This window comes from Nocardia sp. NPDC003482 (genome assembly GCF_053588115.1).
This window is the reverse complement of sequence record NZ_JBSFPI010000006.1, coordinates 170,490-226,559: the sequence shown is the minus strand read 5'-3', so window position 1 is coordinate 226,559 and position 56,070 is coordinate 170,490. Positions and strand designations below refer to the sequence as shown.

The following is a 56,070-nucleotide window of genomic DNA, read 5'->3' as shown; positions in this document are numbered from 1 at the left end:
GTTGCGGGCGGGGGTGTTCGGGGGGATCGAGTGTGCGATTTCGGTGAGGACCGCGGCGCTCTCCTGGTCCAGCCGGGTGACCGCGATGCGGTAGGCCGCCGCGTCGGCGGGGGTGACTCGGCCCGCGTCCTGGAGGGACACCACCTGATAGGCGAGGAGCCGGGCGCGACGGCAGTGCACCAGCGCTCGGGTCCAGCGCGCTCGCAGCGCGGGCGGCAGCTCGTCCCAGACCTCGTCGGCCGCGCCGGGAGCGTCGTGCAGCAGGCGCTCGCATCGGGCGTACCGCGCGATGCCCACGCGCTCGAAGGCCAGCACCTCCTGTACGACAGCCCATCCGCCGCCCACCTCGCCGAGCACATCGGCCTCGGTCGCGCGCACCCCGTCGAGGAACACCTCGTTGAGATGATGCGGCCCCAACATGGCCCGGATCGGCCGGACCTCGATCGCCGGATCGGACATGGGCAGCAGGAACACCGTGAGCCCTTGCTGTTTTCGCGCCTCCCGCGAGGTGCGGGCCAGCAGGAAACACCACTGCGCCATGGTCGCGTAGGAGGTCCAGATCTTCTGCCCCGAGATGCGCCAGCCGTCGCCGTCGCGCCGCGCGGAGGTGCGCAGCGACGCCAGATCCGACCCCGCGTCGGGCTCGCTGAACCCCTGACACCAGATCACCTCGCCCCGCGCGATCGGCGGCAGATGCTTGCGCCGCTGCTCGGCCGTGCCGTGCCGCATGATCGTCGGCCCCACCCAGTTGACGCCCATGTACTGCGCGCCGCGCGGCTCGTGCCGCGCCCACATCTCCTCGCGCACCACCGTCTGCTCCCACACCGACGCCCCGCGCCCGCCGAACTCCTCCGGCCAGGCCGCGCACAGCAGCCCGCGCTCCGACAGCACCCCGCAGAACCGTTGTGCCAGTGCGAGATCCGCGGGATCGTCGGTGAAGGCGCCGAGGAAATCGGCCGGAACCTCGGCGGCGATCAACCGCCGCAGCTCCCCCCGAAGCGTCGCGGCGGCCTCCCCCATCGTGAAGTCCATGCGCCGCAGGCTACTTCAATCCTCTAAAGGATAGCAATATTTGAGGGCTAATCCGCTGGTGAACTAGACTCCGACCATGATCGGGAGGCGACACGCGTGAGCACACCCCCTCGCCGCGGGCGGAACGCGCCCCGCGTGCCGCAGCGCCGCATCGCCGAAACCGTTGCCGCCGAACTGCGTGCGCGCATCCTCGCCGGGGACGACGACTATCGCCTGCCCACCCAGGACCAGCTGGTCCAAGACTTCGGCGTCAGCTATCCGTCCATCCGCGAGGCGCTGCGCATCCTGGAGACCGAGGGCCTGGTGACGGTGCGGCGCGGCAATGTCGGCGGCGCGGAGGTGCATCGCCCCGACGAGTCCTCCGCGGCCTATCACCTGGGCCTGGCCCTCCAGGGCGCGCGCGTCACGCTCGGCGATCTGGCCGCGGGTCTGCGCATGCTGGAACCGTTGTGCGCGTCGGCGTGCGCCGAACGCCCCGACCGGGCCGACACCGTCGTCCCCGCGCTCACCGCCAGCGTCGAGGCGTCGGCGGCGCTGGTCGGCGACGGCGTCGCCTTCACCCACACCGCGCGCGAATTCCACGATCTGATCGTGTCTTTCACCCCCAACCTGACCATCCGCTACGTGGTGAGCACGCTGGTCACCCTGTGGTCGGCGCAGGAGCAGGCGTGGGCCGAGGCCCGGACCGAACAGGGCGAGTACCCCTCCGAGGCCGAGGCCGCCGCGGCGGTCCGCACCCATCGGCGCATCGTGCGCGAGATCGAGGCGGGCCGCGCCGCCGAGGCCGAGCGCCTCTACCGCACCCACCTCACCGCCACCCAGGCCCTGGTGCTGGAACGATTCGACGACGGCGTCGTCGGTGCCTCCCCCACCCTGGCCCGCGCCCAGTTCCGCGCGGTCCCGCGGACCCGCATCTGATCCCGCTGACATGCGGTAACCTTCTTCTCGAACTTGCGAATACGCGTGCCGACAAGGCTTGGATAGATTTCCACTGCCGGTGCGGCCGCGCGTCTGCAAAACCGCTGTAATGCGTTGCGCACCAACCTATTCGGGCGCATCGAAGATGCATGGCACACCACACCCTCAAGTCCCCGAAACCCCGCCCCCACCAGCGTTTCCCACCGCCGGTATTGCTATCCTTATGAGGATTGAAGTAGCGTAACCCCCGAACCAGTGGCCTGCGTCACGCCGCACCTCCGGCATCCGGCGCGCACATGGCGAACGCATCGTTCTCACCTCACCCGGGAGGCCCCGCCTTGACTCAGGGGGCGCGCTACACCAGCACCACACCCATCACCGCCGCCGAGGGGGTGAGCATCGACCGCCTCACCCCGCCCAGCCGCCTGTTCGGCGCCAACGGTCTGCGCACCGGACCCGACGGCCGGGTCTACGTGGCCCAGGTCGTCGGCAGCCAGATCAGCGCGCTCGACGTCGCCACCGGCGACCTCGAGACCGTCAGCGCCAAGGGCGGCGACATCGTCGCACCCGACGATCTGGCCTTCGATCCCGAGGGCAACCTCATCGCCACCGAGTACATGGACGCGCGAGTCAGCCTGCACGACAAGGCCGGTCGCACCCGCGTCCTGCGCGCCGACCTGCCCGGCGCCAACGGCATCACCGTGCACGCGGGCCGGTTGTTCGTCAACGAGTGCCGCATCGGCGGACGGCTCGTGGAACTCCCGCTCGACGGCGGCGCGCCCCGCGTCCTCCAGGACGACCTGCCCATGCCCAACGCCATGGAGGTCGGCCCCGACGGACTCCTCTACTACCCGGTCATGGGCACCAACGACATCTGGCGCATCCACCCCGACGGCGGCGAACCCGAACGCGTCGCGGGCGATCTCGGCGTCCCCGACTCGGTGAAGTTCGACGCCGCGGGATTCATCGTCTCCACCCAGGTACAGACCGGCGAGGTGCTGCGCATCGATCCGCGCACCGGCGACCGGCGGGTGCTCGCGAATCTCGCTCCGGGACTGGACAATTGCACATTCGTCGGGGACCGCCTGTTCGTCTCCAGCTTCACCGGCGAGATCACCGAGATCCTGCCCGGCGGCGCGACCCGGGCCGTCCTCCCCGGCGGCCTGCTGTGGCCGCTGGACCTCAGCGTCGGCCCCGGCGGCGAACTCTACGTCGCCGACGGCACCTACCTGCACGTGCTGCGCGACGGCCGCCTGCACGTCGTCGCGTCGCTGTTCACCCCCGGCACCCCGGGGTACGTGCGCGGCGTGGCGGCGGTCGCGTCGAACGAACTGCTGTGTGCCACCTCGGTGGGCCAGATCGCCGTCCACCGTCCCGGACCCGAACCCGAAACAGAGGTTCTCGCAGAGGGTTTCGACCGTCTCTACGGCGTGACCGCCACCGCGGACCGGGCGGTGGTCGCCGCCGAACTCGGCACCGGCCGCGTGGTCTCGGTGCGCGCGGGAACCACCGAGGTCCTCGCCTCCGGCCTCGCCGGACCCATGGGCGTGGCCGTCACCGGCGACGGCACCGTCCTGGTCTCCGAATCCGAGGGCGGCCGCATCGTCTCGATCGGCCGCGGCGTCGACACCGTGGTCGACGGCCTCGAACATCCGCAGGGAATCCTGGTGCGCGGCAAGGAGATTCTCATCGTCGACGCCGGACTGCGCGAGCTGATCGGCGTCGACCTCGAGACCAAGGCGCGCCGCACCCTCGCCGCGCACCTGCCCGTCGGCGCGCCGCCCGGCGTCGAACCCAAACCGCTGCTCGGCACGCCCCCGTTCTCCGGCCCCATGGGCCCGTTCGCGGGCATCGCCGCCGGACCCGACGGAACGGTCTACGTCTCCGCCGACGCCGAGGGCAGCGTGCTGGCCGTCCGGATCGGAGCGTGAACCCATGAGCCTCGACGGCCTCGGACTCGGCGGCCGCGTCGTGATCGTCTCCGGCGCGGGCGGCGGCGGTATCGGCACCGCGGTGACCCGAATGCTCGGGCAGGCCGGGGCCACGGTCGTCGCGGTCAGCCGCTCGAAGGACAATCTCGCCGAACACATCGAACCGCTTGCGGCGGAGGGCCTTTCGGTTCTCCCGGTGGCGGCCGACGCGGCCACCGACGAGGGCATCGCCACCGTCCTCGACGCCGCCAGCCGGGCGCCCGGCGACCTGCACGGACTGGTGAACGTGGCGGGCGGCGCGGCCCCCGCCACCTGGATGCCCGCCACCCGTGTCACCCGCGCGGACTGGCGGGACCTGTTCACCCAGAACCTGGAGACCATGTTCTTCATGAGCCAGGCCGTCGCCGCGGAACTGAAGGCGCGCGACCGCCCCGGCTCGATCGTGTCGATCTCCTCGATCAGCGGCATGAACACCGCCCCCTTCCACATCGCCTACGGCACAGCGAAATCCGCGCTCGTGGCCGCCACCCGCACCCTGGCCGTCGAACTGGCCCTGGACGGCATCCGCGTCAACGCCGTCGCGCCCGGCGTCACCGCCACCCCCGCCTCGCGCACCTATGTCGGCGACGACCCGGACCGCGACCGCCGCGCCATCGCCATGGGCCGCCGCGGCACCCCCGAGGAACAGGCCGGGCCCATCCTGTTCCTGCTGTCGGACCTGTCGAGCTACATCACCGGCCAGACGCTGCTCGTCGACGGCGGCCTGAACCTCAAATGGACCCATCTGGGCGACGACAACACCTCGCTGTTCCTCGAGAACCCGTCGTTCCGCGCCGCCATCACTCGCTGAAACCCGGTGTGCACCAGGAGGATCGCATGACCGACACCACCGAAACCGAACCGCTGTCCACGCCGATGGAGATCGGCGTCGAGGCCTACATCTCCCCCGAGTACGCCCGGGCCGAGGCCGACAAGCTGTGGGCCAAGGTGTGGCAGCAGGTCTGCCGGGTGGAGGAGATCCCGCGCGTGGGCGACTTCCTCACCTACGAGATCATGGCCGATTCGATCATCGTGGTCCGCACCGCGCCCGACACCCTCCGCGCCTACCACAATGTGTGCGCCCACCGCGGCCGCCGCCTGATCGACACCCCGCCCGGCGCGCACGACGCCCGCGGCTCCCGCAAACAGTTCGTGTGCGGATTCCACGGCTGGCGTTACGATCTCGACGGCCGCAACACCTTCGCCCCCGAACGCGAGGACTGGACCTGCGGGCTCACCGAACGCAACGACGGGCTCACCAAGGTCCGCGTCGACACCTGGGGCGGCTGGGTCTGGATCACCATGGACCCCGACTGCGAACCGCTGCGCGACTACCTCGAACCCGCCGCGAGCCTGCTCGAGCACTTCGAACTCGAGAACATGCGCTACCGCTGGCGGCGCTGGCTGACCTTCGACTGCAACTGGAAGGTCGCCTTCGAGGCGTTCATGGAGACCTACCACGTCCCCTACACCCACCCGGAGTTCATGAACTTCGGCCAGTTCCTCGGCTGGGCGCGGGCGCAGGGCAAGCACAGCAACATCGGCTACGACGCGCCCAAGGGCATGGAGGAGAACCAGGCCAAGGTGCGCCTGGGCACCGGCCCCGACGCCCGCGCCGCCACCGCCGCGTTGCAGAACTTCACCTGGGAGAACGCCAACACCAACACCACCCGCACCCTGGTCGACGTCGCCAACCGGCTGGTCGACGAATTGCCCGAGGGCACACCGGCTCCCGAGGTGCTGCGCTACTGGCTCGACACCGCGCGCTCGGAGGACGAACGGCGCGGGGTGGTGTGGCCGAAGGTCGACCCGGACGTCGTCGCCCGCGCGGGCACCGCCTGGCAGATCTTCCCCAACTTCCAGATCGGCCACGCGCTCAACAACATGCTGTGCTACCGATTCCGCCCGTACGGGTTCGATCCGGACAAGTGCGTCTTCGAGGCCGCGGTGTTCGAGCTGTTCCCGCCCGGCGAGGAACCCGAGACCGAATGGGAGTACACCCCGGTCGGGGATCCGCGCTGGCGGACCGTGCTGCCACAGGACTTCGCGAATATGGCCGCCGTGCAGCAGGGCATGAAGAGTCGCGGCTTCTCCGGCCCCAAGCCCAACCCGTACCGCGAACGCAGCGTGGTCAACCTGCACCGCAACCTCGCCGCCTACCTGGGCACCGGCGAGCCGCGCGAACTCGCCTGAAACAGTCTCTCCAGCAAGGACATTCGCATGCACGACTGCGCACCCACGCAGACCCCCGAGATCGACCTGCCCGCGCTGCGGGCCCGCTATCTGGCCGAACGCGACAAGCGGCTGCGCCCGGAGGGTCAGGACCAATACCTGGTGGCCGAGGACGAGTTCGGCGAGTTCTACGAGTCCGACCCCTACACCCCGGTCGTGCCGCGCGCACCGCGCACCGACGAGATCGAGGTGGCGATCCTCGGCGGCGGCTGGGCGGGGCTGCTCGCCGGGGCCCGGCTCGACGAGGCCGGGGTCACCGACTTCCGCATCATCGAACTGGGCGGCGACTTCGGCGGCGCGTGGTACTGGAACCGCTACCCCGGAATCCAATGCGACACAGACAGTTACGCCTATCTTCCCCTGCTCGAGGAAACCGGCTACATGCCGACCGAGAAGTACGCCCACGGCGACGAATGCTTCGAGCACGCCCAGCGCATCGGCAAGCACTACAACCTCTACGAGCGCGCCCTGTTCAGCACCCTGGTGACCGCGCTCGCCTGGGACGAGGATCTGGGCCGCTGGCGGGTGGGCACCAACCGCGGCGACGATCTGCGCGCCCGGTTCGTCATCATGGCCCAAGGCCCGTTCAATCGACCGAAACTGCCGGGCATTCCGGGCATCCGCGACTTCACCGGGCACACCTTCCACAGCGCCCGCTGGGACTACGCGTACACCGGCGGCGATATGCGCGGCGGGCTGACCGGGCTCGCGGGCAAGCGGGTCGCGGTCATCGGCACGGGAGCCAGTGGCATCCAGGTCATCCCGCACATCGCGAAGTCCGCCGACCACCTCTACGTCTTCCAGCGCACCCCCTCCTACATCTACGAGCGCGGCGACGTGCCGACCGATCCGGAGTGGGCGGCCTCGCTGAAACCGGGCTGGGTGCGCGAACGCAAACGCAACTTCCACACCGCGGCCTTCGAGGCGTTCGCGCCCGGCCAACCGGATCTCATCTGCGACGGCTGGACCGAGGTGAGCCGCAATCTGGAGGCGCGTCTGAGCGCGACCGGCGGCTGGGCGACGCTCACCCCGGAGAAGTTCATGGAGCTGCGCGAGATCGAGGACTACAAGGCGATGGAACGCGTGCGCCAGCGCGTCGACGCCATCGTGAAGGATCCCGCGACGGCCGAGGCGCTCAAACCGTACTACCGATTCCTGTGCAAGCGCCCGTGTTTCAACGACGAATACCTGCCGACCTTCAACCGCGACAACGTGACGCTGATCGACGTGTCGAAAACCAAAGGCGTGGAGCGCATCACGACCACCGGCATCGTCGCCGACGGGGTGGAGCACACGGTGGACTGCATCGTGTTCGCCAGCGGTTTCGAGATCACCACCGATCTGGACCGCCGCCTGGGCATCGCGCCGTTCACCGGCCGCGACGGGATCTCGCTCTACGACCACTGGGCGCAGGGCTACCGCACCCTGCACGGGCTGACCACCCACGGCTTCCCGAACATCTTCTTCACCGGATTCCTCCAGGGCGGGGTCACCGCCAGCACCACCGACATGTTCGACCAGCAGGCCACCCACATCGCCTACATCCTCGCCAAGGCCACCGAATCCGGTTACGGCACGGTCGAACCCACGCCCGAGGCGGTCGCGGACTGGTGCACGACCGTGCGCGAGACCGCGGTGGACAACACCACCTTCCAGCGCGAGTGCACCCCCGGCTACTACAACAACGAGGGCGAGCGGACGATCCGCTCTCACCTAGGCGAACCGTACTGGCCCGGCTTCTACGCCTTCGAGGATCTGCTGCAAGCCTGGCGCGACGCCGGCGATCTGCCGGGCATGAGCGTCGGCCGATGACCGCCGACCTCCGCTTCGACGGCCGCGTCGCCGTGATCACCGGCGCGGGACGGGGTTTGGGCCGCGCCTACGCGCTGCTGCTCGCCGCGCGCGGGGCGACGGTCGTGGTGAACGACCTGGGCAGCACCGTGCGCGGCGACACCGTCGTGGGCAGTCCGGCCGCCGACGTGGTGGCCGAGATCGAGGCGGCGGGCGGCACCGCCATCGCCTCCACCGATTCCGTCGCCACGCCCGAGGGCGGGCGCGCGATCGTCGAGACCGCCCTCGGCCGCTTCGGCCGGATCGACATCCTCATCCACAACGCGGGCAACGTCCGCTACGGCTCGCTGCGCGAAATGTCCTACGAGGACTTCGAATCCGTGCTCGACGTCCACCTGCGCGGCGCGTTCCACATGGTGCGCCCGGCCTTCCCGGCGATGGCCGACGCCGGGTACGGGCGGGTGGTGCTCACCTCCTCGATCGGCGGCCTCTACGGCAACAAGGGGGTCGCCAACTACGCCGCCGCCAAGGCCGGGGTGCTCGGCCTGTCCCAGGTGGTGGCCCTCGAGGGCGCCGAGTACGGCGTCACCAGCAATGTCATCGTGCCCGCCGCGCTCACCCGGCTGGCCGACGGCCTGGACACCTCGGCCTACCCGCCGATGGGTCCGGAGCTCACCGCCCCGGCGGTAGGCTGGCTCGCGCACGAAAGCTGTTGTGTCACCGGCGAAATCCTGGTGGCGGTGGCGGGCCGGATGGCGCGGGCCTATCTCGCGGAGACACCCGGGGTGTATCAACCCGCCTGGACGGTGGCGGACGTCGCGCGGCGCATCGACGAGATCCGCGACCCCGCCGAATCGTGGGTGCTGCCGCCGGTCCCGTCCGGGCACACCGACCACCTGAGAAAGAGTTTCGAGCTGGCCAAGGAGGCGGCGCAGCATGTCCGTTAAGGTCTACGAACGCATTCTTCGGCTCCTCGAGGCCGAGGGCATCGACACCCTCTTCGGCATTCCCGACCCGAACTTCGTGCACATGTTCCACCTCGCCGAGGAACGCGGCTGGCAGGTCGTCGCCCCGCATCACGAGGAGGCGGCGGGGTTCATGGCCGAGGCGGTGTCGCGGATGACCGGGAGGGCCGCGGTCTGCATCGGCACCCTCGGGCCGGGCGTGGCCAATCTCGCGGGCGCCATGATGTGCGCCAAGGTGGAGAACTCGCCGGTCCTCTTCCTGGGCGGACAGCGCGCCCGCATCACCGAACAGCGGGTGCGGCGCGGGCGTATCCAATTCGTCAAGCAGTCGGCGCTTTTCGAGCCGTCGGTCAAATACAGCGCGAGCATCGAATACGCCGACCAGACCGACGAGATCATTCGCGAGGGCCTGCGCAAGGCGCTCACGGGAACGCCCGGCCCGGTGTACATCGAGTACCCCTCGCACGTCATTCTCGAGGACCTCGACGTGCCGGAACCCTTGCCGCCCAGCGCGTATCGGCTCGTCGGTCAGACGGCGGGCGCGGCGCAGATCGCCGAGGCCGTCGCGCTCGTCCGCGCGGCCGAGCGTCCCATCCTGCTCGTCGGGCACGGCGTGCACACCACCCGCACCGGCGAATCCGTGCGCGCGCTCGCGGAGGCCATGGCGTGTCCGGTGATCCAGACCTCCGGCGGCACCTCCTACATCGCGGGGCTCGAGGACCGCACCTTCCCCTACGGCTTCTCCCCGTCGGCGGTGGAGGCCGTGGTGACCTCCGATCTGTGCCTGGCGCTGGGCACCGAACTGGGCGAACCCGTGCACTACGGGCGCGGGCGGCACTGGCTGGCGGGCGACGCGACGCGCAAATGGATTCTGGTGGAACAGAATCCGGAGGCCATCGGGGTGAACCGGCCCATCGACGTTCCGTTGGTGGGCGACCTGCGCGCGGTGGTGCCGCAGTTGGTCGACGCGCTCGCCGACACCCCGCGCACCCCCTCCCCCGATCTGGCCCGCTGGATCGAATCCGACGCCGCCCGGCTCGCCGAACTCGCCGAGACCGCGCCGTCGGGCGGGTCGCCGGTGCATCCGGCGCGGCTGATCGTGGAGGCCACCAAGGCGTTTCCCGCCGACGGCATCATGGTCCGCGACGGCGGGGCGACCACCATCTTCGGCTGGACCTACTCGCAGGCCAAACCGCACGACGTCATCTGGAACCAGAACTTCGGGCATCTGGGCACCGGCCTCCCGTACGCGGTCGGCGCGTCGGTCGCCGACGGCGGCAAGCGGCCGGTCATGCTCGTCACAGGTGATTCGTCGTTCTTGTTCCAGATCGCCGAACTCGAGACCGCCGCGCGACTGCGCCTGCCGCTGGTGTGCGTTGTCGCCGTGGACTACTCGTGGGGTCTGGAGGTCGGGGTGTACAAGCGCACGTTCGGTCCGGGTTCACGCGAGACCGGGACCCATTGGAGCACCGAGACCAGGCTCGACAAGGTCGCCGAGGGCTTCGGTTGTTACGGCGAGTACGTCGAGCGCGACGCCGACATCGCCCCGGCCGTCAAGCGGGCCTACGCCAGCGGCAGACCCGGCGTGATACACGTGGCGGTGGATCCGAAGGCGAACTCGGAGGAAATGCCGAGTTACGACGAATTCCGGACCTGGTACGCGGAGGGAACGCAGTAACCATGCGCGAGTACACGAAGTTCTACATCGGCGGCGACTGGATCGACCCGGCCGAGTCCCGCACCTTCGACGTGGTGAACCCGGCCACCGAACAGGTGTGCGGCCGAGTCGCCGCCGGGTCCGCCGAGGACGTGGACCGGGCGGTGGCCGCCGCCCGCGCGGCCTTCCCGGCGTGGTCGCGGACCTCGGTCGCGGACCGAATCGCGTTGCTGCGCAACATCTCCGAACGATTCGAGGAGCGCAGCGCCGATCTGGCCGCGGCCCTCACCGAGGAGATGGGCGCGCCCGCCGCGCTGGCCGGGGGGTTCCACTGCGATCTCGCCGCGGGCCATCTCGCCACCGCCATCGAGGTGCTGGAGGGGTTCGCCTTCGAGGAGCTGCGCGAGACGACCCTGATCGTGCGCGAGCCGATCGGCGTGTGCGGGCTCATCACGCCGTGGAACTGGCCGCTGAACCAGATCGCGGTCAAGGTCTTCCCGGCGCTGGCCACCGGCTGCACGATGGTGCTCAAGCCGTCGGAGCAGTCGCCGTTCAGCGGGCAGATCTTCGCCGAGATCCTCGCCGCCGCGGGCGTTCCCGCCGGGGTGTTCAATCTCGTGCAGGGCGACGGGCCCGGGGTCGGCGTGCCGCTGTCGGCGCATCCGGACGTGGACATGGTGTCGTTCACCGGATCCACCCGCGCGGGCGTCGAGGTCGCGCGCAATGCCGCGCCCGGCGTCAAACGGGTCACCCAGGAGCTCGGCGGCAAGAGCGCCAATATCGTGCTCGACGACGCGGATCTGCCCGCCAATGTCGCCACCGCCGTCGCGACCCTCGTGGTGAACTCCGGTCAGACCTGTAGTGCGTTGAGCCGCATGCTGATTCCGAACTCCCGCATGGCCGAGGCGGTGGAAGCCGCGCGGCAGGCGGCCGAGGCGATCACCGTGGGCGACCCCACCGGCGATGTGGCCGTGGGGCCGGTGGTGTCGGGCGCGCAGTTCGACAAGATCCAGGCCCTCATCCGCAAGGGCATCGAGGAGGGCGCGACCCTGGTGATCGGCGGTCCCGGCCGCCCGGCGGGTCTCGACACCGGGTACTACGTCAAGCCCACGGTCTTCGCCGACGTCACCAACGACATGACCATCGCCCGCGAGGAGATCTTCGGCCCGGTGCTGTGCATTCTCGGCTACGACGATCTCGACCAAGCCGTGGCCATCGCCAACGACTCCGACTACGGCCTGGCCGGGAATGTGGCCGGGGCCGACCTCGAGCAGGCCCGCGCGGTGGCGCGGCGGCTGCGCGCGGGCTGGGTCGGCATCAACGACGGCTTCGATTTCCACTGCCCGTTCGGCGGCTACCGCAAGAGCGGAAACGGCCGGGAGTGGGGCGAATTCGGTTTCGAGGACTACCTGGAGATCAAAGGGATCCCGGGGTGGGTCACAGCCCCAGATCCCGGGCAATGAGCAGCTTCATGACCTCGCTGGTGCCCGCGTAGATCCGAGCCACGCGGGCATCGGTGTACAGCCGGGCGATCGGATACTCCATCATGTACCCGTACCCGCCGAACAGTTGGAGGCAGCGGTCGACCACCCGGCCCTGCACCTCGGTGCAGAACAGTTTCACCCGGGCCGCGTCGGCAGCCGACAGCTCGCCGTCGATCAGCTCCCGCACCGCGCGGTCGGCCATGGCCTGGGCGGCCTCCACCTCCGCCGACATGGCCGCCAGCTCGAATTTGGTGTTCTGGAACGAGGCGACCGGCGTGCCGAACGCCTTGCGCTGCTTGACGTAATCCACCGTCGCCGCGATGGCCGCCCGCGCCTGCGCCACCGAACCGACCGCGACCGTCATCCGCTCCTGCGGCAGATTGTGCCCGAGATAGCCGAACGCCCTGCCCTTCTCGCCGAGCCGATTCGCCTGCGGCACACGCACATTGTCGAAGGCGAGTTCCATGGTGTCCTGCACCTTGCAGCCCATCTTCTCCAGCATCCGTCCCCGGGTGAACCCGGGCATCCCGTCCTCCACGACCAGCAGGGTCAGGCCCGCGCGCCGATTGTCCGGATCGGTGGAGGTGCGGGCCACCACGATCACCAGATCGGCATTGGCGCCGCCGGTGATGAAGGTCTTGGCGCCGTTGAGGATGTAGTCGTCGCCGTCGCGAATCGCGGTGGTGCGCATACCCGCCAGATCCGAGCCGGTGCCCGGTTCGGTCATGGCGATCGCGGTGAGCAGGCGGCCCGCCGCCAGGCCGGGGAACCAGCGTGCGCGCTGCGCGTCGTCGGCGTATTCGAGGAAGTACGGCAGGATGACGTCGAGCTGCGTGCGCACGGTGCCGAGGGTGACCAGCGCGCGGGCCGCCTCCTCCTGCAACACCACGTTGTAGCGGTAGTCACGCACCCCCGCGCCGCCGTACTGTTCGGGCAGCGCGAAGCCGAGCAGGCCGAGATCGCCCATCTCGGTGAAGATCTCGCGCGGCATGATGCCCGCCTTCTCCCAGGCGGGATACTCGGGCACGATCCGCGCGTGCACGAAATCCCTTACCAGCGTGCGGAATTCGTCGTGGTCGGGGGTGAACAGGTCGCGGCGCACCGGTGGCCTTTCCGTCAGGAGATCGACTCGACGATGGTGGCGTTGGCGGTGCCGCCGCCCTCGCACATGGTCTGCAAGCCGTAGCGAATCCCGTTGTCGCGCATGTGATGGATCATGCGGATCATCAGCACCGCCCCCGACGCGCCGAGCGGATGCCCCAGCGCGATCGCCCCGCCCAGCGGGTTGAGCAGCTCCGGATCGGCGCCGGTCTCGGCCAGCCACGCCAGCGGCACCGGCGCGAACGCCTCGTTCACCTCGAACACCCCGATATCGCCCAGGGCCAGACCGGCTTTCGCGAGCACCTTCTCCGTCGCGGGGACGGGCCCGGTGAGCATGAGCACCGGATCCGAGCCCGCCACCGCGCCCGCGCGATACCGCACCAGCGGAGTCAGGCCCAGTTCGCGCGCCTTCTCCGGCGTGGTGAGCAGCAGCGCGGCCGCGCCGTCGGAGATCTGCGAGGAGTTGCCCGCGTGGATCACCCCGTCGGACTGGAAGGCGGGTTTCAGCCCGGCCAGCTTCTCCACGGTGGTGCCGCGCCGAATGCCCTCGTCGGCGAGCACCGCGCCGGATTCCGTTGCCACACCGACGATCTGATCGGCGAACGCGCCGCGATCCTGCGCGGCGGCGGCGAGTTCGTGGGAGCGCGCGGCGTATTCGTCGAGCGCGGTGCGGGAGAACCCCCACTTGCGCGCGATCAGTTCCGCGGACACGCCCTGATTGAACGAGAAGTCGTCGTAGCGGGCCAATACTCTCGGCCCGTAGGGCATCCCGCTCGCGCGGGCCGCGCCGAGCGGCACCCGGCTCATCACCTCCACCCCGCCCGCCACCACCACGTCCTGCTGACCCGACAGCACCGCCTGCGCCGCGAAATCCAGTGCCTGCTGGCTGGATCCGCACGCGCGGTTGATCGTGGTGCCCGGAATCGACTCCGGCCAGCCCGCCGCCAGCACCGCGTAGCGGCCGATATTCGACGACTGATCGCCCACCTGGGACACACAGCCCCAGATCACGTCGTCGACCACCGCCGGATCGATGCCGGTGCGCGTCGCCAGTTCGGTGAGCACCGTCGCGGACAGGTCGGCCGGGTGCACGCCCGCCAGCCCGCCGCCGCGTTTGCCGACGGCGGTCCGAACCGCCCCCGCCACAACCACTTCCCGCATGGGTCATGCTCCGTTCTGTAATCTCCAGCGCCCGGTGAACTCCGGTTCCCGGCGCTCGGCGAAGGCCGCGTACGCCTCGGGGGCGTCGGCCGTCGCGAAATTGAGTCCCTGCGCGCGGGCCTCGGCGGCCAGCGCGTCGCGGAAGGTGCCCTCCGCGCCCGCGTCGAGCATCGCCTTGGTCTGGGCGAGCGCCACCGGCGGACCGGCGGCGAGCCGCCCGGCGACATCGGTGACGAACGCGTCGATCTCCTCGGCGGCCACCACCCACGTCACCAGTCCCAGGGCGCGCGCCTCGGCGGCGTCGATGGTCTCCCCGAGCAGGGTGAGCCGCTTGGCCTGCTGCACTCCGACCAGCCGGGGCAGCAGCCAGGTGCCGCCCAGATCCGGGGACAGCCCGCGCCGGGCGAAGATCTGACAGAACCGCGAATCCGGTGTCGCCGCGACGAGATCGCAGCCCAGCGCCAGATTCCAGCCCGCGCCCACCGCCACGCCCGTCACCTTGGCCACGGTCGGCACCGGCAGCTCCCGCAGGGCGAGCGCCACCTCGGTGAGCACCCGCATCCGGTACACCGGATGCCGCCGATCGGGTTCGGACAGATCCGCGCCCGAGCAGAACGCCCCACCCGCCCCGGTGATCACCAGCGCCCGCACGCCGCGGTCCTCCGCGGTCGCGCGCAATGCCTCCGCGAGCGCGGTGAACAGGGCCGGGTTGATGGCATTGCGGCGATGCGGCCGGTTCAGGGTGAGGGTGCGCACGCCGTCGCGGTCCTCGCACCGCAGCACCGGCTCCTGCTCGGGCATCAGATCACCGTGCCGCCGTCCACCGGCAGCACCTGCCCGGTGACGAACGACGCGGCGTCGGAGGCCAGGAATACGAACGCGCCCGCGACCTCCTCCGGTTCGGCCCAGCGCCGCAACAGGATTCGATTGAGCATCTGCTCGGCGAAGCGCTCGTTCGTGCGAATGGTCTCGGTCATGGGCGTGGCCGCCAGCGGCGCGAGCGCGTTGACAAGAATTTGCTTGCGCGCCAACTCCTTCGCCAGCGATTTGGTGATGCCGATGATGGCAGCCTTGGCCGCCGAGTAGTTCACCTGCCCCAGCGTGCCCACGATCCCCGCCGCCGACGTGACATTGATGATGCGCCCGGTGCCGTCGGTCGGCAGCGCCGCCAAGGCGGCCTGCGCGCAGTTGATGGTGCCCAGCGCGTGGATGTCGAACAGTCGCCGCACGGATTCGGCGGTGGTGTCGGCGAACATGGCGGGCGCGGTGACACCCGCGTTGTTGATCAGGATGTGCAGGGTCCCGTCGGCCAGCTCGGCGGCCGCCGCCACCGCCTCGTCCGCCGCGGCCCGATCGGTGACGTCGAACGCGAAACCCCGTGCGGTACCGCCGTTTCCGCGGATCTTCTCCGCCACCGCGGCCGCCGCGTCCCCGTTCAGATCGGTGACCAGCACCGCCGCGCCCGCGTCGGCGAGCGCGCCCGCCACGGCCGCGCCGATCCCGCCCGCGGCCCCGGTCACCAGCGCCGAACGGCCGGTGAGGTCGAACAGCGAGCGCGCCATCAGTAGCTCCTCGGCAGTCCGAGCACGTGCGAACCCAGATAGTTCAAGATCATCTCCTGGCTGATCGGGGCGATGCGCATGACGCGCGCCTCCCGGAAGTAGCGGGACACGTGGTACTCCTCGGCGTAGCCCATGCCGCCGTGGGTCTGCAACGCCCGGTCCGCGGCGGTGAACCCGGCCTCAGCGCACAGGTACTTGGCCGTATTCGCCTCGCGCCCACAGGGTTTGCCGTGGTCGTAGAGCCAGGTCGCCTTGCGCAGCACCAGTTCGGCGGCGTCGAGGTGCGCCAGCGAGTCGGCGAGCGGGAATTGCAGGCCCTGGTTCGTGCCGATGGGCCGGTCGAACACCACCCGATCGGTGGCGTAGCGCACGGCCCGGTCCAGCGACACCCGGCCCAGGCCCAGCGCCTCGGCGGCGATGAGCATGCGCTCGGGGTTGAGCCCGTCGAGCAGGTACCGGAACCCGTGCCCCTCCTCGCCGACCCGATCCTCCACCGGCACCCGCAGATCGTCGATGAACACCTCGTTGGAGGAGACCGCGTTGCGGCCCATCTTGGTGATCGGGCGGATGTCGATGTGGGCGCGGTCGATGTCGGTGAGGAACAGCGTCATGCCATCGGTCTTCTTGGCCACCTCGTCGTAGGGCGTGGTGCGAGTGAGCAGCAGGATCTTCTCCGACTCGAGCGCCTTGGAGATCCACACCTTGCGCCCGTTGATCACGTAGTGGTCGCCGTCGCGGCGGGCGAAGGTGGTGATGCGGGTGGTGTCCAGGCCCGCGCCCGGCTCGGTCACCCCGAAGCACACGTGCAGGTCGCCGGTCGCGACCCGGGGCAGGGTGCGGCGCTTGAGTTCCTCGGAGCCGTGCACCACAACGGGATTCATCCCGAAGATCGACAGGTGGATCGCGGTGGCGGCGTTCATGCCGCCGCCCGAGCGCGACACCTCCTCGGCCAGCAGCGTGGCCTCGGTGATGCCGAGTCCGTGGCCGCCGTACTCCTCCGGGATCGTGATGCCCAGCCAGCCGCCCGAGGCGACGGCCCGATAGAACTCGGTGGGGAATTCGTGCGCCTGGTCCTTGGCCATCCAGTAGCGGTCGTCGAAGCGGCGGCACAGTTCGGCCACCGACTTGCGGATCAGCTCCTGATCCTCGGTCAGTTCGAAGTTCATGGCGCCCCTTCAGTCGGAGGCGGGAAGCGCCTTGGCGGCCTTGATCGTCAGCGGTTCGTCGCCCAGGCGCAGCTCCCCGCTGCCGGAGCGGGTGCACAGCAGTTCCACCGATTCGGCGGAATCGACGTAGCGCTTGCCGATCAGCGTGACCGCCTCCTTGCCGTCGGCGGCGTCGGGGGCGTCGGGGGCGGACGCCGCGGGCACCATCGGCGCGCCGCCACAGGTCAGCGCGACCGCGTCGGCGGGGGCGCGCACGACCACGACCTTGGTCCCGCACACCGTGCTGGCCAGCTGCTCACCGGGACGCAGGGATGCCGTCATTGTGAATCTCCTTCCCCGCCAGCCGATCACCGAGCTGGGCGAGATCGAGGGACTGCCGCGCCAACCAGAACCGCAGGAATCCGGTCAGCGAGTACCGCAGGAACAGCGCCGAACCCACCACGCTCGCGCTCACCCCGCCCAGGGCGAGGGTGATGGCGTCGCGCTGGCTCAGCGCGTTGGTGGTGCCGTGACACATCGCGTAGGCGACGATCGCCAGCAGGAGCCCGAGCGCCATGAGCGCGATCCCGAGCCGCAGCCACAGCCGCGCCCGGCCCGCCGCGGGGTCGGGGATCTTCAGTTCGGCCAGTTCGCGGACGAAGCGGTCCGCGCGCGTATCGGTCATGGGGCACTTCCTAGGTAGTGGGCCGCGAGTTCGTCGCGGAGTCGGTCCGGATCCCCCTGCGCCGCGATCCGGCCGCGCACCAGCACGGCCGCCCGGTCGGCGATATCGAGTGCGGCGGCGGCGAACTGCTCGACGATCAGCACCGCCACCCCCCGGCGGGCGATCTCGGCGACCTCCTCGTAGAGCTGCCCGACCACCAAAGGCGCCAGGCCCATGGACAATTCGTCGAGCAGCAGCACCGCCGGATCGGTGGCCAGGCCGCGGGCGAGGGCGAGCATCTGCTGTTCGCCGCCGGACATGGTGCCCGCGATCTGTTCGGCCCGGCGCTTCAGGATCGGGAACCGCGCGAAGGCGATCTCCTCGATCTCGGCGCGGGGGCGGCCGGTGCAGGTCATCATCCAGAGGTTGTCCCGCACAGTGAGATTCGGGAAGACCCCGCGCCCCTCCGGAATCAGGCACACCCCCGCGCGAGCCAGATCGCGTGGACCGGCCCCCGACATCGCCCGCCCGCCCAGCAGCAGCTCGCCCGAGGCGATCGGGTGGATGCCCGCGGCGACCCGCAGCGCGGTGGTCTTACCCGCGCCGTTGGGGCCGAGCAGGGCCAGCACCCGACCCGCCGCGACGGTGAGGTCCACGCCGTGCAGGACGGTGATGGCGTCGTAGGCCGCGCGCACCGCGCGCAACTCCAGCAGGGTGATCGTGGTGGATTCGGTTGTGACGGTGCGGGTTTCGGTCATGGCGCTGGTGTTCACGCGTCCCCCAGGTAGGCGGCGAGGACGACGGGGTCGTCGCGGATGACGGCGGGCGGGCCGGAGGCGATGATCCTGCCGAGGTCCAGGACGAAGACCTCGTCGCAGACGGTCATCACCAGGCCCATATCGTGTTCGACCAACAGCACGGCGGTGCCGTCGTCGGCCAGCGAGCGCAGTAGCGTCCCGAACCGTTCGGTCTCGGTCGGGTCCTGCCCGGCCGCGGGTTCGTCGAGCAGGATCAGGCTGGGCCGCGCGGCCAGGGCGCGACCCACCTCGACCAGGCGGCCGGTGCCGGTGGGCAGCGCGTCGGCGGAGGTGTCGGCGAGGTGGCCGAGCCCGAGCCGGTCGATGATCTCGGCGGCGACGCGGGCGGCGCGGCGGCGGTCGGGGCCGAGTTCGGCCGCGACGAGCAGGTTGTCGCGAACGCTCAAGCGCCCGAACAACTCCAGGCGCTGGAAGGTGCGGGCCAGCCCGTGCCGGGCCCGGCGCGCCGGACCCAGCCGGGTGACGTCGCGACCCTCGATCACCACCCGGCCGCGGGTCGGCCCGCGCAGGCCGCAGATCACGTCGAACAGCGTGCTCTTGCCCGCCCCGTTGGGTCCGATCAGCCCGGTGATCGCGCCGCGCTCGGCGCGCAGGCCCGCCCCGTCGAGCGCGCGGTTGCCGCCGAACACGACGGTCACATCCTCAACGTGCAGTCGCGACGGCATGGTCGAGCACCTCCTCGTCCCCGGCCCGCCACTCCCGGCGCACCCCCCACCACTCGACCGGGACATCGGCCTCGACCGCGGGCGGCCGGACGCGCCGCGCGTGCCACAGCCGCGCGGCCACCAGCGCCACCACCAGCCCGCCGGTGAGGACCCACCCGTCGATCACCCCGCCCACCCGCGCACCCCACAGCGCCAGCGCCGCCACCGCCAGGACCGGCGAGACAACCCGATCCCGCAGTGTCGCAAGCCAATCCGCGCGCAAGGTGCCGATCACGCCCGCGCGCAACATGCCGCCGCCGACCGCGACGCCGCCGAGCGCGGGCAGCACCTGCGCGAGGTTCGCCAACGCGGGCCACAGCACCGGAATCGCGTTGAGCGGCCCGGCGAACACCGCCCCGGTGAACAGGCCCGCCCCCACCGCGCCGACCCCGGCGAGCACCACGATCAGGAAGATCGGCAACCCCGCCACGAACCCGAACTGTTCGGCGGTCACCGCCCGCTGCTGCATCCCGTACAGCGCCCCGCCCAACCCGGCCAGCGCCGCCGACAGACCGAACACCAGCACCCGCGCGGTCAGCGGATTGCCGCCGAGGGTGGCGTAGGCGGCCTCGCTGTCGCGCACCGCGATCAGCCGCCGCCCGAATCGACTGCGCCGCACCGCGACCACGGCCAGCACCGCCAGCGCCAGGCACACCGCCGCGAACACGGTCAGCTCCGCGGTGCTGTCGAGCCGCCACCCGAACAGCCGCGGCCCCACCAGCGACACCGAACCCTGGTCGAACAGCACCACTTTCACGCCGAACAGCTCGAACGACGGCAGATTGAAGATCCACCGGTCCAGTACCACCGCGAACGCCGCGGTCGCGAGCGCCATGTACACCCCCGACAGCCGCAGCGCCGGGATCGCGATCACCGCGCCCACCACCCCGGCCACCGCCATCGCCACGGGCACCGCCCACCATTGGCCGTCGGGCCCGGCGTGCGCGCACACCGCCGCCCCGACCCCGGCGAAACTCAACTGGCACAACGAGATCTGGCCCGCGAACCCGGTCAGCGGCACGAACGACAGCGCGATCACCCCGAACGCGAACAGCGACCCGTAGGTGATCAGATCCGATTCGCTCAGCACGGTCGCCAGCACCACACCGGACACCACGATCACGGCCGCGAAGGCGAGCGATCCGCCCCGGCTCGGCAACGGCACCGGGCTCAGCTTCCGATCCCGCCCGCGCAGCCGCCCGTGCGGGAACACCAGCAACGCCAGGAACAGCAGCAGCGCGGGCGCGGCCAGCCGCAGACCGGGCAGATAGTCGTTGTGCGGCAGATATCCGGTGAGATAGCTCTCCAGGCAGCCGACCACGACCGCGCCCAGGAACGTCATGGGCAGACTGCGCAACCGGCCGAAAATAGCGGCGGTGTAGGCGCTCACGATGAGCAGCGACAGCTGCGCCGCGTCCAGGGTCACCATGGGCGCGATGAGAATGCCGCCGATCGCGGCCAGTTCGGTGCCGAGGATCCACGCGACCCGGGTGGCCCGGCGCGGATCGGCCCCGGTCAGCCCGACCAGCGCGCGATCGTCCACGGTCGCCCGCATCTCCGCGCCGATCCTGGTGCGGTACAACAGGATTCGCAGCGCCACCGCGACCGCCACGGCGACGGCCATGGTGAGCACCTGATGCCAGGTGATGCCGACCGGCCCGAGCCGCAGGGCGGGACTCGCCGCGAAGAACTTCGGCAGCGAGCGCGACACGTTCGGATCCCACACCCACCGCGCCAGCACGATCGACCCGCTCAGCAGGGCGATGGTCATGACGAGCTTCTCGGCGTCGCCCAGGCCCTGGGTGGGCGCGAGCGCCCGCCCGACCGCGAGCCCGAACAGCGGCGCGAACCCGCCGAGCACGACGACCAGCGCCACCGGAACCGGCCAGCCCCAGCCGATCACGCACTGCCAGTACACGAACGCCGACACCATGCCGGTCGCGCCGTGGGCGAAGTTGAACACGCCGGTGGTGGTGTAGGTGAGCACCAGTCCGCTGCCGATGATCGCGTAGATCGCCGCGGTGCTGAGCCCGACGATCCCGAAGGCGAGGAACTGTTCCATCGGTGCGGCCGTCCCGTCACTTCAGATCGGCGAGCGACTTGCCGACATCGGCCAGCGTCGTCGCCTTGGGGAAGTCGCCGGCCGGGCGGTACAGCGGGATGTCGCACCGGAACACGCCGGTGTCGGGCTTGAAGTCCGCGGCCTTCCAGCCGTCGGGCGTGGCCCGCTGGACGTTGAAGCAGCGCACCTGCTCGGCGGGCGGCTTGGTGAGATCCTGCGGCGCGGTCAGGCCGCCGCCGGTCCACGCGGACTCCTTGGCCGCGGTGTTGTAGACGCACGCCCGGGTGAGGTCGGACCCGCAACTGGACGCGGATTTGGCGAACAGCAGCCAGGACTGGAACGCCCGCAGCGCCGGATAGGTGATCGCCGCGCCCGGCGCGTACTTGGCGTACAGGTCGCGCAGCTGCTTGACCGCGGGCACCTTGTCGGCCGCGTCCAGCGGCGCGATCTCGCTCAGGTCGGCGATATTGTTCTGCGCCGCAAGGGAATTCTTCGCCGCCTCGATGAACGACGGGTTGTAGGCGTTGGAGTTGGCGTCGATCCAGTCCGGCTTGTAGTCCATCGAGGTGAGCACGTCCTCGAGCTTGGCCAGCTGCCGGAAATCGCCGAGGAAGATCAGCCCGCGCACCCCCTTGGCCTTGATGGCCTGGGCGTAGGGCGTCCAATCCGACACGCCCGCCGCCGGATACAGGTCGTTGTAGACGATGGTGGCGCCCTGGGCGGTGAGCGAGGCGGCCATCTTCTCGGCCGTCGGCTTCACCGCGGGCGAGTCGCCGACGATGAATCCGATCGCGGCCGCCGAGGCCGGATACGCCTCCTTGGTCAGCCACTGCTCCGATCCGGTGTACTGGTTGTACGGTCCCGCGCCCGAGGACCCGGCGGCCAGCTGGAGATCGGAACCGCCGTTGACGGGCTGCACGACCTGGCCCGGGAACTCGGGCAGCAGGCACGACAGCCGATCCTTCACACCCAGCCCGTCGAGGGCCGCACCGCCGCCGACCAGGAAGAAGTCCTGTTTGCAGGATTCCAGCATCCGCTGCCGGTACTCCATGAGCTTGGTGTCGCGGATATTGGCGACCAGCTTGCGGCCGTTGATCCCGCCCGCGGCGTTGCACCACTCGGTGAACACCTTCGCCGCGTCGACGAATTCGGGGTTCTTGGTGAAGCCGACGTCGCTGAAGACGCCGATCTGGATCTCGGAGTCCGAAACGCCCTGCGCGGTCGCGCCTTTCGCGCTGCCCTTCTTGCACACGTCGGTCAGGTCGCCGAAGGTGCCCGACACCGCGGCCGAGCCCGCGGACTGCTCGCCCCCGCCCCCGGTCTCGGTGCCGCGGCTACAGCCGGACGCCAGCAGCGCGAGCGCCACCAGGGCAATGAGTACTCGACGCGGTCTCACCGTGTTTCCTCCTCTGCGGGTCCCACGCCGGACCCTTGGGTGGAAAATTACATTCTCCCAAACAGAGAATCAACCTTCGCTCCGGTACGGGACCGGACGGCCCGGCCACCCGAGCGAACCCGAGTCCCGTTGACAGCATGACAGCCGCGTGGAAATCTAGTGAGCAGTTTTGGAGAATGTAATTCTCACAGAGGAGGTCCGATGCGGTTGCCACCGCTACCGGCGGACGAATGGGACGATCGCAGCCGCGCCGCGCTGCGGGCGCTGCTTCCCCGCGACCGGCGCAATCCGGAGGGCGCGGGTCCGGCGATGGCCACGCTGGTCCGGCATCCGGATCTCACCGAGGCGTTCCTGGGGTTCGGGGTGTACGTGCTGTTCCGGTCGAGCCTGCCGCCGCGGGTGCGCGAGCTCGTGGTGCTGCGCGTGGCCCATCGCACCCGGTGCGCCTACGAGTGGGACAGCCACGTCGAGATGGCCGCCGAATCGGGGATCTCCGCCGCGGACATCGAGACCGTGCGGCGCGGCGCCGCGGCCGACCCGTTCGACCACGCCGTGCTCACCGCGGTCGACGAACTGGCCGAGCACAGCACCCTCTCCGATACGACGTGGAGCGCGCTGGCCGCGCATCTCGACGAGCGGCAGCTGATGGACCTCGTCTTCACCGTCGGCGGCTACAGCGTACTGGCCATGGCGTTCAACACCTTCGGCGTACAGCCCGCCGGACACGAAAGGTAAATCGTTGCCACACTTCACCAAACCGGCCGCGGGGAGCTGGACCCGGAACTACCCCGAGCTGGGCACCGAACCGGTGGACTACACCGACTCCATCGACCCGGAGTTCTACGAGGCCGAGCGCGCGGCCGTCTTCCGCCGCAGCTGGCTCAATGTCGGCCGGGTGAACAAGCTTCCGCGCACGGGCAGCTACTTCACCAAGGAGCTGGCCTGCGTGGGCACCTCGCTGATCATCGTCAAGGACGGCGAGGGCGTGGTGCGCGCGTTCCACAACATCTGCCGCCACCGCGGCAACAAGCTGGTGTGGGACGACTACCCCAACGAGGAGACCTCGGGGGTGTGCCGCCAGTTCACCTGCAAGTACCACGCCTGGCGCTACGACCTGACCGGCAAGCTCACCTTCGTCCAGCAGGAGAAGGAGTTCTTCGACCTGGACAAGGACGCTTTCGGGCTCAAGCCGGTGCGCTGCGAGGTGTGGGAGGGGTTCGTCTTCGTCAATCTCGACCCCGACGCCAAACCGCTCACCGAGTACCTCGGCCCGATGGCCAAGGGGCTCGAGGGCTACCCGTTCGACCGGATGACCGAGGTGTTCAGCTACAAGGCCGAGATCGGCAGCAACTGGAAGCTGTTCATCGACGCGTTCGCCGAGTTCTACCACGCGCCCGTGCTGCACCAGAAGCAAGCGGTCAAGGACGAGGCGGCCAAACTCTACGACGTCGGATTCGAGGCGCTGCACTACGAGATCGCGGCCCCGCACTCGATGGTGTCCTCGTGGGGCGGCATGGCCCCGCCGAAGGATCCGAACATGGTCAAGCCGATCGAGCGCGCGCTGCGCAGCGGGTTGTTCGGGCCGTGGGACCGGCCCGACATCGAGGGCCTGGACCCGCTGCCGTCGGGCATCAACCCCGCGCGCCACCGGGCCTGGGGCGTGGACGAATTCGAGTTCTTCCCGAACTTCTCGCTGTTGTTCTGGGCGCCGGGCTGGTATCTCACCTACCACTACTGGCCGACCGCGGTGGACCGGCACATCTTCGAGGCGAGCCTGTACTTCGTCCCGGCCGCCAACGCCCGCCAGCGGCTCGCCCAGGAGCTCGCGGCGGTGACGTTCAAGGAGTACGCGCTCCAGGACGCGAACACCCTCGAGGCCACCCAGACGATGATCGCCACCCGCGAGATCACCGACTTCCCGCTCAACGACCAGGAGATCCTGCTCCGTCACCTGCACAAGACCGTGCAGCGCATCATCGAGGAGTACCGCGATGGCAGCACCCACTGATCAGCACACGGCCACCCCGCTCCCGGCCGAATTCGCCGATCTGGCACCGTTTTCCGACTGGATCCTGCCCACCGAGCCCGAGCGCTACGCCAAGCGCCTGGCCTCGACCATGGCCGAGATGCAGGACCTCTACGACACCGTGTTCCCGCGCCTGGACGCGGCGCTGGCCTATATCGAGCGCTTCGACTGGCACGATCTGCCCGACGAGGCGCGGGCGCTGTTCCACCTGTTGCAGTCGCTGGTGATGGTGTCGTTCCCGGTGGAGGTGTGGAAGCAGCCGCGGGTGCCGGATTCCGGTGCGGCGTATCTGGATCTGGTCGACGAGCCGGTGGTCTGATCATGACCACGGTGACCCTGCGGGCGGGCGGACTGCTCGACGTCGACGCGGGCGAGATCGTCCGGCCCGGCATCCTGCGCGTGGACGGCGAGCGGATCGCGGGCGTGGGCGGCGACACCGACGGGGAGGTGATCGATCTCGGCGACACCGTGCTGCTGCCGGGCCTGATGGATATGGAGGTCAACCTCCTCATGGGCGGACGCGGAGAGAGCGGGCTGGCCTCGAGCGTCACCGACGATCCGGCGCTGCGGATGCTGCGGGCAGTGGGCAACGCCCGCCGCACGCTGCGCGCCGGGTTCACCACCGTGCGCAATCTGGGCCTGTTCGTCAAGACCGGCGGCTATCTGCTGGATGTGGCCCTGCGCAAGGCGATCGACGCGGGCTGGATCGACGGCCCGCGGGTGGTGTGCGCGGGCCACGCCATCACCCCGACCGGCGGGCATCTGGATCCGACCATGTTCTCCGCCTTCGCCCCCGACGTGCTGAAGCTGACCCTCGAGGAGGGCATCGCCAACGGCGTGGACGAGGTGCGCAAGGCGGTGCGCTACCAGATCAAGCACGGCGCGCAGCTGATCAAGGTGTGCGTCTCCGGCGGCGTCATGTCGCTCACGGGATCCCCTGGCGCGCAACACTATTCGGACGACGAGCTGCGCGCCATCGTGGACGAGGCGCATCGGCGCGGGCTCAAGGTGGCCGCGCACACCCACGGCGCGGACGCGGTGCGGCACGCGGTGGACTGCGGGATCGACTGCATCGAACACGGTTTCCTCATGGACGACGACGCCATCGATCGACTCGTGCGGCACGGCACCTGGCTGGTCCCCACCACCCGGCTCGCCGACGCCATGGACGTGAGCAAGGCCGATCCGGCATTGCGGGCCAAGGCCGCCGAGATGTTCCCCAAAGCCCGCACCTCGGTGCTCGCGGCCTACAAGGCCGGGGTCAAGATCGCGGTCGGGACCGACGCGCCCGCGATTCCACACGGCCGCAACGCCGATGAGCTCGTCGCCCTGGTCGAGCGCGGCATCCCGGCCGCGGACGTGCTGCGCGCGGCCACGATCGCCGGGGCGGAGCTGATCGGCGTGGCCGACCGCGGGCGCCTCGCCGAGGGACAGCTGGCCGATGTCATCGCCGTACCGGGTGACCCGATCGCGGACATCACCGTCACCCGGGACGTGCGCTTCGTGATGAAAGGCGGGAAGGTGTATGTCCACCGTTGACGACCTGCTCGAGATCCAGCAACTGCTGGCCCGCTACGCGGTCGGCATGACCCGCGACGACATCGACGCCGTGGTCGCGGTGTTCACCCCCGACGGCAGCTACAGCGCGTTCGGCGACGTCTATCCGCTCGACCGGTTCCCGGAGCTGGTGGCCGCCGCGCCGAAGGGCCTGTTCCTCACGGGCACACCGGTTCTCGACATCGACGGCGACGCCGCCACCGGCACGCAGACGCTGTGCTTCGTCGAGCACAGCACCCACGACATGCGCATCGGGTACTACACCGACACCCTGGTCCGCACCGCCGAGGGCTGGCGGCTGCGCACCCGCGCGATGACCTTCATCCGCCGCAACGGCGACCACGACTCGGGCATCCCGCACGCCTTCGAGCGTTCGAAGGCATGACCGCACAACAGGTTTCGCCCGCCGCGCCGGTCGCCGAGTTCCGCGCGGCGCTGCGGGCGTGGCTCGACGACCACGACCTCACGCCCGGACCGGACCACAGCCTGGACGGGCAGGTCGCGCAGCTGGCCCGGGTGCGGCGCGCGCTGCACGAGGCCGGGTGGATGCGTTACGGGTGGCCTCCCGAGGTCGGCGGGCTGGGCGGTCCGGCGGTGCTGCGCGCGGTGCTCGGCGAGGAGGTCGCCGCCCGCGATCTCGCCGAGCCGGGGATCTACTCCATGGTCGAGGTGCTCGCGCCGACCATGATCTCCTACGCGCCGCCCGGGCTGGCGGCGGAGATGGTGCCGCGGCTGCTGTCCGGGAAAGAGCAATGGTGCCAAGGGTTTTCGGAGCCGGGTTCGGGCAGCGATCTGGCCTCGCTCACGACTCGCGCGACCCGCGACGGCGACCGCTGGATCGTCACCGGTCAGAAGGTGTGGACCAGTCTCGCCCAGTACGCGGCCCGCTGTGTGCTGCTCACCCGCACCGGGCCCGGGCACGACGGCATCACCGCCTTCTTCGTGGACATGGACTCCCCCGGTGTCACCGTGCGCCCGCTGCGCACCATGCACGGCGTCGACGAGTTCGCCGAGGTCTACCTCGACGAGGTGACCGTGCCCGCGGACCGGATGCTCGGGCGGCCCGGCGACGGCTGGCGGGTGGCGATGGATCTGCTGCCGCACGAACGCTCCACCTGCTTCTGGCATCGCATCACCTACCTGTTCACCCGCCTGGATCGTCTACTGGCGCAGACGGATTCGACCGACGACGCCGCCCTGGGCGCGGCCTACCTGGCGCTGCACACCGCCCGCTGCCGATCCCGCGAGACCCAGCAACGCCTGGCCGAGGGCGCCCGGCTGGGCCCGGAGACCTCGGTGGACAAGGTGCTGCTCGCCACCGCCGAACAGCGATTGTTCGACACCGCGCGCGAATCGCTGCCCGGCGCCGTCGAATTCGGCGAGGAGCCGTGGCGCACCGAATACCTGTACTCCCGCGCGGCCACCATCTACGGCGGCACCGCCGAGATCCAGCGCAACATCATCGCCCGGCACGTGCTCGGCCTGGGAAAGGAGTGAGCGTGCTCGACGCGGAGGACCTGCGGCTGCTCACCGACTCACTGCGCGGGACCATGACCACCGCGCGCGGGGCCGACCTCGCCACCGCCCTCGCCGATCTCGGCTGGGCCGAGCTGCTCACCGACCACGCCGACATCGCGATACCACTGGTGTTCCGGCTCCTGGGCCAGACCGGAGCCCACGCCCCACTGCTGGCCGACGTCATCGCGGCCGAGTCCGGAAACCCTTTGGGCGACAGCGTGATTCTGCCCTACGCCGGGGGCCGCTGGGTGTGCTGGGAACGCACCGGGGGGCCGGGTGAAACCCTGGACGAGGAACTGCCGCTGCGCCTGGTCACCACCACCGATCTGCCCATGACCGCCGGACGCCCGCTCCCCCCGGCCCCCGATCCCCCCTCGGCCGCCGGTCGCCGGGCTCTGGGGTGGTGGCTGCTCGGCACCGGGGAGGCCATGCTCGGGCTCGCGCGGCGACATGCCTTGGAGCGCAGCCAGTTCGGGCGTCCCATCGCTTCCTTCCAGGCGATCCGGCACCGGCTGGCCGAGACGCGGGTCGCCCTCGACGGGGCGGAGGCCGCGTTGCGGATCTCCGACGACGATCTCGGCGCGCTGCTGGGCAAGGCCGCCGCGGGCACCGCCGCGCTCACCGCCGCCCGGCACTGCCAGCAGGTCCTCGGCGGCATCGGGTTCACCGCCGAACACGATCTGCACCGGTTCGTGCGCCGCGCGCTGGTGCTGGACGGATTGCTCGGCAGCGCAACCGAACTCACGCGCGAGGCCGGGGCGCGCATCCGAGCTCTCGGACACGCGCCCCGGCTGGCGCAGCTGGGCTGAGCTCAGCAGGCGGGTGAGGCGCCGCCCTGCAACGACAGCAGCGCGCAGAACGTCGCCGCCGCCACCTTCCACGCCGAGCCCTCCTTGACGGCCTGGCCGGTCTGGTCGGGCAGCACCGGATTGCCGCCCATGAGCAGGGTGTAGGTGACGTTGGCGTGCGTGGCGTCCACGAGCTTGACCGCCGAGACCGTGGCCGTGGTGCCCTGGGCCTGCGGGTTGGCCGCCGCGCCCTGCAACACCGCCGCGAAGTCCTGGCCCTTCTCCACCGACGCGACGCGCTGATCCACCGGCGTCGAGGCGTTGAAGAAGGTCACGAAGGCGTCGGTGATCGCCTTCGTGGTCGCGGCGTCGGCCTGGCCCGCCGCGCTGGTGGCGGCGGCCGAGGTGGTGGTCGACGAACTCGCCGTGGCGCTGTTGTCCTTGTCGTCGGAGCAGCCGGACAGGGTCGCGGTCACGAGGGCCGCCGCGCCGAGCGCGGCGACGACGGTGCGAGGGAACGAGATTCGCATGGAGATCCTCATCTTCGAGAAACGATCATCACTGGATATTCGACTTCATGTCCTCCAACTGCGTGAGGATCGGGAATCCGTTGACGCTCAACGCGTTTCCGTGCCCGGTCTGATGAATGTCGAATACCGATTGGATCGCCGCGTAGAAACCTTGGACGTCCAGCGTCTGATTGACCGCCCGCTTGGCCTGGCGCAGCCCGAACGCGGGTTTGGCCGCGATCCGCGCCGCCAGCTCGCGCGTGCGCTCGTCGAGTTCGGCGCGCGGCACCACCTGATTCACCATGCCGGTCTGTTCCGCCTCCCGGGCAGTGACCGGACGACCGGTGAACAGGATCTCCTTCGCCTTGCGCGCCCCCAATTCCCAAGTGTGCCCGTGATATTCGACCCCGCCGATACCCATCAGCACCACCGGATCGGAGAACAGCGCGTCCTCGGACGCGACGATGAGATCGCACGGCCAGCACAGCAGCAGCGCCCCCGCGATGCAGCGGCCCTGCACCGCCGCGATGGACGGTTTGGGCACATTCCGCCAGCGCAGCGAATACTCCAGGTAGCGGCGGGATTCGATCTCGACGATGCGGTCGAGGGTGATCTTGCCCGGGTCGGGCCAGGAGCGGTCCTTGAGATCGTGCCCGGCCGAGAAGTGCTTGCCCTCCGCGCGCAGCACGATCACCGCGACCTCGGGATCGTTCGCCGCGCTGGTCCAGGCGGCGTCGAGTTCGTCGAGCAGTTCGCCGTTCTGGGCGTTGGCGGCCTCGGGACGGTTCAGGCTGATGGTCGCGATCTTGTCGGCGACCTCGTAGCGGATGTACACGATGGACCTCAGCTCCGGGGAAGGCCGAGCACCCGCTCGGCGATGATGTTGCGTTGGATCTCCGACGTGCCGCCCGCGATGGTGCCCGCGAAACTGCGCGCGTAGCGCTCGAACCAGCTGCCGACGGAGTTGTCGTGGTTGAGCGGATGCAGCGGCCCGGTGAACGCCGGATCGATCAGCCCGTCCGCGCCCGCCGCGTCGAGCGCGTGTTCGGCCGCGGTCTGCACCGCCTCCGAACCGAGCAGCTTCAGCACCGACAGCGCGGCCACATCCTGCTCGCCGCGCGCCGCACGGGCCAGGGCCGCCGAACCGAGCAGGCGCAGGGCGGTGTTGTCCATGACCAGGGTGGCGTAGTGGTCGCGGTCGAACACCGTGCGCGGCTCGAAATCGTCGATGAGACACCGCATTCGGTCGGCGAAGCTCAGCCACAGCATCGTGCGTTCGTGGCCGAGCGAACCGTTGGCCACCTTCCAGCCCTCGTTGAGCGGGCCCACCAGATTCTCGGCGGGGACGCGGACGTTCTCGAAGAACACCTCGTTGAAGTCGACGTCGCGGGTGCCGCAGATCGAGGGGAACGGGCGCCGCGTCAAACCCGGTGTGTCCGTGGGGATCAGCAGCACGCTGATGCCCTTGTGCTTCGGCGCCTCCGGATCGGTGCGCACGAAGGTGAGCAGCACGTCGGCGTGATGCGCGCCGGAGGTCCACACCTTCTGCCCGTTCACCACGAAGTCGTCGCCGTCGCGCGTCGCGCGGGTGCGCAGCCCGGCCAGATCCGACCCCGCGCCCGGCTCGCTCATGCCCAGCGAGGCGGTGATCTCAGCGCGCAAAATCCGTACGGCCCAGTTCTTCTTCTGCTCGGCGGTGCCGAACGACAGCAGCGACGCGGCGACGATGCCCAGCCCCTGCGGATTGAAGCTGTGGTAGATCCGCCGCCGCGACAGCTCCTCGAGATGCACGTACTGCTGGAGGATGCTCGCGTCGCGCCCGCCGAACTCCGGCGGATTGCCCGGCAGCAGCCAGCCGTGCTCGAACTGGGTGCGCTGCCAGTCCCGCGCCCAGCCCGGCACCTCCGAACTGGAGACGGGCCGTTCGGCGAGCGCGCTGGCCTCGTCGGGCATGTGCTCGGTGAGGAATTCGACGAATTCGGCGCGGAAGCGCTCGACCTCGGCGTCAAAAGTCAGTCGCACGGTACTCCTCGGCGATCAGGGCTCGGTGTTCGGCCGCGCCGCCGAGCAGCAGCTCGCCGGATTTGGCTCGCTTGAGCGCGAATTGGAGGTCGTTCTCCCACGTGTAGGCCATCGCGCCGAACAGCTGCATGCCGTGCCGGAACACCAGCGACTGGCATTCGCCCGCACCGGCTTTCGCCATCGACGCCGCCACCCGCCGGCGCGGATCGTCCGCGGCGATGGTCAGCGCCGCGAAATACGCCAGGGCGCGGGCGCGTTCGATCGCGACGTGCATATCGGCGGCCTTGTGCTTGACCGCCTGGAACGAGCCGATCGGCACCCCGAACTGTTCGCGGGTGCGCACATGCTCGAGCACCAGCTCCAGCACCCGCGCGCACGCCCCGACCATGGTGAGCGCCATCCCCGTGAGCGCGATGTGGCGGGCCCGCTCGGGGTCGGCGTCCACCCGGTCCTCGTTGCGCACCCGCACGCCGTGGAAGCCGACCTCGGCCAGGTGCAGCACCGGGTCGAAGACCTCCTCGCGGCGCACGATCGCGTCGGCGGAATGCACCACGAACACCCCCGCGACGGTGGTGACCGCGAACCAGTCGGCGCGGTCGCCGTCGAGGACGTGGCGGGCGGTGCCGGTGAGAATCCAGCCGGTGCCGTCGTGATGGGCGGTCACGCCGTCCGTCACGGCCGCGCCCGGCGCGCCGGTGATCCCCGATCTCGTTGCCAGCGGGGCGAATTGACTCATGGTCGCCAGGAACGGGGTGGGATCGGTGGCCCGGCCGAGCTCCTCGAGCACGATGGCCAGCTCCACCATGTCGGCCGGATCGGTCAGATCGGTCCAGCCCTGCTCGACGTAGGTGCGCCACAGCTCGTCGGTCGGCGCGCCCGCGTCGACCACCTGCCGGATCAACCGCGCCGGAGCGTGTCTGGCGACCACGTCGCGGACGGTCTTCTGCCACAACCGTTGGTCGGAGTCGAACTCCAAAAGCATTCCGGCACGCCTCCTCGCAAGCTCCGCTTGGCAACGGTTCGAGAATAGCATTCTCACTTTTGGAAAGTAACCCTCCCGCCTCGTCCGCGACCGGGCCGTCCGACCACCGCGAACACCCCGTTCTCCGGTACAGTGCATGCATGTTCTCCCCATTTCCCAGGGAACCGAGACGCCCGTGACCAGTCCGAGCGAGGAGCCCGCCTGGAAGCAACGCGCCGTCGAACGCTCGCTGCGCGCGGCGAAGGTCCGCGCGGAGGAACGCGTCCAGCGCTTCCTCGACGCCGCCCAGGCCATCATCACCGAGAAGGGCACCACCGATTTCACGGTGCAGGAGGTCGTCGACCGCTCCCGGCAGTCGCTGCGCAGCTTCTACCTGCAATTCGACGGTAAGCACGAACTGCTGCTGGCCCTGTTCGAGGACGCCCTGAGCCGCACGGCCGAACAGCTGCGCGCGGCCACCGACGGTCAACACGACCCGCTGGACAAGTTGCAGGTGGCCGTCGAGCTGCTGTTCGAACTGTGCCGCCCCGACCCGTCCGCGCAGCGCCCGCTGTTCACCGATTTCGCACCGCAACTGCTGCTCTCGCACCCCAGTCAGGTGAAGGTCGCCCACGCACCCCTGCTCGCGCTGTTCACCGAGCTGATGGAGGAGGCCGCCGCGGCCGGGCAGCTGCCCTCGGACGCGAACGCCCGCCGGCTCGCGGCAATGGTCATGCAGACGGTCATGTTCACCGCGCAGTCCTCCGGGTCGATCGACGAGGAGACCCAGCACCCGATCACGGCGGCCGAGGTCTGGAACTTCTGCGCGCACGGGTTCACGCGGGCTTGAGAATATAGTTCTCTTTCGGGAGAGGGTTATTTACACTCGGTTTCATGCCCGAGTTGTGGACCGACCTTCTCGCTTGCCTCGATCTGTCCGTGTTGTCGGCGGGGTCGTCGTCCCCCTCGGCGTTGTCACCGTCATCGTCCCCCTCGTCCCCCTCGGTCCCGTCGTCTCCCGCGGGCCCATCGTCTCCCTCGTCTCCCGCGGCCCCGTCGTCTCCCGCGGCCCCCTCGTCTCCCGCGGCCCCCTCGTCCCCCTCGGCCCCCTCGTCCCCCTCGGCCCCGTGGTCCGGCGACGGGGTGGACGAGTACGAGGGGCGCAATCAGGCGTTGGCCTATCACCGCGTGTTCGGCGGCCAGCTGCTGGCGCAGTTCGTTCGGGCAGCCGCGCTGAGTTTCCCGGACAAGTCGGTGAAATCGCTACACGTCCTGTTTCCCCGCGAGGGCCGCACCGACGAGCCGGTCCGATACCGCCTGCGGCGCACCCATTCCGGCCGTTCCTTCGCCACCGCCACGGTCACCGCCGAACAGTCCAAGGGCGTCATCGCCACCGCCTCGATCTCCCTGCACGCCCCCGAGGACGGCCCCGACCTCCAGCACGTCGCCCCCGTCCCCGACCTGCCGTCCGCGGAGTACAAACGCGACATCGACCTCCTCCCCTGGGAGGTCCGCTCCCTGGTCGACCTCGACGACCCCGCCAGCGCCCCACCGGAATTCGAACTCTGGATGCGCACCCCCGAGGCGGACCCGTCCCTCTCCCCCGCCCTCGCCGCCTACGCCACCGACCTCACCCTCATCGGCACCGCCCTCCGCCCCGTCGAGGGCGTCGACCACCGAGGCAACGGCACCACCTTCCTCTCCGCGGTAACCTCCCACACCCTCTGGTTCCACCGCCCCTTCACCACCACCACCTGGCTCCTCCTCCGCCAACACTCCCCCACCCTCGCCCACGCCCGCACCTACGGCCGAGGCGACATCCTCACCGCCACAGGCACTCTCGTAGCCTCCTACGCCCAAGAGGCCATGGTCCGCCTCCCCCACTAACCCACGCCCCCAAAGGCACGGCCCCCCAAGGAAAGCACGAACCCCAGCCGCACCCTTTATTCGAATCCGCACCCGTTGCAGGGCTATATAAGGGGTGCGGATCCGAATAAAGGGTGCGGCTGGGTTGGTTCAGCTGGGGGTTGTGAAGAGGTCGGGTAGTGGGGTCGGGGTGGGGTGGGCGTTTTCCTCGGTGAGCCATTCCCAGCGGAAGAGGCGGTTCTGGAGGGGTCTGGGGAGGCGGAGGAGGGTGCGGCCGATCTTGCCGAAACTGCTGTCGCCGGTGAGGACGGAGTGGTGGCGGGTGAGGGCCTGGAGGCGTTGGGGGACATAGGGTTCGACGTCGATGCGGTGGGTGATCTCAGCGCGAGGGAGAAGCCAGTTGTCGATGGCGGTGGTGTCGCGACCGAGCCAGCGGAACGGGGTGGCGTAGCGGCGGAGTAGTTCGCGCGGAAAGGTGGCGTCCAGGACTCTGGGTACGTCGGCCAATCGCGCCGCGCGAGTACCCACCTCGTGGACGCGGATGTGGTCGCGATGGCCGTACCCGCCGTTGCGGTCGTAGCTGAGCAGGATCTCGGGGCGTTCCTCGCGCAGGATCACGGCGAGTCGTTCGGCGGCCTCCTCGATCTCCGCCCGCACGAAGCGGATTCGCCCCGGGGGATCCGGATACAACTCCGCGCCGTGCCCGCTGTCGGCATACCCGAGATGCGCCACCCGGGCAACGCCGAGCACCTCCGCACTGCCCTCCAGCTCCCGCAGCCGCGGCGCGACCTCGCCTTCGAACGGATCCACATGCCCATCGGTCGCCACCACGATCACCGTCCGATGCCCCTCGTCGGCCAGTTTCGCCAGCAGGCCACCGGTCAGGAGGATCTCGTCGTCCGGGTGCGCATGGAACGCAACAACTGTCGCCACGACGCCAGTATCGTCATTCGCCTCCCGGCTCACCACCCTCGCGATGCCCGGCCAACGGCACCCGCACCACCTCACGCCATTCGTACCGGCGAGCGTCGCGATTCAGCTCGATCAAGGAGATAGCCGTAACCGCCTCGGTCGCGGTCACCTCCTCCAATCCCGCGGCGGCGATCTTCTCCGTCATGGCCGAAATCGACGCCGCACCAGTGGAATACGCCAGCGACAGGTGCGGACTGAACGACACACCCCGTTCCGGCACACCCTCCTCACCCCACACCTCCCCGATCGCCGCCCGCAACTCGGCACGCACCCCTTCCAGCGCACCCGGATCACGCACCGGCATACCGACCGTCTCCTCGTCCACCTTCGGCGGACCAACCTCGATCCCGAAGGCGGCCGATCGCGCCAGTCGCCGCCCGGCGACCCCGATGATCGCGTCCAGATCCTCGTCGGACACCTCGTCACTGAACCCGACGCCCTGAATGGTGATGTGCAATCCCTCGCGGGCCACGGGCGTCATCGTCGGCATCTCCCGCAGCACGGGAGCGAACTGCCCCACCAACCTTCCCACCGGGGAGTCGTCCCCGAAGGTGACATGCCAGGTGTAGAACGACCTCCCCATTCGCCAGCCCGGACGCCACCACCAGTGATCCCATGTCACATCAGCCATGGGGTCCACTGTCCATCAATCACTCGCCCCGAGCGCGGCCAAGCCTCCGAACTCGCCGATCTGCACGAAATCGGCTGTAGCGACGGGCAGGCGGCTATTCCAACCACGCATTCAGCGGGCCGACACCTTCGAACCGCCTCTCTCAAGAAACGTCGGTAGGGATCACATACGCCCGAGCGAACCAGGTCTCGATATTCGCCTTGTGCACATGCCCCGCGACGGCCCGGTCTCCCTGGACGGCCATGGTCGCGTGGATATGCACCGAGCCGCCCACGATTTCACCCGACCCGTGCATCTCGGCAGGCATGGCGTACTCGCTGACCACGTCCGAGGTCGCGTCATTCATGGGCATCGTCGAGACAGTGAACGAGTCGACTCCACCGATCAGACTGACGATCGCCGCGTTCTTGATGCCCTGAGCGACGGCTTGCTCCTCGATCTGGCTGAGCAGTTCACCGTTCTTGATCTCCAGCACGTACACGCACTACTCCTGTCCGAGGTAGGGGCTGAGCTTCGCGAGCATCGTAGCCGCGCACCACCGTGCGCCCGCGTCGTTCGGATTCATCGCCTCAGCCGAAAGCCGTTGCGCCACAAGTTCAGCGGAAGGAATCAGCTCTGGGGCCTGGACATAGCCGTGCGCTTGTGTGTGGCTGATGCCGCACAGCCGAGCCACGACGGCCGTTTCGTACCGGCTCCGCACGGCGGAATCGTGCTCGATCACGCGAACAACCTGCCGCGCGGCGCCCTGCCCCGGCAGCTTGGCCAGGATGCCGACCGCGTTCACGCGCACTATGTCAGAGGGTTCGTCCGTCGACCAGGCAAGGAGCCTGCGCACCGTGGAACCGTCCAACCGCGTCGCCAACACCTGATCGACCGCATGCGAGGTCTGCACGACCGCAAGGGGTTCCGGATCCCCACCCGCCAAACTCGCGTGCAAGTCGTTGAGGACAGCGACGTTCGCCGCTGCCGCCACGGAGGCTGTCAAGAAGCTGCGTCGGTTCACATCTCCATCATCGCCGACGCCGATACCGAGCACATTCTCATAGGCAGCCAGCACGGCGGACGTCACCGGCCGTTGACCTCGCTCGATCAAGCTGAGGTACTGCCTGGTGAAGTGGCTTCGATCCGCGAACTTCCGTGGCCCGAGTCCCGCCGCCTCGCGCAGCCGTCTGAGTTCGTCACCGCTGATCATTAATCCCCTGAATTTGTTGACCAATGTTGACCGTTCACGCATTCCGTTATCGAGCGAGACTACATCCAAGCATCCCTCTTCTGCGGGGTGTCCACAACACACTCGTCCAATCGGTCAGGAGTCCAAACATGCACAGAGCGGGCATGAATCCGAGTCAGCGTCCCGGGGGACGTGGTGAATAGCGGCCTCCCACAACGTCTGCCAGGAGCGACTTGGTACGGGCAAAAGTACCGGATCGAACGGCCGCCGATCGCATTACTCGAACGCGTCGTTCGGGCACTCGCGGTCGACAACGACACGGATAGCGCTCGCACGCGTATCCTGTCGTCCTCGATTCCGTCGAAAGTCATTGTTCCTGATGCGAAATTCTACGATCCGAAAGCGAGGGGAATAAAATGGGTGTAGCAGGCTCGACAGTCCCACGACGGGTGCTGGGTCGGCAATTGCAAGCATTGCGGAAAAAGGCGGGAATCAGCCAACTCTCCGCCGCGAAAGTGCTCGGGGTTTCGGCGCAGACGGTCGGCCGTTTCGAAGACGGGCTGTCCGGGCACACGAGTGACCTGTACATGAACGCGTTGTGTGATCGCTACGGTGTCTCCGACGAGATACGCCGCACCATTCTTTCGCTGGCACAGGATGTTCGGGCGACCAAGAAGAAGGGCGGTGGCTGGTGGCGAGCCCACTTGGACCGCCCTCGCGACGGCATCGATCCGTATTCGTGGTTGCACGATTCGGTCACGTGCCTGACCGCTTGGAGTGTCATCCTGCTGCCACGCCTGATCCAGACACCGGATTATCTGCGCGCGGTCGCGTGGACCGAATCGCCGCACGCGCCCACCGATGAGATCGAGGCTCGTATCGAGGCACAGCTGGAACAGCAACAGCGCCTTCACGATCCCGGTTCACCGCCGAGGTCATGCTGTCGGAGGCGGCGCTGCGTGAAGAATGGGGTGGGCCCTCGGTGATGGCCGAACAACGCCGCTACCTGGTCGAGATCGGGCAACGCTCGAACATCTCGATCCGCGTGGTCCCCCACAACGCCCGCAGTCATCTCGGGGCGTTGGTCGGCCCGTTCTCGTTGCTGGAGTTTCCCCTCCTGCCCAACTCGAAATGGGTCGAACCCCCGCTGGTCTACATCGAGGAGTATGCGGGCAATCTGTACCTCGAACGCTCCGAGGAGGTTGCTCGCTACCAGGCCGCCCGCACCGAACTCCGCCGGGTCGCGCTGAGCGAAAGCGATTCCGCCGCAAGAATTCTGGCGATCTCCGACGAATAGAAGATCCGACCTGCACCGCCAAAGATTGCGGTACTCGAAGCCAGGCGACTTACCCGTGGGCCGCCTGGCTTTCCCGAACCACACCTCGAGAGCGGGCCGAGCGCTACGCGGCAGCGACCTCCAGGACCGTCGCCGACCCCATCCCCCCGCCCGCACACATGGCCACGATCCCGAATCCCCCACCGCGACGGCGCAATTCGTGGACCATCGTGACCAACATACGCGCCCCACTGGCGGCAACCGGATGCCCCAGCGAACACCCGCTGCCGCTGAAGTTGACGCGGTCCGGGTCCAGGTCGAGCGCGCGGATGGTGGCGATGGGCACCGAGGCGAACGCTTCATTGATCTCGAAGAGTTTCACCTCCGACAGGGCGATTCCCGCCCGGTTGGCGGCGATTCGGATGGCGTCGATGGGAGCCAGCCCGGTGGCCGCGGGATCGACACCGACCGACGACCAGGCGCGGATGGTGGCCAGCGCGGGCAGCCCGAGGGCATCGCTGGCGACGACCAGGGCGGCGGCGCCGTCATTGGCCCCGCTGGCATTCCCGGCCGTGATGGAAAACCCCTCGATCTCCGGATGCAAAGGCTTCAACGCGGCGAGCTTCTCGATACTGGTGTCCCGGCGCGGATGCTCGTCGGTGTCGAACACCCCGTGCGGCGTCTCGATCGGGACGATCTCCTCCTTGAACCGCCCCTCATCGATCGCCGCGATGGCGTTACGGTGCGACCGCAACGCCCACTCGTCCATCTCCGCACGCGAAATCCCCGCGCGCACAGCGGTATTCCATCCGACCGTGATCGACATGTCCAGGCAGGGGGCGTCCGGGCGGTCGGGGTGGCTCGGCGAGACCCACGGATCGATCCACTCGTCCTCGCCCACCTTGAAGCGGGCGCGGGGGGCGGTGGAATCGGAGTTCACGCCGCCCGCGATCACGAGCCGGTCCATGCCCGCACGGATGGTCGCCGCGGCCGACTGCACCGCGGACATGCCCGCCGCGCAGTGCCGATTCTGCGCCAGGCCGGGCACATTCGTGAGTCCGGCGGTGACGGCGGCGTGCCGGGCGAGGACGCCGCCGCCGTAGCGGCCCTCGCCGAGGATCACGTCGTCGACGCGCTCGCCCGCGAGGGGTTCGGCCGCCGCGCTCACCACGTGCCGGGCGAGTTCGAAGGCGTCGGTGTCGCGCAGCGTGCCCTTGCGGGCGGTTCCGATCGGGGTGCGCAGGGCGGATACGATGACGGCGTCAGGCATTGGTGGCCTCCATTTCGGCGACGAGGTTGCGGCGCAACAGCTTTCCGGTGTCCGTGCGGGGCAGCTCGGCCCGGAAGACGATGGCGTCGGGGGTCTTGGACGAGCGCAGCCGGTCCTTGATCCAGGCGCGGATGGCGTCGGGATCGCCGCTGCCGACCACCACCGCGACCAGCCGCTGCCCCCACTCCGGATCGGGCACGCCGATGACGGCGGCCTCCTCGACGCCCGGGTATTCCAGCAGCACGTCCTCGATCTCGGCGGGCGCGATGTTCTCGCCGCCGCGGATGATCGTGTCGTCCGCCCGGCCCTCGATGAACAGATACCCGTCGGCGTCGAGGCGGCCGAGATCCCTTGTGGGAAACCAGCCTTCGGCGTCGAGCACGCTGCGATCGCCGTACTCGCCGGAGATCTGCTCGCCGCGCACGAACACCAGCCCCGGATCCCCGTCCGGCACCGGCCGCCCGGCCTCGTCGCGAACGCTGATCTCGATCCCCGGCAGCGGACGACCGACCGAGCCGAGCCGGTCCCGCACGGCCGGATCCGGGGAAGCGGCCGCGGTACGGTGATCGTCCGGGCCGAGTACGGCGATGGACGAGGCGGTTTCGGTCAGACCGTAGGCGTTGACGAAGCCGGTGCCCGGAAACACGCGCAAAGCCCGTTCCAGAACCGGACGCGGGGTGCGCGCGCCGCCGTAGGCCAGACTCACCAGACTCGGCGTCCCCGCGTCCTCGCCCTCGACCGCGGCGACGATGCGGGCCAGCATGGTCGGCACGAGCATGGCGTGCGTGATCCGCTCGCGGCGCACGGTCTCGAGCCAGCGGCCCGCGTCGAAGGCGGGCAGGTAGACCACCCGACGCCCCGAGTACAGATTCGACAGCAGGTTGGTCAGGCCCGCGATGTGGTACGGCGGCACCGACACCAGCATGGATTCGCCCGCGCCCGAACCGAATTCGACGGTGTTCAGCAGATAGGCCATGAGGTGCCGGTGGCGCAGCAGCGCGGCCTTGGGCGCGGAGGTGGTGCCGCTGGTGTAGATGATCGCGGCCACGGCATCCCCATCGGCGGGGAACTCGGCCGCCGCCGGGGCCAGCCCGCCCAGCCCGTCGACGAACGAGTCCAGCTCGTCGCCGCCGATAACCAGCGCCCCGGGATGCCGCTCGCGCAGCGCCGCCAACTGCTCGGCCCCGAGCCGGTAGTTGAGCGGGACGAAGGGCACGCCCGCCAGTGCCGCGCCGAACAGCGCGACCGGATAGGCCAGATGGCTGGTGCCCAGGTAGAGCACCGCCGGATGCCCCTCGAACCGGGTCGCGGCCCGGCGCGCGAGGTCGAGGAGGCCGCCCGCGGGCAGCGACCGGTCGCCGAAGGTGACCACGGGGCGATCACTCGCCGCGGCGGCCATGTCTAGGATCATGCCGATGTTCATGAGAACATTATTCTCTCAATGAGAGAGCGTGAGTTACAAGAGAGGAACGCCACATGCAGATCGAAGGATGCTCCGCTCTGGTGGTGGGCGGCACCGGCGGACTGGGTGAGGCCACGGTGCGCCGCCTGCACGCCGCGGGCGCCAAGGTCGTCGTCGCCGACGTCGCGGACGAGAAGGGCAGGCAGCTCGAGAGCGAACTCGGCGTCCGCTACGTCCACACCGACGCCACCGACGAGCGGTCCGTGCGGGCGGCCGTGGAGGAGGCGAACGCGCTTGCACCACTCCGGATCTCGGTCGACACCCACGGCGGCCCGGCCACCGGCGGCCGGCTCGTCGGCCGCGACGGCTCCCCGCTGGATCTGGCCGGTTTCCGCACCACCGTGGAGTTCTATCTGACCGCGGTGTTCAATGTCATGCGCCTGACCGCCGCGGCCATGGCCAAGAACGAGCCCCTCGACGAAGGCCGGCGCGGCGTCATCGTGAGCACCGCCTCGATCGCCGCCTACGAGGGCCAGATCGGCCAACTCCCCTACGCGGCCGCCAAAGGCGGTGTCGTCGGCATGACCCTGGTCGCGGCCCGTGACCTGTCCCCCTTGGGAATTCGCGTGGTCACCATCGCCCCGGGCCTGGTCAACACCCCCGCCTACGGCAAGGCCGCGGATCAACTGGAGGCCCATTGGGGTGCGCAGGTGCCCTTCCCCAAGCGCATGGGGCGTTCGGAGGAGTACGCGAAGTTGGCGGTGTCGATCGTGGAGAACGATTATTTGAATGGGGAGGTCATTCGGCTGGATGGGGCATTGCGGTTCGGGCCCAAGTGAAGTGGGGTCCTCGGCTTCGGCCGCCCTGGGGGCGTCCGAAGCCGAGGAACATGGGGGGGGTGAGGCGGGGGTCGAAATGCGAGGAACAAGGGGGCGTCGAAGGGAAGGCGGGACTCACCCCCGCTTGGTGAGCCGCTCGATGGTCGCCAGGAAATCCGGGTGCTGGAACGACACATCCTCGGCGGTGGTGGCGTAGTCCAAGGTGGCCAGTACGGCGCGCTCGAGGTGCAGGTTCAGCAAGCGCTTGGTGCTCTCCACGGCCTGGCGGGGGAGTTCGAGGATGCGTTTGGCGGCGGCCAGAGCTTCCGAAAGTGGGTCGGGGACAATGTGATTCGCCAGGCCCATTTCGCGGGCTCGGGAGGCGGGGATCTTGGCGCCGGTGAGGGCGTATTCCTTGGCCAGTAGGAGGCTGGTGTGCAGGGGCCAGGTGAGGGGGCCGCCGTCGGCGGCGACCAGGCCGACCTGCACGTGGGGGTCCTTGAGGTAGGCGGTGTCGGACATGTAGACGAGGTCGCTCAAGGCGACGAGGCTGCATCCGAGGCCGACGGCGGGGCCGTTGACGGCCGCGATTACGGGGACTCGGCAGCGGGTCATACCGAGGACGATGTCGCGGCCGTGTGCGATGGTCTTGGCGCGTAGGCGCGAATCCCGGCTCAGCTCGGCCAGATACGCGAAGTCGCCGCCCGCGGAGAACGCCTTGCCCGCGCCGGTCAGCACCGCGACGCGGGCGTCGGGGTCCTCGCTCAGGCGCGGCCACAGGTGGGCCAGAGCGGTGTGCAGGGCGTCGTCGACGGCATTGAGGGCGTCGGGGCGGTTCAGCGTGATGACGCGCAAAGGCCCGTCGGCGCGGACGTCGAGGACGGGGGGCAGGTCGTACATGTCAGACTCCTAGTCCGAGGATGCGCGCGGCGATGATGTTCTTCTGGATCTGTGAGGTCCCGCCCATCACGCTCTGCGCGCGGCTGTAGAGATAGGTGGCGAACAGCTCGGTGTCGTCGGGCCCGCCGACCGCCAGCGCGGCATGGCCGACGGACTGGTCCACCCAGGTCATGAGCAGTTTGTCCAGCGATCCGTCCGGCCCGTGGGTGACGCCGTCGAGCTGTTCGGACAGCCGCCGCCGCACATGCAGCCGCAGCATCTCGGTCTGCACCGCGGCCCACGCCAGCTCCGTCGGCGGCGGCCCGTCGACGCGAGCGGCCAACTGCCGCACCAGCTTTCCGTACCGCGCGGCGTACCCGAGGGTGGACGGCTCCCGCTCGTGCCCCACCACCGTCATGGCCAGCTTCCACCCGTCCCCCGGCGCGCCGACCATGTTCTCCGCCGGGACGGTCGCCTCGTCGAACAGCACCTGCCCGAACTCCCGCGTCACCCCGTTGATCATCTTCAGCGGCCGCTGCTCCACCCCGGGCTGACGCATGTCGATGACGAACGCCGAAATCCCCTTGTGCCGAGGCACATTCGGATCCGTCCGCGCCAACAGCAGACACCAGTCGGCCACATCGGAGTAACTGGTCCAGATCTTGTGCCCGCGCACCACGTACCGGTCCTCGTCGCGCGTCGCGGTCGTGCGCAGCGACGCCAGATCCGACCCCGCCTCCGGCTCGCTGAACCCCTGACACCACCGCTGCGTCCCGTCGATCATGCCGGGCAGGAACCGCCGCTGGAGCTCCGCGCTGCCGTGCCGTCCCAGTCCGTGCACAAGGTAGCCAAGGCTGGGCCGCGGCGGCGCGCCCGCGAGGGCCAGCTCCTCGTCCAGGATCACGTCGTAGACGGGCGGTAGCTCGTGCCCGCCGAACTCCTTCGGCCACGACAGCCCGAAGAATCCGGCCGCGTACAACGCCCGATGCCATTCGCCCTGCCGCGCCCAGTACTCGTCTCCCGCGGTGGGGAATTCGCCCGCCGTCTCGGTCAGCCAGCCGCGCAGCCGGGCGCGGAACGCGGCCTCCTCCGGTGCGTCACGAAAGTCCAAGGTCGATCTCCTCCAGGCGGACGGGGAACATGTCGATGGATGTCAGGGCCCGGCGCAGATACACGTGCGCCAGGCAGTCCCAGGTGTTGCCGATGCCGCCGTGCACCTGGATCGCGGCCTCGCACACCGAGACCGCGGCTCGCGCGGTGTACACCTTCGCCACTCGCGCGGCGCGTTCGGCCTCGGCGGGGGTCAGCTCGTCCACCGCCCACGACGCGTAGCGCAGCACGCTGATCGCCCCCTCGATCACGGCCTGGTTGTCGGCGAGCACATGCGCCACGGCCTGATACGAGCCGATCGAATTGCCGTACTGCTGACGCACTTTCGCGTACTCGACCGCGAGTCGCTGTGCGCCCCTGGCCGTTCCGAGCAGATCGGCCGTGGTCACCACCAGAGCCATTGCGTACCAGCGTTTCTCGTCGTCGGCGGACAGCTCCCCCACCGGTTCGAGCCGTCCGTCGATGGTCGCGCTGCGGCGGGTCAGGTCCGCGCCCAGCACGAGTGTCCCGGTCCGCGCGGCCAGCACCGATCCGTCGGCCACCGCCAGCGCGAGCTCACTGCCCAGCGCGTCGATGGCCCGATCCTCCACGGCCACAGTGCGATTCGCCTCGGCGAGCCCGGAGCGCTCGCGCAGGTCGTCGGCGAGCGCGGGACCGAGGAAGGCCACGTCGACCAGTCCCCGGCCGAACTCCTCCGCCACGATCGCGACCTCCACCCCGGACGCGCCGTCGGAACGCAGCGATCGCCAGCCCGCGGTCTCGACCGCCTTGCCCAGCCGCGCGCGGCGCACCTCGTCGTCGAGATCGGCGACCGAACCGGGCCCGAGCTCGTCGGCCAACCGGGCCGCGGCCTCGCGCAATTGGCGTTGTTCACTGCTCAGACGGACATCCATGGCGCTCCTTGAGAACTCGACGCAGCGCCTTACCCGAGGGCAGGCGCGGGATTTCGGGAACGAACACCACCCGGCGCGGCCGCTTGTAGGTGGCGAGGCGGGCGCCGACCAGGTCGATCAGCTCCTCGGCGGCAACCGGCTCGGCGGCGGCCACCGCGGCGACGATGGCCTCCCCGTCCGCGGCGTCGGGCACCCCGAACACCGCGCAGTCGGCCACCGCCGGATGCCCGTGCAGCACCGCCTCGATCTCGGCGGGCGCGACCTGGAAGCCGCGCACCTTGATCATCTCCTTGGCCCGGTCGGTGAGGCGGATCCAGCCCTCGTCGTCGACGTAGCCGACGTCGCCGGTGCGGTACCAGCCGTCGGCGAAGGCGTCGGCGGTCGCCTCGGCGGGGAGGTATCCGGCCATCAAAGAGTCGGCGCGGCATTGGATTTCGCCGATATCGCCCGTCTCCAGAGGGTGGCCGTCGTCGAGGGAGACCACCCGGATCGACACCCCGGGCGCGGCCTTGCCGACGGTGTCCAGCCGGGCGCCCTCGATCGGGTTGCACGCGATCACCGGCAGTTCGCTCGCGCCGTAGGCGGGCAGCCAGCCCACGCCGGTGCGGCGGGTCACCGTCTCGGCCACCGCGACCGTCACCGGCGTGGCGCCCCACATGATGTAGCGCAGCGAACTCAGGTCGTAGGACTCGAGTTTCGGGTGCGCGGCGATGGCCAGTGCGATGGGCGCGACGGCCATCTCCACGGTGATCCGGTCGTGCTGGACGCAGTCGAGCACGGTGTCCAGATCGAAGCGCCGGTGCAGCCGGATCCACGTGCCCGCCGCGAGCGCGGTGACGATGTTCAGCAGGCCGAGAATGTGCGAGGGCGGGGTCGCGATCTGCATGCGATCGGTGGCGGTGAGGCCGAGCACCTTCTGCCACTGCCCGACCGCGACCTTCAGCGAGGCGTGGGTGTGCCGGACCGCCTTGGGCATACCGGTGGTGCCGGAGCTGAACACCAGCACCGCGTCGGAATCCGGTGCGGGGGCGTGGAAGTCGCGGCGCACGGGAGTGATCGGCTCGTCGAGATGCCGCATCGGGATCAGCCCGGCCAGGACGGGCGAATCCCCGATGCCGCGGGTCGGCCCGGCCACCGCGAGCGCGTGGGCGACCTCGTCGTGCTTCCACGCCGGACTGATCAGCACCGCCGCGGCGTTCAGTCGCCACAGCGCCAGCACGGCGACGACGAACTCCGGCCGATTCGACGACATCACCGCCACCCGCTCGCCCGCGCGCACCCCGGCCGCGGCCAGTTCCACCGCCAGGCCCGCGGCCAGATCCTCGAGTTCGGCACGGCTGTAGTCACGTCCCTCGAAGGCGAGGGCCGCCGGTTCGGGGCCAGAGGTCATTTGAGAAGACTCCATCTCGTGTTGGAGAATCATATTCTCGCATCGTTAGAATGTTAATACCAGGAGGTGAGGTCGATGGCGAGATCCCCGGCGTTCCGACGCGCCACAGTGACCCGAATCGTCAAGGAGAGCATCGACGCGCGGACGTTCGTCCTCGCGCCGCACGAGGGACCGATCTCCTACCGGGCCGGGCAGTTCTGCACGTTCAAGGTCGAGGTCGACGGCATGACGCTGTATCGGTCCTATTCGATGTCGAGCGCGCCGGGCGTGGACGAGGAGTTCACGACCACGGTCAAACGGGTGCCAGGCGGCAAGGTGTCGAACTGGATGCACGACCACCTCACCGAGGGCGACGTGATCGAACTGGCCCAGGCCGCCGGGCGGTTCTGCCTGCGCGACACCGACGTTCCGCTGCTCGGCTACAGCGGTGGCAGCGGCATCACGCCCATCATGTCCCTGACCAAGGCGGCCCTGGCCACCACCGATCGCCGCGTCCGCCTGCTGTGCGCGGACCGCGACGCCGACTCCATGATCTTCGAGGCGGCCCTCACCGACCTGGCCGAGCGCTACCCCGGCCGCCTCGAGGTGACCCGCCACCTCGACAGCACGTCCGGTTTCCTCGACGCCGCCGCCATCCGCGAATTCGTCGGCCCCGACACCCACGCCGACCACTACATCTGCGGCCCGGAGCCATTCATGGAGATGGTCGAACTGGCCCTCCCGGGCCCGGGCGCGGTCTTCAGCGAACGCTTCGGCGCTCCCCCACCCCGCCTCGCCGACACCCCGGCCCCGGTGTCCGCCTCGGCCTCGACCCCTGCCGCAGCATTCCCGGGCTCGGTCGAGAATGCCTCGGCCGCAACAGGTTCCGGCTCGACCCAGGGGACCCAAACATCGGGCTCGGCCGCCGGGACCATCACGATTCTGTTGAATCGGAAGAAGAAGACCGTGCCGCGTAAGGAGGGTGAGACGGTGCTCGAGAGTGCGCGGCGGGCGGGGTTGGCGCCGCCGTTCTCGTGTGAGGCGGGGAACTGCGCGACGTGTATGGCCAAGGTGACGGCGGGGCATGCGACGTTGCGGCACAACGAGGCGCTGACCGATGACGAGTTGGCGGAGGGGTATGTGTTGACGTGTCAGGCGGTTCCGGATACCGAGTCGATCACCGTCGATTACGAGGGCTGACCCGAGGCGGCGGCGCGCAGGCAGAAGGCGGTGAGGCGGTCGACGTCGGCGGCCGTCGGCCGGGTGTGCCGCCACAGGTAGTCCGACAGGGTGCCGACCAGCGCGTGCGCGGCGACGGCGGCGTCGAACTCCGGATCGGCGCTGCCCAGCCGCGCGAACGGCGTGTGCAGCAGCGCCGCGAGCGGGGCGCTCGCCGCCGACGCGCCGAAGGCCAGGCCCGAGCGCAGGCTGCCCGCGTTCCACAGCACCGCGCGCGTGGTGTCGGCGATCGCCGGATCCGCTTCGGACAGAATGCCTTCCACCCATCGGCGGACCTTCGCCCGCGGTGAGCTCTCCCGGTCCATGCGCTCGCCCACGGTCGCACACAGCCGCGTCGCCCCGTCCTCGAGCAGCGCCACCACCAGCGCGTCCTTGGACGGGAAGTGGCGATAGAACGCGTCGTTGGACAGCCCCGCCGCCGCGACGATATCGGTGACCCGCGGGCGCGAGCCGGTGCCGTGCCGCCGCATGACCGTCAGCGCCGCGTCCAGCAGGCGGCGCACCTCGTCCTCGTAGCCCGCCCGGCGTTTGGCCAAGGTGCGCTGCGCTATTCGGCCCGCCAGGTCGGGGGCCGAGGTGAGTTCAACGTTCTCTGACATAAGAATCTTCTTCTCCAAAGCTTCCGCGAGTGTGGTAAGAATAGCATTCTGAAGTTTAAGAATGATATTCTTCGACAGGAAGTGCGTCATGGCATGGGATTTCGAGACCGATCCGGACTTCCAGGCGAAGCTCGACTGGGCGGACGCGTTCGTCCGCGACGAGGTCGAGCAGCTGGATCTGGTCTGGCCGGGTGAGCAGTTCACCCCCTTGACCGGCAAACGACGCGAGGCGATCGAACCGCTCAAACGGGCGGTGCGCGAGCAAGGACTGTGGGCGACCCACCTCGGCCCCGACCTGGGCGGGCAGGGGTACGGGCAGCTGAAACTGGCCCTGCTCAACGAGATTCTGGGCCGCTCGTCGTGGGCGCCGATCGTGTTCGGCTGTCAGGCGCCCGACACCGGCAATGCCGAGATCATCGCCCACTACGGCACTCCCGACCAGCGGCACCGGTATCTGCGCCCGCTGCTCGAGGGGGAGATCTTCTCCTGCTACTCGATGACCGAGCCGCAGGCCGGGGCGGATCCGACGCGCTTCGAGACGCGGGCCGTGCGCGACGGCGAGGACTGGGTGATCGACGGCTGGAAGTTCTTCTCCTCCAACGCGCGCACGGCCGCGTTCCTGATCGTCATGGCGGTGACGAACCCGGATGTGGCCGCGCACCAAGGGATGTCGATGTTCCTGGTGCCCGCCGACACTCCCGGGGTGCGGATCGTGCGCAATGTCGGGCTCTACGGGGAGCCGCTGGACGAGGGCACGCATGCGCTCATCCACTACGACAACGTCCGGGTTCCGGCGGAGGCGCTGCTCGGCGGGGAGGGGCAGGCGTTCGTCATCGCGCAGACGCGGCTCGGCGGGGGTCGCATCCACCACGCCATGCGCACGATCGGGCTGGCGCGCAAGGCCCTGGACATGCTGTGCGAGCGGGCGCTGAGCCGCGAGACGGCGGGCAGCCGCCTGGCCGACAAGCAGTACGTGCAGGGCTATATCGCCGACTCCTACGCGCAGCTCACCCAGTTCCGGCTGTTCGTGCTCTACACCGCGTGGGAGATCGACAAGTACAACGACTACAAGAAGGTGCGCAAGGACATCGCCGCGGTGAAGACGGTCATGCCGACCGTGCTGCACGACATCGCGTGGCGGGCCATGCAGGTGCACGGGGCGCTGGGGGTGAGCAACGAGGTGCCGCTGTTCACCATGATCCACGGGGCGGCCGTCATGGGGCTGGCCGACGGGCCCACCGAGGTGCACAAGACGACCGTTGCGAAACAGGTGCTGCGCGACCATGTTCCGAGCCCGGGGCGGTGGCCGACGGAGTGGATTCCGGGCAGGCTCGAGGCGGCTCGGGTCAAGCTCGCGGACTATCTGGATCGGGAAGCGGGGAATCTGTGATGGATCTGCAACGACTCGGTGCCTGGATGGACGAGGCGGGCCTGCCCGGGGCGGGGGCGCCGGTGTCGGCGCGGCTGTTGTCCGGGGGCGCGCAGAACGAGATCTACGCGATCGAGCGTGATGGCGAGCGGTGTGTGCTGCGCATTCCGCCTGCGGCCGCGCCCGCCGAGCGGGACAAGGGGATTCTGCGGGAGTGGCGGATCATTCGGGCGCTGGACGGGAGCGAGGTGCCGCATACGCGCGCGGTCGCCGTGTGCGACGACGCGGGGGTGTTGGGGCGGCCGTTCTATCTGATGGGGTTTGTGGACGGCTGGTCGCCCATGGACCATCGGAACTGGCCCGCGCCCTTCGATACCGATCTCGGCGCCCGGGCGGGGCTGGGGTATCAGTTGGTCGAGGGGATCGCTTTGTTGTCGAAGGTGGATTGGCGGGCGCGCGGGCTGCACGATCTGGGGCGGCCCGAGGGGTTCCATGAGCGTCAAGTCGACCGGTGGACAAGCCTTTTCGAGCGGATCAAGGGGCGCGAGCTCGACGGGATGGATGTGGCGACGGCGTGGTTGCGGGCGCATCGGCCGTTGGATTACGTGCCGGGGCTCATGCACGGCGATTACCAGTTCGCGAATGTCATGTTCGCCGACGGCGCGCCCGCGCGGCTCGCGGCGATCGTGGACTGGGAGATGGGGACGGTCGGCGATCCGAAACTCGATCTGGCCTGGATGTTGGAGGGCTGGCCCGCCGACACCTCCGCGCCCGAGGCGGCCACCGCGAGTTACGTGAATCTGCAAGGCATGCCGTCGCGCGAGGCCCTCGCCGCCCACTACGCGGACGTCTCCGGCCGCCAGGTCGACGACCTCGACTACTACCTCATCCTCGCCAAATGGAAACTCGCCATCGTCCTCGAACGCGGCTACCAACGCGCAGGCGACAACGAAAAACTCCAAGCCTTCGGCCCCCTCGTCCCCACCCTCATGCGCACCGCCGCCGACCTGGCCGAAACCACCACCTACCCCAGCTGAACCAACCCCAGCCGCACCCTTTATTCGCATCCGCACCCCTTGTAGGGCCATGCAAGGGGTGCGGATTCAAATAAAGGGTGCGGCTGGGTTGCCTGGGCTTTGGGGGGGTCAGCGTAGGTCGTGGGCTAGGTGGGCCAGGAGGGTTCGGGTGCGTTGTTTGGAGGCGATGAGGGCGTCTCGGGTTTCGCCGAGGGGGAGGAGGCGGATGGAGAGGTCGGTGGCGCCGGCGTCGGCGTAGCGGCGGAGGGCGGTGCGGATGGTTTCCTCGTCTCCGGCTACGCAGAGGTCGCCGATGTCGCGGGCGTCGCCGCGGTCGAGGAGTTTCTGGTAGTTGGGGGAGATCTCGGCCTCGCCGAGGATGCGGTTGGCTCGGGCTCGGGCGGCGTCGACTTCGCTGGGGGCGCACAGGCATACGGGGAGGCCCGCGACGATGCGGGGGGCGGGGCGGCCCGCGTCGGCGGCGGCCTTGGTGATGCGGGGGACGACGTGGTCGGCGATGGCGCGCTCGTCGGCCATCCAGAGGATCGTGCCGTCGGCGTGCTCGCCCGCCAGGCGCAGCATGACCGGGCCGAGGGCCGCCACCAGGACCGGTAGCGGGGCGACCGGGCCGAGGTCGAGGGGGTTGTTCACGGTGAAGGTGTCGTTCGACACCTCGACCGTGCCGGGGCCGCGCAGCGCGGCGTCGAGGACCTCGAGGTAGTCGCGGGTATAGGCGGCGGGGCGCTCGTAGGGCAGGCCCAGCATGTCGCGCACGATCCAGTGATGCGAGGGGCCGATGCCGAGGCTGAGCCTGCCCCCGGCCGCGGCGTGCGCCGAAAGCGCTTGGCGCGCCAGGGCTATGGGGTGCTGGGCCGCCAGAGGCACGACCGCCGTGCCCAATTCGATGCGCGAGGTCCGCAATCCCATGGCCGCGACGGTGATCAACGCGTCGAAGTCGGTCGGTATCTGCGGGATCCACGCCGTATCCAGGCCCGCCGACTCCGCCCACTCGATATCGCGCAGCATCCGTTCGAGCTTGCGTGCCGAATCGCCCTTCTCGGGCCCGATCATCACTCCGATGCGCACTGTTCCTCCGATGTCGTTGTGCAATGGTCAGCTCGCGGCCGCGCGCTCGCGGCCGACGGGATGGATGGGCCGCTCGGTGGCCGACAGCGGCCGGGTGGAACCGCCGCGCCGCACGGCCACGATCTCCGCGCCGATGGCGACCGCCGTCTCCTCCGGTGTGCGCCCGCCCAATTCGAGGCCGATGGGCGAAAACAACCGGCGCAGTTGGCTTTCCGTGACCCCCGCCTCGCGCAGCCGGGCGCGCCGCTCGCGGTCGACGCGGCGCGACCCCATCGCGCCCACATACGCCACCGGCAGCCGTAACGCCTCCACGAGCACAGGGATGTCGAATTTCGGATCGTGGGTGAGCACGCACAGCACGGTCCGCGCGTCCACCTCCGTCTCCCGCAGATACCGGTCCGGCCACCGCGCCACCACCTCGTCGGCGTCGGGCAGCCGCGCCGGATCCGCGAACACCGGCCGCGCCTCGCACACGGTCACCCGATACCCGAGCAGCCGCCCCACCCGGCACAGCGCCGACGCGAAATCCGTTGCCCCGAACACGATCATGCGCGGCGCCGTCGCGAACGACGCCACGAACACCGTCCGCTCCCGATCCGCACACCCCACCACCCGCACCCCACTGACCCCGGCCTCCACCATCGCCCGCGCCTGCCCCACCAGGGCCGAATCAGCCCCCGCGCTGTCGAAGCCCGCCACTGGGTCCGGCCCCGCGCGACCCGGGTCCGAAGCCACCCCGCTGCCCGAATCAGCGTCACCGGCCGTCCGGAGATCCGGACCCGAGCCCGCCGAGCGGTCGAAATCCGGCGGCACAGAGCCAGGCTCCGCACCCCCGTCCGCCAGGCGACTCCGGCCCGGGTCCACCCCGCGATCCTCGCCCGGGGGCACGAAAGCGCAAGGTGCAGCATCCCCAGCCGCCACACGACCGGGACCGGACCCCGCAGTCCCCGCCCCTACGCGACCGAAACCCGCCTCCGCGACGATCACTCGGTCCGGCGTAACCGCCACGGCCGCACCGGTTTCCAAATCCGTGACCAGGGCGATCGGGCCCGGCTCGCGTAGGGCGGCCTCGAGGGGGGCGTAGTCGGCGGGGGTGATGCGGCGGATGAAGACGTCCAGTTCGCCGCCGCAGGTGAGGCCGACGGTGAAGGCGTCGGAGTCGGTGTAGCCGAAGCGGGTTCGGAGGGGGAGGCCGGTGGTGAGGACGCGTTGGCAGAGGTCGTGGACGGCGGCCTCGACGCAGCCGCCGGAGAGGCTGCCGCGGACGGCGCCCGAGGCATCGACGGCCATGGCCGTGCCGAGGGGGCGGGGGGCGCTGCCGGTCAGGCCGACGACGGTGGCGAGGGCGTAGGTGGCGCCGTCGGCATGCCAGCGCAGCAGGTGTGCGGCCAGGTCGCGCATGTTCCATCCTCGAGGGCCCGATCGGAGGCGAGAATGTGATTCTCGTCTATACTCATAGTACATTTTCATTTTCGACATACATCACCTCGGCTCACGGTGAACGGAGGATCGGCCCGATGGCTCGAATCAGGCCCGCGCGCGGGAGCGTGCGATGAGTCAGGCAACGACCACCGCGGGCGCCGTCGGCACCCGCGTCCCCCGCCTCGAGGATCTGCGCCTGCTCACGGGCGCGGGCACCTTCGTCGACGACGTCGTCCGGCCCGGCATGGGCCACGCGTGCTTCGTGCGCAGCCCGCACGCCCGCGCCCGCATCGAGCGGATCGACGTCACCGCGGCCCTCGCCCTCGACGGCGTGCTCGGCGTCTACACCGCCGCGGACCTGAACCCGGGCGTGCACGAGATCACCTATGCCCTGGACACTCCCGGCTTCCCGCCGGTCCCCCGCCCGCCGCTGGCCGATGCGGAGGTGCGCTTCGTCGGCGACCCCGTCGTGCTGGTCGTCGCCGTGAATCGCTACGTCGCCGAGGACGCCGCCGAACTGGTCCTGATCGACTACGACCCGCTGCCCCCGGTGGTCGACTACGAAACCGCCGCCACCGCCACCGAACTCGTGCACGCGGGCTTCCCCGGCAATTCCGCGGGCGGGCTGGGCGGCCGACCGCCCGCCGATCTGGCACCGGTCTTCGAGGCCGCCGCGCATGTGGTGCGCCGCACCATCTTTCAGCAGGCGTACGCGCCGGTGCCGATGGAGACCCGCGGCATCGTCGCGGAATGGTCGGCGAGCGTCGGCGAGCTGACGGTGTGGTCGTCGACCCAGTCCCCGCACGAGGTGCGCGGCTTCTTCTCCCGCCTGCTCGGCGTGGACGAGCACCGGGTGCGGGTGGTGGCGCGCGACACCGGCGGCGGTTTCGGGCAGAAGGTCGCGCCGGGCCGGGAGGAGACGTGCGTGGCGCTGGCCGCGCGTATGTTGCGCGGCGCGGTCAAGTGGATCGAGGACCGGCAGGAGAACCTCATGGCGGCGGGCATGTCCCGCCACGAACACGGCGAGGTCGCGATGGCCTTCGACGCCGACGGCCGCATCCTCGCCGCCACCATCGAGCACGTGCAGAACGTCGGGGCCTATCCGATCCCGTCGCCGCTGACCGCCTCGATCGCCGTCGGGATGCTGTTCCCCGGCCCGTACAAGGTGGCCGAGGCCGGGTTCAGCACGGCGTCGGTCTACACCAATACCGTTGGGCGCGTGGCGTATCGGGGCCCGTGGCAGTTCGAATCGGTCTCCCGCGAGGTGCTGCTCGACGCCGCGGCCCGGCAGATCGGCATGGATCCGGTGGAACTGCGGCGGCGCAATATGCTCGGCCGGGACGATATGCCGACCGCCAATCCCAACGGCATGCCCTATTCCGACGCCACCCCGCGCGAGACCTTCGAACAGGCGCTGGCGATGCTGGACTACGACGCCTTCCGCGCCGAACAGCGCCGCGCCCGCGCCGAGGGCCGGTACCTCGGCGTGGGCACGTGCACCTACGTCGAACCCACCACGGGCAGTACGCCCTTCCTGAGCACCGAGGGCGCGACCATCCGGATCGCCCCGACCGGCAAGGTGAACGTCTACGTGTCCGGCGGTTCGGCGGGCAACAGCCTCGAGACCACGGTCGTGCAGCTCACCGCCGACGCTCTCGGCGTCGACCTCGACGACGTGCACACCATCCAGGGCGACACCGCGGTGGCCCCGGTCGGCGGCGGCACCAACGGCAGCCGCTCCGGATCCATGACCGCGGGCGCGATCGCCGAGACGGCGAAGGTGTTGCGCGAGCGCGTCCTCGCCATCGCCGCGCACGAACTCGGCGTGGCCGTCGATCGGGTGGAGTTCGCGCACGGCCGCGCCAGCACCTCCGGATCCGACAGGACGGTGACGCTGGCCGAGATCGCCCAGATCGCCTACCACCGGACCGAGGCGTTACCGCCCGGCGTCCCACCGGGTTTGGAGGCCACCGGCCGGCATCGCGCCGAGGCGATGATGATCTGGGCCAACGCCACTCACGTGTGCACGTGCGAGGTCGACATCGAGACCGGCGCGGTGACACTGCTGCGTTACATCGTCAGCGAGGACGTGGGTCCGATGATCAATCCGAATGTGGTGGAGGGCCAGATTCACGGCGGCACCGTGCAGGGCATCGGGGGCGCGCTCTACGAGCATCTGGCCTACGACGACGACGGCAACCCGGTCGCCACGACCTTCCTCGACTATCTGATGCCGACGGCCGCGGAGGCGCCGACCATCGAGATCGGGCATGTGCAGACCCGCAGCGCCGGGCCCGGCGGATTCAAGGGCGTCGGCGAGGGCGGGGCGATCGGCTCGACGCCCGCCGTGCTCAATGCGGTCGCCGACGCGCTGTCCCCGTTCGGGGTGGAGATCTCCCGGCTGCCGCTGTCGCCCGCGCGGATCGTGGCCATGCTCGACGAGGCGAAGGGGGTGGCCGAGTGAAACCCGCGGTCTTCGAATACCACGCCCCGGCCACCACCGACGAAACCGTCGCGCTGCTGGCCGAATTCGGCGACGAGGCCAAACTCCTCGCCGGGGGTCAGAGCCTGGTGCCGATGCTGGCGCTGCGGCTGGCCGCCTTCGAGCACCTCATCGATCTGCGCGGGCTCGACGAGTTGCGCGGCATCGAGTCGACACCGGACGCGGTGCGCGTGGCCGCCACGACGACGCACGCCGAGGTCGGGCGCTCGGCGGAGATCCGGGGGCGGGTGCCGCTGCTGAACCGGGCGACACCGCTGATCGGGCATTTCCAGATCCGCAATCGCGGCACCCTCGGCGGGGCGGTCGCGCACGCCGACGCCGCGGGCGAATATCCCACGGTCGCACTGACTCTCGACGCCGAGATCGAGACGCTGTCCCCGCGGGGGCGGCGGGTGATCCCCGCGGCGGAGTTCTTCACCGGCATGTGGACCACCGCGATGGAACCCGACGAACTGCTCACCGGCGTCGTATTCCCGGTGTGGCGGGGGCGGTGCGGTTTCGCCATCGAGGAATTCGCCCGGCGCAGTGGCGATTTCGCCATGGCCGGGGCCGCGGTGGCGGTGCGGCTGGATGCGGATTCGCAGGTCGAGCGCTGCGCGATCGGGCTGTTCGGGCTGGCCCCGACGCCGGTGCGGGCGAGCGGGATCGAGGCCGAGGTGACCGGACGCGCGGTGGCGGAGGTGGATCCGGCCGAGCTGGGCCGGGCAGCGACCGCGGCGCTGTCGTCGGTCACCGGTGACGTGCACGGCTCGGCCGCCTACCGCAGGCGGCTCGGGGCGACCATGATGGCGCGCGCGTGGCGTCGCGCCGTTGAGGAGGCGGGCGATGACTGACGTCGAGATCGAGGTGCGCGTCAACGGGCGCGTGCGCCGCGACCGGGTTCCGGCGCGGCTGACCCTCGCCGACTATCTGCGCGAGACGTGCGGGCTGACCGGCACCCACCTGGGGTGCGAGCACGGCGTGTGCGGCGCGTGCTCGGTGCTGCTCGACGGGGAAGCGGTGCGCGCCTGCCTGATCTTCGCCGTGCAGGCCGACGGCGCGGAGCTGACCACGGTGGAGGGCCTCGCCGCCCCCGACGGGCGGCTCTCCCCCGTGCAACAGGCGTTCCGCGACGAGCACGGGCTCCAATGCGGTTT

The 56,070-nt window shown here is 69.8% G+C and carries 53 protein-coding genes and 1 pseudogene (2 of these 54 running past the window's edge); 25 read left to right on the top strand and 29 right to left on the bottom strand.

The annotated features are described in order from the left end of the window. On the bottom strand, positions 1 to 1,032 hold the 5' portion of the coding sequence (locus ACWDSJ_RS11875) for an acyl-CoA dehydrogenase family protein (protein ID WP_450031391.1). 135 nt of this gene lie to the left of the window's left edge; 1,032 of the gene's 1,167 nt are visible here — the first part of the coding sequence; the start codon lies at positions 1,030 to 1,032; its stop codon lies beyond the left edge, outside the window. A gap of 96 nt (positions 1,033 to 1,128) precedes the next feature. On the opposite strand from ACWDSJ_RS11875, the gene ACWDSJ_RS11870 reads away from it, so the two are divergent. The 8 genes from ACWDSJ_RS11870 to ACWDSJ_RS11835 all read left to right on the top strand — a co-directional run bounded on the left by ACWDSJ_RS11870 (position 1,129) and on the right by ACWDSJ_RS11835 (position 12,028). After that, entirely contained in the window at positions 1,129 to 1,950 is an 822-nt protein-coding gene (locus tag ACWDSJ_RS11870) for a FadR/GntR family transcriptional regulator (protein ID WP_450031389.1), read from the top strand. Positions 1,951 to 2,246: 296 nt separating this feature from the next. Beyond that, positions 2,247 to 3,881, top strand: a complete 1,635-nt coding sequence (locus tag ACWDSJ_RS11865; protein ID WP_450031387.1) for an SMP-30/gluconolactonase/LRE family protein — start codon at positions 2,247 to 2,249, stop codon at positions 3,879 to 3,881. 4 nt (positions 3,882 to 3,885) lie between these two features. Continuing rightward, the gene (locus tag ACWDSJ_RS11860) at positions 3,886 to 4,731 is read left to right on the top strand and encodes an SDR family NAD(P)-dependent oxidoreductase (protein WP_450031385.1); all 846 of its coding nucleotides are present in this window, start codon (positions 3,886 to 3,888) and stop codon (positions 4,729 to 4,731) included. 26 nt (positions 4,732 to 4,757) lie between these two features. After that, positions 4,758 to 6,113, top strand: a complete 1,356-nt coding sequence (locus ACWDSJ_RS11855; protein ID WP_450031383.1) for an aromatic ring-hydroxylating oxygenase subunit alpha — start codon at positions 4,758 to 4,760, stop codon at positions 6,111 to 6,113. Between the two features lie 27 nt (positions 6,114 to 6,140). After that, on the top strand, positions 6,141 to 7,964 hold the full coding sequence (locus ACWDSJ_RS11850; protein WP_450031381.1) for a flavin-containing monooxygenase: 1,824 nt from the start codon (positions 6,141 to 6,143) through the stop codon (positions 7,962 to 7,964). Continuing rightward, the gene (locus tag ACWDSJ_RS11845) at positions 7,961 to 8,890 is read left to right on the top strand and encodes an SDR family NAD(P)-dependent oxidoreductase (RefSeq protein WP_450031380.1); all 930 of its coding nucleotides are present in this window, start codon (positions 7,961 to 7,963) and stop codon (positions 8,888 to 8,890) included. The genes ACWDSJ_RS11850 and ACWDSJ_RS11845 overlap by 4 nt, the downstream gene beginning before the upstream one ends. Then, positions 8,880 to 10,586, top strand: coding sequence for a thiamine pyrophosphate-binding protein (locus tag ACWDSJ_RS11840; protein ID WP_450031378.1), 1,707 nt, complete (start codon positions 8,880 to 8,882; stop codon positions 10,584 to 10,586). Before ACWDSJ_RS11845 ends, ACWDSJ_RS11840 begins: the two co-directional genes overlap by 11 nt. A gap of 2 nt (positions 10,587 to 10,588) precedes the next feature. After that, on the top strand, positions 10,589 to 12,028 hold the full coding sequence (locus ACWDSJ_RS11835) for an aldehyde dehydrogenase family protein (protein WP_450031376.1): 1,440 nt from the start codon (positions 10,589 to 10,591) through the stop codon (positions 12,026 to 12,028). Here the strand turns inward: ACWDSJ_RS11835 and ACWDSJ_RS11830 are convergent. Genes ACWDSJ_RS11830 through ACWDSJ_RS11780 form a run of 11 tightly spaced genes read right to left on the bottom strand, consistent with a single transcriptional unit; the run spans position 12,003 to position 22,662 of the window. Continuing rightward, the gene (locus ACWDSJ_RS11830; RefSeq protein ID WP_450031374.1) at positions 12,003 to 13,151 is read right to left on the bottom strand and encodes an acyl-CoA dehydrogenase family protein; all 1,149 of its coding nucleotides are present in this window, start codon (positions 13,149 to 13,151) and stop codon (positions 12,003 to 12,005) included. The genes ACWDSJ_RS11835 and ACWDSJ_RS11830 overlap by 26 nt on opposite strands. Before the next feature lie 14 nt (positions 13,152 to 13,165). Next, positions 13,166 to 14,311 (bottom strand): thiolase family protein, encoded by a 1,146-nt coding sequence (locus ACWDSJ_RS11825; protein ID WP_450031372.1) that lies wholly within the window; start codon positions 14,309 to 14,311, stop codon positions 13,166 to 13,168. A 3-nt stretch (positions 14,312 to 14,314) separates the two neighbouring features. Then, positions 14,315 to 15,112, bottom strand: a complete 798-nt coding sequence (locus tag ACWDSJ_RS11820; RefSeq protein ID WP_450031370.1) for an enoyl-CoA hydratase/isomerase family protein — start codon at positions 15,110 to 15,112, stop codon at positions 14,315 to 14,317. Next, entirely contained in the window at positions 15,112 to 15,873 is a 762-nt protein-coding gene (locus ACWDSJ_RS11815; protein WP_450031368.1) for an SDR family NAD(P)-dependent oxidoreductase, read from the bottom strand. The genes ACWDSJ_RS11820 and ACWDSJ_RS11815 overlap by 1 nt, the downstream gene beginning before the upstream one ends. Then, positions 15,873 to 17,039: an acyl-CoA dehydrogenase family protein gene (locus ACWDSJ_RS11810; RefSeq protein ID WP_450031366.1), complete on the bottom strand. Its 1,167-nt coding sequence runs from the start codon at positions 17,037 to 17,039 to the stop codon at positions 15,873 to 15,875. The genes ACWDSJ_RS11815 and ACWDSJ_RS11810 overlap by 1 nt, the downstream gene beginning before the upstream one ends. 9 nt (positions 17,040 to 17,048) lie before the next feature. Next, positions 17,049 to 17,360, bottom strand: a complete 312-nt coding sequence (locus tag ACWDSJ_RS11805; RefSeq protein ID WP_450031364.1) for a hypothetical protein — start codon at positions 17,358 to 17,360, stop codon at positions 17,049 to 17,051. Beyond that, the gene (locus tag ACWDSJ_RS11800) at positions 17,335 to 17,703 is read right to left on the bottom strand and encodes a hypothetical protein (RefSeq protein WP_450031362.1); all 369 of its coding nucleotides are present in this window, start codon (positions 17,701 to 17,703) and stop codon (positions 17,335 to 17,337) included. Before ACWDSJ_RS11800 ends, ACWDSJ_RS11805 begins: the two co-directional genes overlap by 26 nt. Next, entirely contained in the window at positions 17,700 to 18,440 is a 741-nt protein-coding gene (locus tag ACWDSJ_RS11795; RefSeq protein WP_450031360.1) for an ABC transporter ATP-binding protein, read from the bottom strand. The genes ACWDSJ_RS11800 and ACWDSJ_RS11795 overlap by 4 nt, the downstream gene beginning before the upstream one ends. An 11-nt stretch (positions 18,441 to 18,451) precedes the next feature. Further along, positions 18,452 to 19,165, bottom strand: coding sequence for an ABC transporter ATP-binding protein (locus ACWDSJ_RS11790; RefSeq protein WP_450031358.1), 714 nt, complete (start codon positions 19,163 to 19,165; stop codon positions 18,452 to 18,454). Then, positions 19,143 to 21,266 carry a branched-chain amino acid ABC transporter permease gene (locus ACWDSJ_RS11785; protein ID WP_450031356.1) on the bottom strand — a complete coding sequence of 708 codons (2,124 nt, stop codon included), beginning with the start codon at positions 21,264 to 21,266 and terminating at the stop codon, positions 19,143 to 19,145. Before ACWDSJ_RS11785 ends, ACWDSJ_RS11790 begins: the two co-directional genes overlap by 23 nt. A gap of 16 nt (positions 21,267 to 21,282) precedes the next feature. Then, a complete protein-coding gene (locus ACWDSJ_RS11780; protein WP_450031354.1) occupies positions 21,283 to 22,662 on the bottom strand; it encodes an ABC transporter substrate-binding protein in 1,380 nt (459 codons plus the stop codon). 201 nt (positions 22,663 to 22,863) lie between these two features. Here ACWDSJ_RS11780 and ACWDSJ_RS11775 point away from each other — a divergent pair, with 201 nt between their 5' ends. The 7 genes from ACWDSJ_RS11775 to ACWDSJ_RS11745 are packed head-to-tail and all read left to right on the top strand — an operon-like array spanning position 22,864 to position 28,572. Continuing rightward, positions 22,864 to 23,397, top strand: coding sequence for a carboxymuconolactone decarboxylase family protein (locus ACWDSJ_RS11775; RefSeq protein ID WP_450031352.1), 534 nt, complete (start codon positions 22,864 to 22,866; stop codon positions 23,395 to 23,397). Between the two features lie 4 nt (positions 23,398 to 23,401). After that, entirely contained in the window at positions 23,402 to 24,670 is a 1,269-nt protein-coding gene (locus ACWDSJ_RS11770; protein WP_450031350.1) for an aromatic ring-hydroxylating oxygenase subunit alpha, read from the top strand. Further along, positions 24,654 to 25,007 carry a hypothetical protein gene (locus tag ACWDSJ_RS11765; protein ID WP_450031348.1) on the top strand — a complete coding sequence of 118 codons (354 nt, stop codon included), beginning with the start codon at positions 24,654 to 24,656 and terminating at the stop codon, positions 25,005 to 25,007. Before ACWDSJ_RS11770 ends, ACWDSJ_RS11765 begins: the two co-directional genes overlap by 17 nt. Positions 25,008 to 25,009: 2 nt before the next feature. Then, positions 25,010 to 26,227 carry an amidohydrolase family protein gene (locus ACWDSJ_RS11760; protein ID WP_450031346.1) on the top strand — a complete coding sequence of 406 codons (1,218 nt, stop codon included), beginning with the start codon at positions 25,010 to 25,012 and terminating at the stop codon, positions 26,225 to 26,227. Next, positions 26,214 to 26,630 (top strand): nuclear transport factor 2 family protein, encoded by a 417-nt coding sequence (locus ACWDSJ_RS11755; protein ID WP_450031344.1) that lies wholly within the window; start codon positions 26,214 to 26,216, stop codon positions 26,628 to 26,630. Before ACWDSJ_RS11760 ends, ACWDSJ_RS11755 begins: the two co-directional genes overlap by 14 nt. Further along, positions 26,627 to 27,742 carry an acyl-CoA dehydrogenase family protein gene (locus ACWDSJ_RS11750; protein WP_450031343.1) on the top strand — a complete coding sequence of 372 codons (1,116 nt, stop codon included), beginning with the start codon at positions 26,627 to 26,629 and terminating at the stop codon, positions 27,740 to 27,742. The genes ACWDSJ_RS11755 and ACWDSJ_RS11750 overlap by 4 nt, the downstream gene beginning before the upstream one ends. A 53-nt stretch (positions 27,743 to 27,795) precedes the next feature. Next, positions 27,796 to 28,572 (top strand): acyl-CoA dehydrogenase family protein, encoded by a 777-nt coding sequence (locus ACWDSJ_RS11745; RefSeq protein ID WP_450031565.1) that lies wholly within the window; start codon positions 27,796 to 27,798, stop codon positions 28,570 to 28,572. Positions 28,573 to 28,574: 2 nt separating this feature from the next. On the opposite strand, the gene ACWDSJ_RS11740 is transcribed toward ACWDSJ_RS11745, so the two are convergent. From ACWDSJ_RS11740 to ACWDSJ_RS11725, 4 genes are read right to left on the bottom strand one after another with little or no spacing between them, the layout of a single operon-like run. Beyond that, a complete protein-coding gene (locus ACWDSJ_RS11740; protein ID WP_450031341.1) occupies positions 28,575 to 29,081 on the bottom strand; it encodes a hypothetical protein in 507 nt (168 codons plus the stop codon). 28 nt (positions 29,082 to 29,109) lie between these two features. Next, a complete protein-coding gene (locus ACWDSJ_RS11735; RefSeq protein WP_450031339.1) occupies positions 29,110 to 29,895 on the bottom strand; it encodes an enoyl-CoA hydratase in 786 nt (261 codons plus the stop codon). Positions 29,896 to 29,903: 8 nt separating this feature from the next. After that, the gene (locus tag ACWDSJ_RS11730; RefSeq protein ID WP_450031337.1) at positions 29,904 to 31,082 is read right to left on the bottom strand and encodes an acyl-CoA dehydrogenase family protein; all 1,179 of its coding nucleotides are present in this window, start codon (positions 31,080 to 31,082) and stop codon (positions 29,904 to 29,906) included. Continuing rightward, positions 31,066 to 32,064 (bottom strand): acyl-CoA dehydrogenase family protein, encoded by a 999-nt coding sequence (locus ACWDSJ_RS11725; RefSeq protein WP_450031335.1) that lies wholly within the window; start codon positions 32,062 to 32,064, stop codon positions 31,066 to 31,068. Before ACWDSJ_RS11725 ends, ACWDSJ_RS11730 begins: the two co-directional genes overlap by 17 nt. 175 nt (positions 32,065 to 32,239) lie before the next feature. Here ACWDSJ_RS11725 and ACWDSJ_RS11720 point away from each other — a divergent pair, with 175 nt between their 5' ends. Together ACWDSJ_RS11720 and ACWDSJ_RS11715 are read left to right on the top strand one after the other, a co-directional pair. Continuing rightward, positions 32,240 to 32,893 carry a TetR/AcrR family transcriptional regulator gene (locus tag ACWDSJ_RS11720; protein WP_387360457.1) on the top strand — a complete coding sequence of 218 codons (654 nt, stop codon included), beginning with the start codon at positions 32,240 to 32,242 and terminating at the stop codon, positions 32,891 to 32,893. Between the two features lie 293 nt (positions 32,894 to 33,186). Next, positions 33,187 to 33,930, top strand: coding sequence for an acyl-CoA thioesterase (locus ACWDSJ_RS11715; RefSeq protein WP_450031333.1), 744 nt, complete (start codon positions 33,187 to 33,189; stop codon positions 33,928 to 33,930). Between the two features lie 129 nt (positions 33,931 to 34,059). Here the strand turns inward: ACWDSJ_RS11715 and ACWDSJ_RS11710 are convergent, their stop codons facing one another. The 4 genes from ACWDSJ_RS11710 to ACWDSJ_RS11695 all read right to left on the bottom strand — a co-directional run bounded on the left by ACWDSJ_RS11710 (position 34,060) and on the right by ACWDSJ_RS11695 (position 36,773). After that, entirely contained in the window at positions 34,060 to 34,842 is a 783-nt protein-coding gene (locus ACWDSJ_RS11710; protein ID WP_450031331.1) for a PIG-L deacetylase family protein, read from the bottom strand. Positions 34,843 to 34,855: 13 nt separating this feature from the next. After that, positions 34,856 to 35,512 (bottom strand): 2'-5' RNA ligase family protein, encoded by a 657-nt coding sequence (locus ACWDSJ_RS11705; protein ID WP_450031329.1) that lies wholly within the window; start codon positions 35,510 to 35,512, stop codon positions 34,856 to 34,858. 142 nt (positions 35,513 to 35,654) lie between these two features. Continuing rightward, a complete protein-coding gene (locus ACWDSJ_RS11700; RefSeq protein WP_450031327.1) occupies positions 35,655 to 35,993 on the bottom strand; it encodes a PCC domain-containing protein in 339 nt (112 codons plus the stop codon). 3 nt (positions 35,994 to 35,996) lie between these two features. Then, positions 35,997 to 36,773 (bottom strand): helix-turn-helix domain-containing protein, encoded by a 777-nt coding sequence (locus tag ACWDSJ_RS11695; protein WP_450031325.1) that lies wholly within the window; start codon positions 36,771 to 36,773, stop codon positions 35,997 to 35,999. A 326-nt stretch (positions 36,774 to 37,099) separates the two neighbouring features. Between ACWDSJ_RS11695 and ACWDSJ_RS11690 the strand changes: the two are divergent. Continuing rightward, positions 37,100 to 37,980, top strand: a pseudogene (locus ACWDSJ_RS11690) (helix-turn-helix domain-containing protein). 103 nt (positions 37,981 to 38,083) lie between these two features. Here the strand turns inward: ACWDSJ_RS11690 and ACWDSJ_RS11685 are convergent. After that, a complete protein-coding gene (locus tag ACWDSJ_RS11685; protein ID WP_450031323.1) occupies positions 38,084 to 39,229 on the bottom strand; it encodes a thiolase family protein in 1,146 nt (381 codons plus the stop codon). Continuing rightward, positions 39,222 to 40,652, bottom strand: coding sequence for a class I adenylate-forming enzyme family protein (locus ACWDSJ_RS11680; RefSeq protein WP_450031321.1), 1,431 nt, complete (start codon positions 40,650 to 40,652; stop codon positions 39,222 to 39,224). The genes ACWDSJ_RS11685 and ACWDSJ_RS11680 overlap by 8 nt, the downstream gene beginning before the upstream one ends. 53 nt (positions 40,653 to 40,705) lie before the next feature. On the opposite strand from ACWDSJ_RS11680, the gene ACWDSJ_RS11675 reads away from it, so the two are divergent. Further along, a complete protein-coding gene (locus tag ACWDSJ_RS11675) occupies positions 40,706 to 41,470 on the top strand; it encodes an SDR family NAD(P)-dependent oxidoreductase (protein WP_450031319.1) in 765 nt (254 codons plus the stop codon). A 114-nt stretch (positions 41,471 to 41,584) separates the two neighbouring features. Here the strand turns inward: ACWDSJ_RS11675 and ACWDSJ_RS11670 are convergent, their stop codons facing one another. The 4 genes from ACWDSJ_RS11670 to ACWDSJ_RS11655 are packed head-to-tail and all read right to left on the bottom strand — an operon-like array spanning position 41,585 to position 45,721. Beyond that, positions 41,585 to 42,349, bottom strand: a complete 765-nt coding sequence (locus tag ACWDSJ_RS11670) for an enoyl-CoA hydratase/isomerase family protein (RefSeq protein ID WP_450031317.1) — start codon at positions 42,347 to 42,349, stop codon at positions 41,585 to 41,587. A 1-nt stretch (position 42,350) separates the two neighbouring features. Then, positions 42,351 to 43,439 carry an acyl-CoA dehydrogenase family protein gene (locus ACWDSJ_RS11665; protein WP_450031315.1) on the bottom strand — a complete coding sequence of 363 codons (1,089 nt, stop codon included), beginning with the start codon at positions 43,437 to 43,439 and terminating at the stop codon, positions 42,351 to 42,353. After that, positions 43,426 to 44,331, bottom strand: a complete 906-nt coding sequence (locus ACWDSJ_RS11660; RefSeq protein ID WP_450031313.1) for an acyl-CoA dehydrogenase family protein — start codon at positions 44,329 to 44,331, stop codon at positions 43,426 to 43,428. The genes ACWDSJ_RS11665 and ACWDSJ_RS11660 overlap by 14 nt, the downstream gene beginning before the upstream one ends. Further along, on the bottom strand, positions 44,309 to 45,721 hold the full coding sequence (locus ACWDSJ_RS11655; protein ID WP_450031311.1) for a class I adenylate-forming enzyme family protein: 1,413 nt from the start codon (positions 45,719 to 45,721) through the stop codon (positions 44,309 to 44,311). The genes ACWDSJ_RS11660 and ACWDSJ_RS11655 overlap by 23 nt, the downstream gene beginning before the upstream one ends. A gap of 75 nt (positions 45,722 to 45,796) precedes the next feature. On the opposite strand from ACWDSJ_RS11655, the gene ACWDSJ_RS11650 reads away from it, so the two are divergent. Next, complete coding sequence (locus tag ACWDSJ_RS11650) at positions 45,797 to 46,900, top strand: 2Fe-2S iron-sulfur cluster-binding protein (protein ID WP_450031309.1); 1,104 nt, start codon at positions 45,797 to 45,799, stop codon at positions 46,898 to 46,900. Here ACWDSJ_RS11650 and ACWDSJ_RS11645 read toward each other — a convergent pair. Then, the gene (locus ACWDSJ_RS11645; protein ID WP_387360421.1) at positions 46,888 to 47,538 is read right to left on the bottom strand and encodes a TetR/AcrR family transcriptional regulator; all 651 of its coding nucleotides are present in this window, start codon (positions 47,536 to 47,538) and stop codon (positions 46,888 to 46,890) included. The genes ACWDSJ_RS11650 and ACWDSJ_RS11645 overlap by 13 nt on opposite strands. Before the next feature lie 88 nt (positions 47,539 to 47,626). On the opposite strand from ACWDSJ_RS11645, the gene ACWDSJ_RS11640 reads away from it, so the two are divergent. Beyond that, positions 47,627 to 48,928 (top strand): acyl-CoA dehydrogenase family protein, encoded by a 1,302-nt coding sequence (locus ACWDSJ_RS11640; protein ID WP_450031308.1) that lies wholly within the window; start codon positions 47,627 to 47,629, stop codon positions 48,926 to 48,928. Next, complete coding sequence (locus tag ACWDSJ_RS11635) at positions 48,928 to 49,944, top strand: phosphotransferase family protein (RefSeq protein WP_450031306.1); 1,017 nt, start codon at positions 48,928 to 48,930, stop codon at positions 49,942 to 49,944. Before ACWDSJ_RS11640 ends, ACWDSJ_RS11635 begins: the two co-directional genes overlap by 1 nt. Before the next feature lie 108 nt (positions 49,945 to 50,052). Here ACWDSJ_RS11635 and ACWDSJ_RS11630 read toward each other — a convergent pair whose 3' ends face one another. Beyond that, a complete protein-coding gene (locus tag ACWDSJ_RS11630) occupies positions 50,053 to 51,009 on the bottom strand; it encodes an LLM class F420-dependent oxidoreductase (RefSeq protein WP_450031304.1) in 957 nt (318 codons plus the stop codon). Positions 51,010 to 51,036: 27 nt separating this feature from the next. Beyond that, a complete protein-coding gene (locus ACWDSJ_RS11625; protein WP_450031302.1) occupies positions 51,037 to 52,410 on the bottom strand; it encodes an XdhC family protein in 1,374 nt (457 codons plus the stop codon). Positions 52,411 to 52,561: 151 nt separating this feature from the next. Here ACWDSJ_RS11625 and ACWDSJ_RS11620 point away from each other — a divergent pair, with 151 nt between their 5' ends. The 3 genes in view from ACWDSJ_RS11620 to ACWDSJ_RS11610 are tightly spaced (each overlapping or abutting the next) and all read left to right on the top strand, a layout consistent with a single transcriptional unit that may run on beyond the window. Beyond that, a complete protein-coding gene (locus ACWDSJ_RS11620) occupies positions 52,562 to 54,895 on the top strand; it encodes a xanthine dehydrogenase family protein molybdopterin-binding subunit (protein ID WP_450031300.1) in 2,334 nt (777 codons plus the stop codon). Beyond that, complete coding sequence (locus ACWDSJ_RS11615) at positions 54,892 to 55,767, top strand: FAD binding domain-containing protein (RefSeq protein ID WP_450031298.1); 876 nt, start codon at positions 54,892 to 54,894, stop codon at positions 55,765 to 55,767. The genes ACWDSJ_RS11620 and ACWDSJ_RS11615 overlap by 4 nt, the downstream gene beginning before the upstream one ends. Continuing rightward, on the top strand, positions 55,760 to 56,070 hold the 5' portion of the coding sequence (locus tag ACWDSJ_RS11610) for a (2Fe-2S)-binding protein (protein WP_450031296.1). The gene runs 193 nt beyond the window's last position; 311 of the gene's 504 nt are visible here — the first part of the coding sequence; its start codon is at positions 55,760 to 55,762; the stop codon falls past the right edge of the window. Before ACWDSJ_RS11615 ends, ACWDSJ_RS11610 begins: the two co-directional genes overlap by 8 nt.

Bases quoted from the DNA above. Each gene is read 5' to 3' on its own strand.
- ACWDSJ_RS11865 (WP_450031387.1), top strand. From the start codon at position 2,247: ATGGCGAACGCATCGTTCTCACCTCACCCGGGAGGCCCCGCCTTGACT.
- ACWDSJ_RS11860 (WP_450031385.1), top strand. From the start codon at position 3,886: ATGAGCCTCGACGGCCTCGGACTCGGCGGCCGCGTCGTGATCGTCTCC.
- ACWDSJ_RS11855 (WP_450031383.1), top strand. From the start codon at position 4,758: ATGACCGACACCACCGAAACCGAACCGCTGTCCACGCCGATGGAGATC.
- ACWDSJ_RS11850 (WP_450031381.1), top strand. From the start codon at position 6,141: ATGCACGACTGCGCACCCACGCAGACCCCCGAGATCGACCTGCCCGCG.
- ACWDSJ_RS11845 (WP_450031380.1), top strand. From the start codon at position 7,961: ATGACCGCCGACCTCCGCTTCGACGGCCGCGTCGCCGTGATCACCGGC.
- ACWDSJ_RS11840 (WP_450031378.1), top strand. From the start codon at position 8,880: ATGTCCGTTAAGGTCTACGAACGCATTCTTCGGCTCCTCGAGGCCGAG.
- ACWDSJ_RS11835 (WP_450031376.1), top strand. From the start codon at position 10,589: ATGCGCGAGTACACGAAGTTCTACATCGGCGGCGACTGGATCGACCCG.
- ACWDSJ_RS11825 (WP_450031372.1), bottom strand. From the start codon at position 14,311: ATGCGGGAAGTGGTTGTGGCGGGGGCGGTTCGGACCGCCGTCGGCAAA.
- ACWDSJ_RS11820 (WP_450031370.1), bottom strand. From the start codon at position 15,112: ATGCCCGAGCAGGAGCCGGTGCTGCGGTGCGAGGACCGCGACGGCGTG.
- ACWDSJ_RS11815 (WP_450031368.1), bottom strand. From the start codon at position 15,873: ATGGCGCGCTCGCTGTTCGACCTCACCGGCCGTTCGGCGCTGGTGACC.
- ACWDSJ_RS11810 (WP_450031366.1), bottom strand. From the start codon at position 17,039: ATGAACTTCGAACTGACCGAGGATCAGGAGCTGATCCGCAAGTCGGTG.
- ACWDSJ_RS11805 (WP_450031364.1), bottom strand. From the start codon at position 17,360: ATGACGGCATCCCTGCGTCCCGGTGAGCAGCTGGCCAGCACGGTGTGC.
- ACWDSJ_RS11800 (WP_450031362.1), bottom strand. From the start codon at position 17,703: ATGACCGATACGCGCGCGGACCGCTTCGTCCGCGAACTGGCCGAACTG.
- ACWDSJ_RS11795 (WP_450031360.1), bottom strand. From the start codon at position 18,440: ATGACCGAAACCCGCACCGTCACAACCGAATCCACCACGATCACCCTG.
- ACWDSJ_RS11790 (WP_450031358.1), bottom strand. From the start codon at position 19,165: ATGCCGTCGCGACTGCACGTTGAGGATGTGACCGTCGTGTTCGGCGGC.
- ACWDSJ_RS11785 (WP_450031356.1), bottom strand. From the start codon at position 21,266: ATGGAACAGTTCCTCGCCTTCGGGATCGTCGGGCTCAGCACCGCGGCG.
- ACWDSJ_RS11775 (WP_450031352.1), top strand. From the start codon at position 22,864: ATGCGGTTGCCACCGCTACCGGCGGACGAATGGGACGATCGCAGCCGC.
- ACWDSJ_RS11765 (WP_450031348.1), top strand. From the start codon at position 24,654: ATGGCAGCACCCACTGATCAGCACACGGCCACCCCGCTCCCGGCCGAA.
- ACWDSJ_RS11760 (WP_450031346.1), top strand. From the start codon at position 25,010: ATGACCACGGTGACCCTGCGGGCGGGCGGACTGCTCGACGTCGACGCG.
- ACWDSJ_RS11755 (WP_450031344.1), top strand. From the start codon at position 26,214: ATGTCCACCGTTGACGACCTGCTCGAGATCCAGCAACTGCTGGCCCGC.
- ACWDSJ_RS11750 (WP_450031343.1), top strand. From the start codon at position 26,627: ATGACCGCACAACAGGTTTCGCCCGCCGCGCCGGTCGCCGAGTTCCGC.
- ACWDSJ_RS11745 (WP_450031565.1), top strand. From the start codon at position 27,796: ATGACCACCGCGCGCGGGGCCGACCTCGCCACCGCCCTCGCCGATCTC.
- ACWDSJ_RS11740 (WP_450031341.1), bottom strand. From the start codon at position 29,081: ATGCGAATCTCGTTCCCTCGCACCGTCGTCGCCGCGCTCGGCGCGGCG.
- ACWDSJ_RS11725 (WP_450031335.1), bottom strand. From the start codon at position 32,064: ATGCTTTTGGAGTTCGACTCCGACCAACGGTTGTGGCAGAAGACCGTC.
- ACWDSJ_RS11705 (WP_450031329.1), bottom strand. From the start codon at position 35,512: ATGGCTGATGTGACATGGGATCACTGGTGGTGGCGTCCGGGCTGGCGA.
- ACWDSJ_RS11685 (WP_450031323.1), bottom strand. From the start codon at position 39,229: ATGCCTGACGCCGTCATCGTATCCGCCCTGCGCACCCCGATCGGAACC.
- ACWDSJ_RS11680 (WP_450031321.1), bottom strand. From the start codon at position 40,652: ATGAACATCGGCATGATCCTAGACATGGCCGCCGCGGCGAGTGATCGC.
- ACWDSJ_RS11675 (WP_450031319.1), top strand. From the start codon at position 40,706: ATGCAGATCGAAGGATGCTCCGCTCTGGTGGTGGGCGGCACCGGCGGA.
- ACWDSJ_RS11670 (WP_450031317.1), bottom strand. From the start codon at position 42,349: ATGTACGACCTGCCCCCCGTCCTCGACGTCCGCGCCGACGGGCCTTTG.
- ACWDSJ_RS11660 (WP_450031313.1), bottom strand. From the start codon at position 44,331: ATGGATGTCCGTCTGAGCAGTGAACAACGCCAATTGCGCGAGGCCGCG.
- ACWDSJ_RS11655 (WP_450031311.1), bottom strand. From the start codon at position 45,721: ATGACCTCTGGCCCCGAACCGGCGGCCCTCGCCTTCGAGGGACGTGAC.
- ACWDSJ_RS11650 (WP_450031309.1), top strand. From the start codon at position 45,797: ATGGCGAGATCCCCGGCGTTCCGACGCGCCACAGTGACCCGAATCGTC.
- ACWDSJ_RS11645 (WP_387360421.1), bottom strand. From the start codon at position 47,538: ATGTCAGAGAACGTTGAACTCACCTCGGCCCCCGACCTGGCGGGCCGA.
- ACWDSJ_RS11640 (WP_450031308.1), top strand. From the start codon at position 47,627: ATGGCATGGGATTTCGAGACCGATCCGGACTTCCAGGCGAAGCTCGAC.
- ACWDSJ_RS11635 (WP_450031306.1), top strand. From the start codon at position 48,928: ATGGATCTGCAACGACTCGGTGCCTGGATGGACGAGGCGGGCCTGCCC.
- ACWDSJ_RS11625 (WP_450031302.1), bottom strand. From the start codon at position 52,410: ATGCGCGACCTGGCCGCACACCTGCTGCGCTGGCATGCCGACGGCGCC.
- ACWDSJ_RS11620 (WP_450031300.1), top strand. From the start codon at position 52,562: ATGAGTCAGGCAACGACCACCGCGGGCGCCGTCGGCACCCGCGTCCCC.